The sequence below is a fragment of the Streptomyces sp. 8N706 genome, assembly GCF_052245415.1.
Taxonomy (GTDB): domain Bacteria; phylum Actinomycetota; class Actinomycetes; order Streptomycetales; family Streptomycetaceae; genus Streptomyces.
Genome location: NZ_JBQQBW010000040.1, coordinates 1 through 56643 on the forward strand (window position 1 = coordinate 1; position 56643 = coordinate 56643).

54 protein-coding genes and 2 pseudogenes (1 of these 56 only partly in view) are annotated in these 56643 nt (G+C 69.3%); 10 read left to right on the forward strand and 46 right to left on the reverse strand.

Annotation, left to right across the window (positions count from 1 at the left end; genetic code table 11):
* A partial coding sequence (locus ACTWQE_RS17185) for an FAD-dependent oxidoreductase (protein ID WP_443329826.1) occupies window positions 1-736 on the forward strand: 736 nt, incomplete at its 5' end.
* An 86-nt stretch (window positions 737-822) separates the two neighbouring features.
* Here ACTWQE_RS17185 and ACTWQE_RS17190 read toward each other — a convergent pair.
* Together ACTWQE_RS17190 and ACTWQE_RS17195 are read right to left on the reverse strand one after the other, a co-directional pair.
* Window positions 823-1011, reverse strand: a complete 189-nt coding sequence (locus tag ACTWQE_RS17190; protein ID WP_443329827.1) for a hypothetical protein — start codon at window positions 1009-1011, stop codon at window positions 823-825.
* A gap of 3 nt (window positions 1012-1014) precedes the next feature.
* A pseudogene (locus ACTWQE_RS17195) lies at window positions 1015-1237 on the reverse strand (Tn3 family transposase); the annotation flags it as partial.
* Window positions 1238-2985: 1748 nt separating this feature from the next.
* Between ACTWQE_RS17195 and ACTWQE_RS17200 the strand changes: the two are divergent.
* Window positions 2986-3594: a helix-turn-helix domain-containing protein gene (locus ACTWQE_RS17200; protein ID WP_443329828.1), complete on the forward strand. Its 609-nt coding sequence runs from the start codon at window positions 2986-2988 to the stop codon at window positions 3592-3594.
* 2 nt (window positions 3595-3596) lie between these two features.
* Complete coding sequence (locus tag ACTWQE_RS17205) at window positions 3597-4031, forward strand: MarR family transcriptional regulator (RefSeq protein ID WP_443329829.1); 435 nt, start codon at window positions 3597-3599, stop codon at window positions 4029-4031.
* Between the two features lie 570 nt (window positions 4032-4601).
* On the opposite strand, the pseudogene ACTWQE_RS17210 reads toward ACTWQE_RS17205, so the two are convergent.
* Window positions 4602-5177: pseudogene (locus ACTWQE_RS17210) on the reverse strand (helix-turn-helix transcriptional regulator).
* A gap of 103 nt (window positions 5178-5280) precedes the next feature.
* Here ACTWQE_RS17210 and ACTWQE_RS17215 point away from each other — a divergent pair.
* From ACTWQE_RS17215 to ACTWQE_RS17235, 5 genes are all read left to right on the forward strand, one after another.
* Window positions 5281-5688: a DUF3224 domain-containing protein gene (locus ACTWQE_RS17215; protein ID WP_443329830.1), complete on the forward strand. Its 408-nt coding sequence runs from the start codon at window positions 5281-5283 to the stop codon at window positions 5686-5688.
* 303 nt (window positions 5689-5991) lie between these two features.
* The gene (locus ACTWQE_RS17220) at window positions 5992-7227 is read left to right on the forward strand and encodes a ParA family protein (RefSeq protein WP_443329831.1); all 1236 of its coding nucleotides are present in this window, start codon (window positions 5992-5994) and stop codon (window positions 7225-7227) included.
* Complete coding sequence (locus ACTWQE_RS17225) at window positions 7224-8381, forward strand: ParB/RepB/Spo0J family partition protein (protein ID WP_443329832.1); 1158 nt, start codon at window positions 7224-7226, stop codon at window positions 8379-8381. Before ACTWQE_RS17220 ends, ACTWQE_RS17225 begins: the two co-directional genes overlap by 4 nt.
* A 379-nt stretch (window positions 8382-8760) precedes the next feature.
* Window positions 8761-10284, forward strand: a complete 1524-nt coding sequence (locus ACTWQE_RS17230) for a DUF2637 domain-containing protein (protein ID WP_443329833.1) — start codon at window positions 8761-8763, stop codon at window positions 10282-10284.
* Window positions 10285-10754: 470 nt separating this feature from the next.
* A complete protein-coding gene (locus tag ACTWQE_RS17235; RefSeq protein WP_443329834.1) occupies window positions 10755-11228 on the forward strand; it encodes a hypothetical protein in 474 nt (157 codons plus the stop codon).
* A 29-nt stretch (window positions 11229-11257) separates the two neighbouring features.
* Here ACTWQE_RS17235 and ACTWQE_RS17240 read toward each other — a convergent pair whose 3' ends face one another.
* The 23 genes from ACTWQE_RS17240 to ACTWQE_RS17350 form a co-directional block, all read right to left on the reverse strand.
* A complete protein-coding gene (locus ACTWQE_RS17240; protein ID WP_443329835.1) occupies window positions 11258-14659 on the reverse strand; it encodes a LysM peptidoglycan-binding domain-containing protein in 3402 nt (1133 codons plus the stop codon).
* Window positions 14660-14661: 2 nt separating this feature from the next.
* Complete coding sequence (locus ACTWQE_RS17245) at window positions 14662-15114, reverse strand: pilus assembly protein TadG-related protein (RefSeq protein WP_443329836.1); 453 nt, start codon at window positions 15112-15114, stop codon at window positions 14662-14664.
* Between the two features lie 2 nt (window positions 15115-15116).
* On the reverse strand, window positions 15117-15569 hold the full coding sequence (locus tag ACTWQE_RS17250; RefSeq protein WP_443329837.1) for a TadE/TadG family type IV pilus assembly protein: 453 nt from the start codon (window positions 15567-15569) through the stop codon (window positions 15117-15119).
* A complete protein-coding gene (locus ACTWQE_RS17255) occupies window positions 15566-15985 on the reverse strand; it encodes a TadE family protein (protein WP_443329838.1) in 420 nt (139 codons plus the stop codon). The genes ACTWQE_RS17250 and ACTWQE_RS17255 overlap by 4 nt, the downstream gene beginning before the upstream one ends.
* Entirely contained in the window at window positions 15985-16170 is a 186-nt protein-coding gene (locus ACTWQE_RS17260; RefSeq protein ID WP_443329881.1) for a hypothetical protein, read from the reverse strand. The genes ACTWQE_RS17255 and ACTWQE_RS17260 overlap by 1 nt, the downstream gene beginning before the upstream one ends.
* 90 nt (window positions 16171-16260) lie before the next feature.
* Window positions 16261-17148, reverse strand: coding sequence for a hypothetical protein (locus tag ACTWQE_RS17265; RefSeq protein WP_443329839.1), 888 nt, complete (start codon window positions 17146-17148; stop codon window positions 16261-16263).
* The gene (locus ACTWQE_RS17270) at window positions 17145-18089 is read right to left on the reverse strand and encodes a type II secretion system F family protein (RefSeq protein ID WP_443329840.1); all 945 of its coding nucleotides are present in this window, start codon (window positions 18087-18089) and stop codon (window positions 17145-17147) included. Before ACTWQE_RS17270 ends, ACTWQE_RS17265 begins: the two co-directional genes overlap by 4 nt.
* Window positions 18086-19603, reverse strand: a complete 1518-nt coding sequence (locus ACTWQE_RS17275; protein WP_443329841.1) for a CpaF family protein — start codon at window positions 19601-19603, stop codon at window positions 18086-18088. Before ACTWQE_RS17275 ends, ACTWQE_RS17270 begins: the two co-directional genes overlap by 4 nt.
* Window positions 19593-20414: a hypothetical protein gene (locus ACTWQE_RS17280; RefSeq protein ID WP_443329842.1), complete on the reverse strand. Its 822-nt coding sequence runs from the start codon at window positions 20412-20414 to the stop codon at window positions 19593-19595. The genes ACTWQE_RS17275 and ACTWQE_RS17280 overlap by 11 nt, the downstream gene beginning before the upstream one ends.
* The gene (locus tag ACTWQE_RS17285; protein WP_443329843.1) at window positions 20414-21109 is read right to left on the reverse strand and encodes an SAF domain-containing protein; all 696 of its coding nucleotides are present in this window, start codon (window positions 21107-21109) and stop codon (window positions 20414-20416) included. Before ACTWQE_RS17285 ends, ACTWQE_RS17280 begins: the two co-directional genes overlap by 1 nt.
* A gap of 31 nt (window positions 21110-21140) precedes the next feature.
* Window positions 21141-21872 (reverse strand): ATP/GTP-binding protein, encoded by a 732-nt coding sequence (locus ACTWQE_RS17290; protein WP_443329844.1) that lies wholly within the window; start codon window positions 21870-21872, stop codon window positions 21141-21143.
* Between the two features lie 128 nt (window positions 21873-22000).
* Complete coding sequence (locus tag ACTWQE_RS17295) at window positions 22001-22525, reverse strand: hypothetical protein (protein WP_443329845.1); 525 nt, start codon at window positions 22523-22525, stop codon at window positions 22001-22003.
* 260 nt (window positions 22526-22785) lie between these two features.
* Entirely contained in the window at window positions 22786-24216 is a 1431-nt protein-coding gene (locus ACTWQE_RS17300) for a hypothetical protein (protein ID WP_443329846.1), read from the reverse strand.
* The gene (locus ACTWQE_RS17305; protein ID WP_443329847.1) at window positions 24213-25121 is read right to left on the reverse strand and encodes a replication-relaxation family protein; all 909 of its coding nucleotides are present in this window, start codon (window positions 25119-25121) and stop codon (window positions 24213-24215) included. Before ACTWQE_RS17305 ends, ACTWQE_RS17300 begins: the two co-directional genes overlap by 4 nt.
* Window positions 25118-27730, reverse strand: coding sequence for an ATP/GTP-binding protein (locus tag ACTWQE_RS17310; RefSeq protein ID WP_443329848.1), 2613 nt, complete (start codon window positions 27728-27730; stop codon window positions 25118-25120). The genes ACTWQE_RS17305 and ACTWQE_RS17310 overlap by 4 nt, the downstream gene beginning before the upstream one ends.
* Window positions 27712-28311 (reverse strand): hypothetical protein, encoded by a 600-nt coding sequence (locus tag ACTWQE_RS17315; RefSeq protein ID WP_443329849.1) that lies wholly within the window; start codon window positions 28309-28311, stop codon window positions 27712-27714. The genes ACTWQE_RS17310 and ACTWQE_RS17315 overlap by 19 nt, the downstream gene beginning before the upstream one ends.
* On the reverse strand, window positions 28308-29441 hold the full coding sequence (locus tag ACTWQE_RS17320) for a C40 family peptidase (protein WP_443329850.1): 1134 nt from the start codon (window positions 29439-29441) through the stop codon (window positions 28308-28310). The genes ACTWQE_RS17315 and ACTWQE_RS17320 overlap by 4 nt, the downstream gene beginning before the upstream one ends.
* 11 nt (window positions 29442-29452) lie before the next feature.
* On the reverse strand, window positions 29453-32032 hold the full coding sequence (locus ACTWQE_RS17325; protein ID WP_443329851.1) for a hypothetical protein: 2580 nt from the start codon (window positions 32030-32032) through the stop codon (window positions 29453-29455).
* Window positions 32029-32406 (reverse strand): hypothetical protein, encoded by a 378-nt coding sequence (locus ACTWQE_RS17330; RefSeq protein WP_443329852.1) that lies wholly within the window; start codon window positions 32404-32406, stop codon window positions 32029-32031. Before ACTWQE_RS17330 ends, ACTWQE_RS17325 begins: the two co-directional genes overlap by 4 nt.
* Window positions 32403-35048, reverse strand: a complete 2646-nt coding sequence (locus tag ACTWQE_RS17335) for an ATP-binding protein (RefSeq protein WP_443329853.1) — start codon at window positions 35046-35048, stop codon at window positions 32403-32405. The genes ACTWQE_RS17330 and ACTWQE_RS17335 overlap by 4 nt, the downstream gene beginning before the upstream one ends.
* Window positions 35048-35596: a hypothetical protein gene (locus ACTWQE_RS17340; RefSeq protein WP_443329854.1), complete on the reverse strand. Its 549-nt coding sequence runs from the start codon at window positions 35594-35596 to the stop codon at window positions 35048-35050. Before ACTWQE_RS17340 ends, ACTWQE_RS17335 begins: the two co-directional genes overlap by 1 nt.
* The gene (locus ACTWQE_RS17345; protein WP_443329855.1) at window positions 35593-35886 is read right to left on the reverse strand and encodes a hypothetical protein; all 294 of its coding nucleotides are present in this window, start codon (window positions 35884-35886) and stop codon (window positions 35593-35595) included. The genes ACTWQE_RS17340 and ACTWQE_RS17345 overlap by 4 nt, the downstream gene beginning before the upstream one ends.
* Window positions 35883-36593, reverse strand: coding sequence for a conjugal transfer protein (locus ACTWQE_RS17350; protein WP_443329856.1), 711 nt, complete (start codon window positions 36591-36593; stop codon window positions 35883-35885). Before ACTWQE_RS17350 ends, ACTWQE_RS17345 begins: the two co-directional genes overlap by 4 nt.
* Window positions 36594-37730: 1137 nt before the next feature.
* Here ACTWQE_RS17350 and ACTWQE_RS17355 point away from each other — a divergent pair.
* Together ACTWQE_RS17355 and ACTWQE_RS17360 are read left to right on the forward strand one after the other, a co-directional pair.
* Entirely contained in the window at window positions 37731-38888 is a 1158-nt protein-coding gene (locus ACTWQE_RS17355; protein ID WP_443329857.1) for a methyltransferase domain-containing protein, read from the forward strand.
* A 619-nt stretch (window positions 38889-39507) separates the two neighbouring features.
* Window positions 39508-39738, forward strand: coding sequence for a hypothetical protein (locus ACTWQE_RS17360; protein ID WP_443329858.1), 231 nt, complete (start codon window positions 39508-39510; stop codon window positions 39736-39738).
* Between the two features lie 195 nt (window positions 39739-39933).
* Here ACTWQE_RS17360 and ACTWQE_RS17365 read toward each other — a convergent pair whose 3' ends face one another.
* From ACTWQE_RS17365 to ACTWQE_RS17460, 20 genes are all read right to left on the reverse strand, one after another.
* A complete protein-coding gene (locus tag ACTWQE_RS17365; RefSeq protein ID WP_443329859.1) occupies window positions 39934-40644 on the reverse strand; it encodes a hypothetical protein in 711 nt (236 codons plus the stop codon).
* A 174-nt stretch (window positions 40645-40818) separates the two neighbouring features.
* Window positions 40819-41163, reverse strand: a complete 345-nt coding sequence (locus tag ACTWQE_RS17370; protein ID WP_443329860.1) for a hypothetical protein — start codon at window positions 41161-41163, stop codon at window positions 40819-40821.
* A gap of 35 nt (window positions 41164-41198) precedes the next feature.
* Entirely contained in the window at window positions 41199-42242 is a 1044-nt protein-coding gene (locus tag ACTWQE_RS17375) for a phosphoadenosine phosphosulfate reductase (protein WP_443329861.1), read from the reverse strand.
* 550 nt (window positions 42243-42792) lie between these two features.
* Window positions 42793-43428 carry a hypothetical protein gene (locus ACTWQE_RS17380; RefSeq protein ID WP_443329862.1) on the reverse strand — a complete coding sequence of 212 codons (636 nt, stop codon included), beginning with the start codon at window positions 43426-43428 and terminating at the stop codon, window positions 42793-42795.
* 90 nt (window positions 43429-43518) lie between these two features.
* On the reverse strand, window positions 43519-44751 hold the full coding sequence (locus tag ACTWQE_RS17385; protein WP_443329863.1) for a hypothetical protein: 1233 nt from the start codon (window positions 44749-44751) through the stop codon (window positions 43519-43521).
* A gap of 71 nt (window positions 44752-44822) precedes the next feature.
* On the reverse strand, window positions 44823-45287 hold the full coding sequence (locus ACTWQE_RS17390) for a hypothetical protein (protein WP_443329864.1): 465 nt from the start codon (window positions 45285-45287) through the stop codon (window positions 44823-44825).
* Window positions 45288-45334: 47 nt separating this feature from the next.
* The gene (locus ACTWQE_RS17395; protein ID WP_443329865.1) at window positions 45335-46231 is read right to left on the reverse strand and encodes a hypothetical protein; all 897 of its coding nucleotides are present in this window, start codon (window positions 46229-46231) and stop codon (window positions 45335-45337) included.
* Window positions 46232-46324: 93 nt separating this feature from the next.
* Window positions 46325-46882, reverse strand: a complete 558-nt coding sequence (locus tag ACTWQE_RS17400; protein WP_443329866.1) for a single-stranded DNA-binding protein — start codon at window positions 46880-46882, stop codon at window positions 46325-46327.
* Between the two features lie 478 nt (window positions 46883-47360).
* Window positions 47361-47717 carry a hypothetical protein gene (locus ACTWQE_RS17405; protein ID WP_443329867.1) on the reverse strand — a complete coding sequence of 119 codons (357 nt, stop codon included), beginning with the start codon at window positions 47715-47717 and terminating at the stop codon, window positions 47361-47363.
* A gap of 131 nt (window positions 47718-47848) precedes the next feature.
* A complete protein-coding gene (locus ACTWQE_RS17410; RefSeq protein WP_443329868.1) occupies window positions 47849-48013 on the reverse strand; it encodes a hypothetical protein in 165 nt (54 codons plus the stop codon).
* A 130-nt stretch (window positions 48014-48143) separates the two neighbouring features.
* Window positions 48144-49721, reverse strand: a complete 1578-nt coding sequence (locus ACTWQE_RS17415; RefSeq protein WP_443329869.1) for a ParB/RepB/Spo0J family partition protein — start codon at window positions 49719-49721, stop codon at window positions 48144-48146.
* A gap of 290 nt (window positions 49722-50011) precedes the next feature.
* The gene (locus tag ACTWQE_RS17420) at window positions 50012-50470 is read right to left on the reverse strand and encodes a hypothetical protein (RefSeq protein ID WP_443329870.1); all 459 of its coding nucleotides are present in this window, start codon (window positions 50468-50470) and stop codon (window positions 50012-50014) included.
* A gap of 90 nt (window positions 50471-50560) precedes the next feature.
* Complete coding sequence (locus tag ACTWQE_RS17425; RefSeq protein WP_443329871.1) at window positions 50561-51220, reverse strand: hypothetical protein; 660 nt, start codon at window positions 51218-51220, stop codon at window positions 50561-50563.
* Between the two features lie 86 nt (window positions 51221-51306).
* A complete protein-coding gene (locus ACTWQE_RS17430; RefSeq protein WP_443329872.1) occupies window positions 51307-52332 on the reverse strand; it encodes a DUF3560 domain-containing protein in 1026 nt (341 codons plus the stop codon).
* Between the two features lie 290 nt (window positions 52333-52622).
* A complete protein-coding gene (locus ACTWQE_RS17435) occupies window positions 52623-52955 on the reverse strand; it encodes a hypothetical protein (RefSeq protein WP_443329873.1) in 333 nt (110 codons plus the stop codon).
* A 77-nt stretch (window positions 52956-53032) separates the two neighbouring features.
* Window positions 53033-53461 (reverse strand): hypothetical protein, encoded by a 429-nt coding sequence (locus ACTWQE_RS17440; RefSeq protein WP_443329874.1) that lies wholly within the window; start codon window positions 53459-53461, stop codon window positions 53033-53035.
* Window positions 53462-53570: 109 nt separating this feature from the next.
* Window positions 53571-54206 (reverse strand): hypothetical protein, encoded by a 636-nt coding sequence (locus ACTWQE_RS17445; protein ID WP_443329875.1) that lies wholly within the window; start codon window positions 54204-54206, stop codon window positions 53571-53573.
* A gap of 171 nt (window positions 54207-54377) precedes the next feature.
* Window positions 54378-55196, reverse strand: coding sequence for a hypothetical protein (locus ACTWQE_RS17450; RefSeq protein ID WP_443329876.1), 819 nt, complete (start codon window positions 55194-55196; stop codon window positions 54378-54380).
* 80 nt (window positions 55197-55276) lie between these two features.
* Window positions 55277-55774, reverse strand: a complete 498-nt coding sequence (locus ACTWQE_RS17455; protein WP_443329877.1) for a hypothetical protein — start codon at window positions 55772-55774, stop codon at window positions 55277-55279.
* A 400-nt stretch (window positions 55775-56174) separates the two neighbouring features.
* Window positions 56175-56643, reverse strand: partial view of a DUF932 domain-containing protein gene (locus ACTWQE_RS17460; protein WP_443329878.1) — the final stretch only. It continues 800 nt past the right edge of the window; the window shows 469 of its 1269 coding nt (coding positions 801-1269); the start codon falls outside the window, past its right edge — the gene reads right to left on this strand; it ends in the stop codon at window positions 56175-56177.

Here is a 56643-nt window from a genome sequence, read left to right on the forward strand (position 1 = left end):
CCCGACCAACAGCCCGGCGGGCATCATCGGGTTCTCCGGCCGCACCCTCCGGCGAGACCTCAGCCCCGGCGAGCATCAGCGACTTAGGCCACGATCGGGGCTGGCGATCGGCCCGCGCGGAGCAGCGTTCTACGTCGGCTTCCTTGACCCGGTCGGCAACACCGCGCTCGACGCTCCCGAGTTGCGGATGTCGGTCACCACCGGACCCACCTACATCTGGGGCGCCATGTTCCCCGAATCCACCAGCACCGATTTTCTGCGCGACCTGCGTGGCGGCGAACTGCAGGCCGCGCTGCTCGGCCGATTCCGCGAGCGGGGCTGGGCCGAGCACACACTCGAGGTCATCGCCCAGGCGGACCCGCACAGCGTGGCCGGATTCCGCTTCAACGCCGCCTCCACCCGCGCGGAGGATCTCGCGCCATGGCCTGCGGGTCGTATCACCGCGCTGGGCGACGCCGTCCACGCCACACCGCCCACCGCCGGAATGGGAGCGGGCGCGGCCATCCGCGACGCCGCCAGCCTGTTCACGCACGTCAGCGCCGCCGCCGACGGCACCGCCACCCTTACCGACGCCGTGGACCAGTTCGAGGCCGGCATGCGTCAGCGCGGCAGCGAAGTCCTCACCCTGGCCATGAAGACCGTCCGGTGGATCCTGGCCACCGACACCACACTGGGCGCCGCAGCCACCGTCGTGAGCACCCCGATTCTGGCCGCAGCCGCCCGGCTACGTCACTGACGAGCCGCGCGACGCCCGTGCCCTGCACTGAGAACAAGGGGTCGCGCACGCGCACGGGCCGGTAGCCGGTGGGTCCAAGCTGGCCATCAGGAACTCTTCTTCGCAGTGACACGCGCTCGCGTCCGGCGCGGCGCGGTGGCGGCCGGCGCCGCGGCCGCGGTGATGTCGCCGGGGAACAGCGCCCCCGGCACCAGATCAAGAGTGGTGACGGGCACCGCGTTCGGCGGGGACAGGTCGAGCACCCAGTCGCCGAGGCGGTGGAGGGGTGTGTCCACGCTGGGCCGGTAGAAGTTCAGGTCGGCCCAGTTGCGGATGCGCGGTAGAAGGTCGAAGCCGAGCAGCGCGGCGAGTCCGAAAACAGGCGGGACTGGCCCTGGGTATCGGCGTGGATCGTGTCGGGCTGGATGTCGGAGTCGTTGCGCAGCAACCCTTCGATGATGTAGACGGCCTCCCACACCCCGCAGGGGTGAAGTGGCTGAACAGGGCAATATAGGTGTCGGAGAATCCGATCCCGACGCTGGCCCGAAGTGCCGCGGCCAGCCGACCAGATGCGCGGTACGGGCCAGGATGTCCAGCAGGCCTCGTTCGGGCAGCCGCTGGTGGATCGCCTCCTCCAGCGCGAGCGCGGTCGGACGCCGGTCGGCGCCCTTGCGGCGGCGCAGGACCGGGCGCCCGTCATCGAAGGACAGGTCGGTGTTGCGCGGGAACCCGGCGTCCACCACCGCGGCAATGTCGCCAAGGGCCGCCCGGTAGTGCGCCGTGAGCTCCTTCGGGTTCGACGGGATGCCAGCCTGGCCGCAGAACTGCTCGGCCAGCGGGACGCACTCGTCCCAGGACATCAGCTGCGCATGCAGGTTGGCGTACGAGTCGGCGCCGAGGACCGCGATGTCCCCGGAACGCAGCTCGGAGGCTAGGTAGGAGAACACGCATACCCCCAGGTGGCGGCGCACCAGCTTGCCCGGCCGGTCCTGCAGGCACAGGATCTTGCGCCACGCCTCGGTGACGAAGTCGATATCGATCGCCACCGTCACCGCGTCGGGCCCGTGCCCGACGGTGACCTTGGACGGGACGTACTCGCCGGTGCGGACCCGGATCGCGAGCAGGAACTCCACCGCGTCCAGCACGCTGTGATCCGCGCTGGTGGCCTCCAAGTCGAGAGTGTCGAGCAGGGTGAACAGCGCCGAGCGTTCAACGGAAACGGGCCAGGCCAGGGGCTACTCCGTTGTTTTTCCGCGAGTACTACTGGGACCCCCCGGGAGCCCGGCGACCGGGGAACGGATCGCGGGTGCGCCTCCGGGTGGAACGGGTCGGGCATCGCGCTGAGCGACTGGCCCGGCCCTGCTCGGCCTCGACCGCCACGCGTCCGATTCGCGCGCCGGCGAGTCCTGCCAGAGGTCCAGGTTCTTACCTGTCTATTGGCCGCCCCGCACGCCCTCCACCGTTGGCCAAGACGCTTTGAGGTTAGCCCACTTGCCCCCTTGGTCGGCTGAGCTAAATTTTTTCGCTCGCGAACGTTAGCTCCTTTCACATCTGTTGCTCGATCTGTCAGACCACGTTAGACAGAGCTGCGCCGATGTGTAGCTCTGGAGCTGACACTCAACTATCCACAGCAAGTCTCTGACCTGCAAAGACTCGCTCTTCTCCCCCTATCTATAAGGGTGTTCCTCTCACAGGGGAGTTGCGGCTGGCTTCCAGACATCGCCGCAAGCGGCGATCCGGCAGTGAGTATCCGGTTCGCCGGGTGGCTCTGGGGCTGAGCGGTGGGGGTGTTGGGGCCACCCAGCGAACCGGACCGCCTGCGCGGCGGAGCGCGGTCGCCGGGGGGCTCCTCCGGACCCCCGCCCCCCGGCGATTTGGTTCCGGTGAGTTCCAAGGAGAGGTAGTGGTGGCGATCCTGTGGGCTGTCTCTCGGCTGGACCGACGTCTTCTGCTACCGGGTGGGGGAGGGGTGAGGCTGATCAGGCCAGTAACAAGGGGCAGCTTGGTTCGTAGGAGAGTTGTGTCCCCTGGGAGGAGACATACGACACGCCCGAGGTTAGGGATCGCGACCAACGGGTTAGCCATGACGACCATTCCGGTAAGGTGCGGGCTGTCTAGGTTTCGATCAGGGAGGTCTGCACGCCATGCCGCGTAACGCGGCGTCGCCTTCACCGCGGCGCCCATCCACGCCTGCCCAGTCACCACCCGAATCAGAGGACCCGAGGAAAGCGTTCTCTGGCCGTAGGACCAGGGCCACGAGCCTCGACGACGTGGTCCGGGCACACCCGAACCGTGACATCGCGATCAGCAAGGAACGCAAGGGCCTCACGTTCTACGGGACTGACGAGCAGCCCAACGCGTTCGCGATGGACAGTCTGGAGTTCCTCTTCATCGTTGCTCAGTACTACCGAGGAAACCTTCCGCTCCGTCTGATCTTGATTCTCATCGCCAACCAGCGTGCTGGTGGTCGGATCGAGCTCACCCAGGAGCGGATGGCGGACATCCTCGATGTGCACCGGTCACGTGTCAGCGAAGTGCTGCAGGAGCTCATGGAGCAAGGCATCGTCGTAAAGATGGAGAGAGGCGTCTACCGGGTGAACCCGGTCTACTCCTTCCGCGGCGCCGAGTTCGTCCGGAACCAAAACGGGAAGATCGAGTACACCGAGGTCTCTCAGCGCGACGTGCTCGATGAGCTAACGAACTCGAACATGCCAGAGCTCGTCCGCTACCCCTCCCTGCAGGCATTGGAGGAAGCCATCGCTGAAGATCGTAAGATGCGAGCTGAGCGTAGGGCAGCGCGGGCGAAGGAACGAGCACAGCGGGCCGTCGGCAACCCTAACCAGACCAAGATCGAGCTCGACATAGATTCCGAGGAGTGACCGTGGGTTCAACGGCTCTGTTCACACCACCGAACTTCAACGGGCTGATCGCGGAACTGGACATGCCCAAAGCCTCCTACCGGGCGCTGCTGTGGATGCAGGCCCACCAGAACCCAGGTGGCCAGGTTGTCATGTCACAGAAGAAGATCGCTGACAAGCTGAACCTCAGCAGATCCAGTGTCACCGTTGCCCTGAGCTACCTCGAAGCCGCGTATTTGATCACTCGCCCAGCCAATGGCATCTACCAGCTCAACGCCATGATTGCCGGCTACCGCAGCGAAAACGATGCATGGGACGCCATCGAAGTGATGCCCCAGGAAGAACGGCTCGACGGCGAAGCAACCAAGTTCATCCGTTGCTACAAGGAGCGCCTCGCCGCGCAACAAGCCGCGCGAGAGGACAAGCGTCGCCGCTCGCTGCTGAAGGTCGCCGTGTAGTCAGGCCAACGTCGTGGCAAACAGGAAGGCCCCCGGCGAGCCGGGGGCCTCTCTGCGTCTAGGTTTCGTCACCACTATACCCCGATAACGCGACGGAGGGCTCGTTCAGGGGCAGACGCTCGGCGGCCTGCATCACTGCGGGCTGCAGTTGTGTCCTGCCAGGTGCGACGCAACGGTGCCTGAGGTTGGCTCCTTTGACCCACTGGTCAGCTCCATCGACTAGGAACCATCGGTACTGTCGATATCCAAATCGTGGATTGCCGAGGGAAGAGAGCGACCGGGCGGGCAGCTGTCGCTGACAGCACGCGGGCTCAGTGCCGCAGCCCGTGCCGCCATGGCCGCATGGGACGTGCGGGTCCTTGCGTTCGCAGGTGTGGTAGACAGCGGCCCGCTTCCCCGCATCTGTGCTGGCACTGCGTAGCTGTTCGCCAAGCCTGAACTGACCCTCCAGCCGGACGGCGGTCACTTCCCATGGTTCGACGTCCCCTACCGCTTCACCCAGGCGTCGCGACGTTCCTCACGCAACTGCGCATCTCACGGCGAGGCCAAGCGAGACAGCCCAGGCCGGGTTCATGGCGCTGCCGCGTAGCGGGTTGCCAGTACCGCTACGGCCTCGGCAATGGCTTGCCGCAGTTTGGTGGGACCCAGTACTTCGGCCTCCGTCCCGAGCCTAAGTAGGTCACTTACCGACGGCCTGCGCCTCAACGGACATCTCCACCTGCACCCAGCCTTCATGGTCCGGCGCCCCAGCGCTCTCAAGGGCTCGTGCGCCCGCCACACCGAACTGCATGGGCAACAGGCGCTGTGCCTTGGGCGAGATCCGCAGTCGCGCAGTTCCCTGGTGAAGCGCGGCTTCCAGGCGTCGGGAGGACTCTTCCCAGTAGGCAGCCAGGTCGAATCCGGCCGGTCGTTGGAAGACCTCTCCGGTCGTGTCCACAGCCAAGATGTGCGGTACCCGTCCATCAGGCGGTAGCCGCCAGCGGGCCCGCGGTCGGCGCAGACCGGGACACCTGACGCGCTGAGCGCCTCGATGTCCCGGTAGACCGTCCGGATCGACACCTCCAGCTCCGCGGCGAGCTCCGGGGCGGTCATCCGTCCGCGATTCTGGAGCAGCAGAAGCAGGGAAAGAAGTCGGTCGGCACGCATGGAGCCATTGTCGCGCCGTACCTGACAGAAGGTGTCAGGTACGGCAGCCAGGCTGATCACGCACTGCACGCAAGAGCGTGTGCGGCCGATCGAGAGGACTCCCATGCCCACGCAGACCACCGGCCGGTTCACCTTCACCAACTGGGAGGAACGTGCGGTCGGTCCGACCGAAGCGAGCCCGAAACTGGCCCATGCCTCCGTCACCAACACCTTCTCGGGCGGCATCGAGGCCGCTGACACCACCTGCGAATACACCATCGTCTACGTCACGGAGAAGACCGGTACGTTCACCGGCATGGAGGCCTTGGTCGGCCGACTCGACGGGCGCAAAGGCGGCTTCGTTGTCGAAGAGCGCGGCTCCTTCGACGACGACGGGACCGTGCACTGCACCTTCGAAGTCGTTTCTGGATCAGGCACGGGAGACCTGACCGGGCTGCGCGGAACTGGCAGCTTCACAACCAAGCCCGGCGAACAGTCCTTCCCCTACACCTTCGACTACGACCTGAGTTGACCGCAGGCTACGAGGGCGGCCACGAGACCGCAGATGCCCGACTTGCCGCTGCCCGGGGCCGGACGGGTCTCGTACGCTCGAGCGCCCCGGGCGGGGAGAGTGTCATGGAAACTAATGTCTCACCGCTCTTGTCCACTCCCAGGCCAGCGACTGATCGTGGGTCACCTTCATGGCTACGGGACACCTTCATTACGACGTAATACCGACTGACCGGAAGTCCGTCGCCGTGTCGCGCGCAACAACTTGTGGCTTGCTAACGCGTCGATGCAGCGTTTGGTCATGAACGTTAGTAAGGTGTCTGCCATGACATCGCCCACTCCAGGCGACCGGGAAAAGGTCGTCTCCAAGCTCCCAACCGCGCTGCAGCAGGACTTGAAGATTCGCACGGCGCAGCACGGCATCGACATCCAGCACGCGGTCGAGGCAGGTATCACGGCCTGGCGCGGGCTGGGAGCGAACCTCTCCCCTATCGACACGGCGGGCGCCAAGTCTTTCTCGACCTGGCTTCCCCCCAGCCAGTGGGAGGACTTCCGTCAGGACTGCTCCGCCCGAGGCGTGTCGATTGTCCAGGGCCTCTCCCAGTCCGTTCAGGTGTGGCTGGACAAGAATCCAGCTCCCGACGTGCAACGGCCCGTCGTCGTCAAGCGCCGTATCGTCTGCAACCAGAAGGGCGGAGTCGGCAAGACCGCCGTCACCGCCGGCATAGGAGAAGCGCTCGCTGAGGACTCCGACAGCCTCCACCCGGTGCGGATCTCCAAGCACTTCGCCGCCCTCCTCACCGATGAGGATGACTCACCCCTCGAGTATGAAAACCTGCCCGGCCTCGGCCAACGGGTCCTGCTGGTTGACTTCGACCCGCAGTGCCACCTGACTAAGCAGCTCGGGCACGAGCCCCTCGCCCTCGAGGGCGACAGCCTCACCAAGCACATGGCCGGTGAGGCCAAGGGCGAACTGCGCGACCTCATCGTAGAAGTCACCGACGAACGCTTCGGAGGCCGCCTGCACCTCCTTCCGGCGTGCACCGACGCGTTCCTCCTCGACGTCAAGCTGTCAGGTGTACGCGCACGCGAAGCCGCCCTCGAGCGCGCCCTCGCGCCGCTCGAGGACAACTACGACGCCATCCTGGTTGACTGCCCGCCCAGCCTCGGGCTGAGCATGGACGCGGCCGCGTACTACGGCCGACGACGCTCGGTTGAGGAGCCCGGCAACTCCGGGGTGCTGGTTGTCGTCCAAGCCGAGGACAGCTCTGCGGACGCCTACGCGCTGCTGACCTCCCAGATCGAGGACCTGCGCAGCGACATGGGTCTTGAGCTTGAGTACCTCGGAATCGTGGTGAACCACTACGACGCCCGCCGCGGCTACATCGCCACCTCCTCCCTCGAGAACTGGATGTCGATAAAGGATCCGCGCGTCGTCGGCGTCATCGGAGACTTGAAAGAACAGAAGGAAGCGGTACGAGTGAAGCGGCCACTACTCGCCTACGCACCCAGGTGCGATCAGGCAGTGGCCATGCGCGCACTTGCACGGGAGATCGCATGAGCAGCAAGGCCTCCGCACTCGGTGCGGGCAGCTCGTTCCAGGCAGCCCAGTCCATCAGCCCTCGACGGGCAGCCATCAACGCCGCCACCAAGGCCCCCACCGAAGGCGCTCCGCCGCCGGTCGAACTATCCGTCTCTCTGATCAGCCTCAACCCCGCCAATCCGAGGTCCGAGCTCGGGGACTTGACGGACCTGGCGGGCAGCCTGCGCGACCACGGCCAGAAGGCGGCCATCAGCATCATGTCCCGCTTCACCTATCTTGAAGCGAACCCCCGCCGCGAGGACGAGCTGGAAGAAGGAACCAAGTACGTCGTCATCGACGGCAACTCCCGACTTGCCGCCGCCCGGGAAGCCGGCCTCACCAAGATCAAGGTGATGCTGGACGAAGACCTCGGCAGCAATCCAGACGAGATCCTGGAGTCAGCTCTCGTCGCGAACATCCACCGCCAGGATCTGGACCACCTTGACGAGGCCAGGGCTCTCCAGCAGCTCCTAGCCGTACACGGTACGCAGGAAGCACTGGCAGCCCGGCTCCACCGGTCACAAGGCTGGGTCTCCCAGCGACTCGCTCTACTCGGCCTCACCCCCGAGCTGAAGAAGAAGCTCGCCTCTGGAGAGGAGCCGGCAGACCTTCTACGGCTCGTCGGACGCAAGAAGCCGGAGGAACAGGATCAACACCTCCAGCAGCTGAAGGAGAAGCGGGCGCAGGAGAAGGCCGACAAGCAGGCCGGAGCCAAGACACGGAAGCGGAACAGCGCCGATGGGGAGGTGAGCGCGGCGTCGAGGTCGGCACGGACACCCTCCAGCGCGCCGGACCCTGACGGCAGGACACCGGTAGGCGGCGACGATCATTACGGCGTAATGAACCCGGCCGTCAGCGCTTCCAACTCGCAGGATTCTGGACGGACCGGAGCGGTTCCCGATCCCCGCTCGGCGTCCGCGACCAATCCGCCTCAGGTCCAGATGCCTTGGGCAGATGGTGTGGCCACCATGGACATCATCTTCTCCAAGGTGCTCGAACACGAGCGGCACAGGATGATCGGCCGCTACCTGGAACTGCTCGGAGGCCCCGAAGCGTTCGTAGCCGAACTGGTGGCTGCCAGCACCCCCGAGTACCGGCAGCAGGTGGCCGAGCTTCTCCTGGAGAATCAGTAGCACTGATGGGCCGTCGCGCGCACGACCGCTCCGGCCTGGTGCGGCTGCTGATCTGCGGTGGTGATTTCTGCGGGCCGTTTACTCACCCTAAACCGCACTGAACTCACCCCCCTGCCTTGGCTCGGTCTGCGTATCGCTCGGCCGTCCGGTGCGCATCGGGCACGCTGGCACGTGGCGTGTATTCGATGCGTACCTGCGGTGCGCACCCGGCGCGAGTCAGACAGGACAGGGGGCGTCCCGGTCCCGCTTGGGTGGGCATTGATCACCTTTGGTTGACGATCCCCAACGTGCGCTCCTGAACCGGTCCAACGTGAAATGTGTCGTGAGAGTGTGAGAGCCGCTAAGGCGATGAAGCACTGATAAGGGAGGGCAGGAGCACGTGATCGCGGGGAAGGGGAACGCGCCGGTGACGCTCAGCCGGGTCCACCGCATCCTGATCACAGTGGTGACTGCCGGAGCGGTCTTGATCGCGGCGATCGGCTTCGCCGGTTCGTACTCCGCGGTGCGCGACCTCGCCGAGAAGAAGGGCTTCGGCGCCTTCTCCGCCGTCTTCCCCATCGGTATCGACGCGGGAATCGTCGTCCTGCTGGCCCTGGATCTGCTGCTCACCTGGATCCGTATCCCCTTCCCGCTGCTACGGCAGACCGCCTGGCTGCTGACGGCGGCGACCATCGCCTTCAACGGCGCGGCCGCCTGGCCCGATCCGCTCGGCGTCGGCATGCACGCCGTCATCCCGGTCCTCTTCGTCGTCGCCGTCGAAGCCGCCCGGCACGCGGTCGGCCGGATCGCCGACATCACCGCCGACCGGCACATGGAGTCGGTCCGTATCACGCGCTGGCTGCTCGCCTTCCCCTCCACCTTCCGGCTCTGGCGGCGGATGAAGCTGTGGGAGCTGCGCAGTTATGAGGAGGTCATCAGGCTCGAACAGGACCGCCTGGTCTACCGCGCCCGCCTCCGCGCCCGCTACGGCCGCGCCTGGCGCCGCAGGGCCCCGGTGGAGTCCCTGATGCCGCTGCGGCTCGCCCGCTACGGGGTGCCGCTGTCGGAGACCGGCGCCGCGGGCCTGGCGGCCGCCGGGATCAAGGAACCGGACATGTCCACAACGCTGCTGCCCCCGGACGTGAAGGCAGACCTGTCAACGCCCACGGATTCAGTGGTGCCAGAAGACCTGGCCGGCGCAACTGGGTCCTCGGGCCGGGGAGAGGGGGAGCGACTGATCACAGGCCAGCGCTTCCGCGTAGCCGTACATGGCAGGCTTCCTTCTCGATTCAGATACGGCAACGGTAATGATCAGGTAAGCGGACCAGGCAGGAAACGTTCTCTCACCGGCCAGTCGTCGGGCGCGTCGAGCGACGTACCTGATGGCATAGAGACGCCTCTGGCTGACCAGCGCCAGTCCGCGGACGATGACTACCCAGCCCAGCAGAGGCACGCGGCAGCGACAGCGGCCGGAAGGGTTCCGGCTTCTTCCGTCCGTGCCTCCCTGTCCGCGGCCTCTCCCGACGTCGCGGGCGAAGGAGAGAGCGGTCAGCTGACTGTTGTCGACCGCTACTACATGGCCTGGCTCGCCTATCAGCAAGAGCACGACGAGGAGCCCACCGGAAGTCAGCTGTCCAAATACCTGGCTCAGCAACGCATCACCAGCCGCACGGGTACACCGGTCAGCCCCAGCACCCTTCGGCGCTACGCACTGGAGTTCCGCATCTACCGAGCCTGGGCCCAGCACTGCGACCGGCACGCCGACGAGCCGACAGCCGAGGAACTCGCCCAACTTCTCACCCAGGCAGGCATCACCGGACAGTACGGTGCGGCCCTCACTCCCGGCGACCTCACAGGCCGCCTACAGGACTTCCGGCGGCGCCGATCAGCGCTCTCCCATAGTTGGACGAACTCCACAGCCTGAAGCCCATAGCTGCCTCCGCTTCGCATCCTGGTCGCCAATCCGTGGAGAGTGTGCCCAGCCAAGCAATGCGATGCGCACCAACCCCCATGCGAGTGCGCACGCACTCCGCACTGACCCCACACCACGCTGTGGCAAGCGGCGTCCCTGATCCAACATGAGCACAGCGCCGTTGGACACGAGACCGCAAAGCAGCCACCCACCGCCGCCCGGCCGACCAACCGACCGCCAGGCAGGCACCGGGACGAGGCGGTGCCCTTGGACCACGGACCGAGAAGAAGCAGCCCGCCCACCACCCGTGTGACCTGCGATGCGCACTCCACATCGGTGCTGCGCACAGTCCACCCGAGCTCTCAACGGCAACCCATGGCTGCGCAGTGCGCAGCCAACGCTGGCCAGATTCGATCACGGTAAAAGCTCAGCCCACTACGCTGAGCAAGCGGCCTTGGACGTGCCGCGGGGGGGATACACGTATGGCGACCACAGCTCTGCGCATCGACGTGACCGGAGGCGTCACCGAGGTGACGCTGCCCGAGGACGGAACCGGGCAACGGGCGGTCATTGCGCAACTCCTCGGCGGCGCAGCTGACCGAGGTGTGTATCACCGGGAGGTGCTGCTCCACGTTCACGGCGATGCGGCTCAGATGTTGGATGCGAACTTCGCTGCCTGGGCGCTGGCCTGCGTATGGCGTGGCCTGGAGCTGCCGTACTGGCTCTATGGGGATGTGGTCCTCACGGGACCTGAGGCCGGTGGGGGAGCGGTGGCCGGTCTGGATGGCCGGTTGGCGGACCAGGCTCGTGCTGTGGTTGCCGGAGTGCATGAGGTCATGTCCGAGTGGGAGCAGCGGCCGCCGAGATCGGAAGAGGCCGCTCGTGCGGAGGTGCTGGCCAATGCGCGCCACCACCTGCGGCCGTCGGGGCCGCGGGTGGCGCAATCGCCTGAGTAGCCGCTGGGGGCTGCGGGGCCGACTCGGTGTTATCGGCTGTTTGCCTGTGGCCTGCGGTTGGAGCTGGTGAGGAGGCGGTTGATGGTCTGTTCGGTCTGTGGTTCGAGGTCGATGTCGTAGGCGTGGGCGATGCGGGTGATCTGGGCGGCGGCCTTTCGGATGCCGGCCTCGTTGTCGGCTGCGGCTTCGATGTGGATCCAGTCCCGGTACAGGACTTCCGCTGTCTCGTCGATCTTCAGTCCTCGTTGGACGGCGCGGCGGGCCTCGTCCAGATCAGGGGTGGGCCCCTCGGTCCGCCAGGTGGCCACGGTGTGGGCGACATCCACGATGCGGGAGATCATCTGTTGTTCGATGGGGGCTGCCCAGGGGTAGTCGCGGTCCGCGAACGGGCGGCCGCGGACCAGGGCGAGGGCGTCCTCGAGGTCGGGCAGACCCGTTTGGGGGCCGCCTGTGAGTCCCCGCTGGGCGAGGCGCTGGAAGTGGTCCCAGTCCATGCGGACCGCAGGGCCGAGTTGGTAGCCGGCGCGGGTGCGCGGCAGGTACAGGTTGCCGTGGCTGTCCTCACCCAGGCGCATCCGCAGTTCTGAGGCCCGGGCCTGCAGGGTGCGCTTGGTCCACGGGGAGGCCGGGTCCATCAGTGAGCGCAGCTGGTCTGCGGTGCGTCCGGGCTTGAAGCGCATGAGCACCGCCAGGTCCGCCAGGCGCGGGTCATGACCGGAGCTGGTGATGCCGGTGACGCTGACTGGTCCGAGGACCTGGATCAGGGGGGCGTTCGGGTCGTCTGTCGGCTCCGGCTCGGGCTCGGGGCGAGGTGACGGTGCTGGAGTCAGCACGGGTGCCCTCTGGCCCGGCCCGGAAGCGGCGGAGGCTTCAACGCCGGTGTCCTCTTGGCCTGCGCCCGCGACTGTATCCGGGGAAGCCATGGCTTGGGTGGGGCCGCTGCTGCTCTTGTCGGCCAGGTCCTCGGTCGGGGTGATGAGGCGGATCCGGGCGGGGTCGGAGGAGGCGAGCAGCGCCGGGAACGGCGCATCGGATGCACCGCTTTGTGCGTCGTGGTCGTGGCCCTCGCCGGTCAGGAGCAGTGACAGCGGCGGTGTGCGCTGGGGCTGGGTGGCCGGGGTGTGATGGTCGGCTGCCAGCTGCCAGGCTCCGGTGGCCGGCCGGGCGGGCTCCTCGGCGGTCACCAGGGAGCGTGTGTATTCGCGGTAGGTCTCCTCCTCCAGGCGCTGGATGCGCACCGGCAGCCCGAGGCTGTCGGGGGTCTGGGCGGTGTCGGCTTCGGTGCTCAGGTGTTCGGCGTCGGGGAAGAACTGGCGGGTGATGTCGGTGGAGGGCAGCACGAGGGCGACCGGCAGGTCGGCGGCCGCGCTGAGTGCTTCGGCGAGCTGCCAGGCGTGGTCGTGCTCGATGTCGCCGACGGCGATGAGGATCCATGGCAGTGGCACGGTGTCGGGGTCCTCGTCGGTGTGCTGCCGGGTCTCCAGCAGGTACTCGCCCAGATCGCGGACCGCGGACTGCAGGTGTGGCATGGCGCCGATGCGGCCCTGCGGCAGCAGAGCGGCCAGTTGGGTGCCCAGGCCGACGGTGACGATCTGGGTGTAGTCGGTCCAGCGGGCGGTGCCGGCCTCCAGCACCAGGGCGCGCGCCACTGCCAGGGCGTCGGTCTCCGGCCCGTTCAGGAGGACCGCGCGGTGGTGCAGCAGGTTGGCCAGGAGCAGGCCGTCCTCCTCGGTGCTGCCGATGGTCACCAGCCCCGGGTAGGGGGCCGGGACCTCCCTGGCGTCGTCTGTCAGGAGTGGCGCGGCGGGGTCGAGGATCCATGAACGCCCGCTGTCGCCCAGCGTGAAGGGCGGCAGTGCATCCTCGGCAGGGTCCTCCAGGAGCAACTCGATGGAGCGGGCGGTCAGGTGGGCGCCGCGCAGCGTGGGCAAGGTATGGCCTGCGGCGCGGGCGTGGTCGGCGAGGGTGCGCAGAGCGCGGTCCAGGAGCGCGGCCTGGTCAGTGTCGGCGGCGGCGTTAAGGGCCTGCTCGGTGTGCGGGGTCTCCTCATCGATGGCGATGGTTTCCCCGGCTTTACGGCGGCGCTGCTGCAGCAGACGCTTGGTCGCCAGGGTGCCGACCAGTCCGGAGGCGAGGAGAACGCCGACTCCAGCGAGGGCCAGGGCCGGGTTGAGCGCTGAATCATCGGCCTCATCCGCGTGCGCGGCCCGTTCCCGCTGGGCGGACTCGCGCGGTGCGGGCGTGTGGCTGCTTGTGCCGGCCGATGTCTCGCCCTGCTCGGTTGGTGTCGGCGCGGCCTTTTCATCTTCCGCGGGTGCCGTCGGCTCGGGGCTGGCGGCCGGTGGTTCCTGTGCTGGGTGGGAGGGCTTCGCCGGTGCCGTGTTGTGCTCGTGTGGGGCCTTCTCCTGCGGCGTGGCCGTGTCCTGGTCCTCAGCCTGGTCGCCGGCCTGGTCGGGAGGTTCGGTCACCTCGCTGCTGTCGGTGTTGTCGGAGGGTTCGGCGGCCCTGGGGGAGGGGAGGTCGAGCTCCTGGCCGGGGTAGATGCTGTCCGGGTCGGTGAACTTGCCGCCGCCCGGTTGCGGTTCGTCTCGGTTCTCCTCGAAGATCGCAGGCCATTGTGTGGCGTCGCCGAGTTCGCGGTCGGCGATGCGCGAGAGGCTGTCGCCGGTCTGCACGGTGACGGATCGGGCGGCACCGCCCTGCGGCCGGGCGTGGTCGCGCTCTGCGGTGTCCTCGGGCATGAGGAGCTTCCAGCCGGGCTGGAGGAAGTTGTCGGGGTTGAAGAGGGTGCCGTCGGTCATGGTGCGGCCCTGGTTGAGGTCCGCGATCTCCCTCCAGCGCTCGCCGTCGCCGAGTTCGCGGTCGGCGATGGACCACAGGCTTTCCGCGGGCCGCAGTTGGCGCACGGTGTACGTGGCCTGGCGCTGCCCGGTTTCCTGGGGTACCTGAGTGTCGTTTCCTTGGTGGCCTTGGGCGGTGGTTGAGCTGAGGTTGTCGGTGCCCGGCAGCGCCGGAGCGGAGGGGGCCGCGGTGGCGGTGGTGGGTGTGGCCGGTGCGGTGCTGGTGGGCAGGAGCACCAGGATGCTGCCGACCAGGGTGGCGGCCGCCCGTCGGCTGATGGCAAGTCCCCGCCGGGGCCGGCGGGTGCGGCCGCGGACCTGGGCGGGGATTTCCATCACGACGCAGTAGGTGAAATGCGCCCATCCGGCCCAGGCGATCGCCACGAGCACCAGGAGGAAGAGTCCCCCGGTGTCCTGTCGGTCCAGCAGGTGGGTGAGCTCGCCTTGCCCGTTCTCCCACAGCACGGGGGTCGCCCAGCCGAGCAGCAGTGGCAGCCCGCCCACGGCGATGAGGAGCAGCAGGAGACTGCCGGCAGCGCGCAGCACGGCGAGCGGGGATCGGCTTGTGGATGCCGGAGGGGAAGTGGGCATCTCTAGGGTCCCTCCTGGGGGGAGACTACGCCGTGGACGAGTGAAGCCTGGCCCTCTCCGGTCACCGGCAGGGAGCCGATTCCCACTGCGGGCAGGAATTTGGTGGCGTAGCTGGTGCTGGTGGTGACGGTCAGGGTCTTGCCGTCACCGGAGACGGTGACGCTGCCGGGGATGCCGGCGCGCCGCAGGTAGGCCTGGGCTGCGGCGCGCGCTGCGCCCGGGTCGGCGACGACCGCATCGCCGGGGATGGCCTGACCGGGGTCGATGGCCTGCCCGCCGGCGCGGGCGGCCTCCGTGGCGGCGGCGTCGGCCCGCATCGTGGCGCGGAGTTTCCCGCCACCATCGACGACCAGGCCGACGATGCCGAGCAGAGCGACCACGCAGATCGCGACGAAGATGGCGATGCCGCCGTCTTCGCGGTGGGGGCGGCGAACACGATGCAGGAATCCGGGCATGGTCAGGCTCCCCGCTGTCGGTACTGGTCGACGACGGAGGTGAAGCTCGACTCCAGGGTGCGGGAGCCCGGCGTGCCGGGCAGCAGCAAGTCGGAGAGTCCCACGGTGCAGCGGACGGTGACCGTGACGGTGCCCACCTGACCCACGGGGACGTTCAGCCCGCTGGTGTCCACGCTCACGCTCGTGCCCGCGCAGCTGATGCCTTCATCGGTGAGGGACTCCTCGGCCGCAGCGTGGGCGGCTTCCTGGGCGGCGGGGCCGGTGCGGGAGATGGAGGCCGCCCGTGCGGCGTCCTCGGCCGCGGCGTCGATCTTCGATCCGGAGGTGACCAGCCGTCCGGCGGCAATCGCCATGCACAGGAACATGATGAGCAGCGGGGTGATGATGGCGGCCTGGATCGCCTCGCTGCCCCGGTCCTCATGCCTGCGCTGCCACAGCGTGCGCACTTGGGTCATCCTCCTGGGACGGTCCAGCGTTCGATCGGGCCGGACGCGGACTGGGTGATGGTCATTCCTCCTACGCCCGGCAGCATGGACGGCACGGTGCCGGAGACCTGGATCCGTATCCGTTGCCCGGTGCTGCCGGCCGTGGAGACCGCCGTACCCTGCAGGCTGTCGCCTGCTGTGCGGTCCAGCACCGAGCGGGCGCGGGCGGCTCCCTCTGTTGGTCCGGCGCCGTAGGAGCGGCCTGCGGTGAGGCCTTCGCGGGCGGCGGTCAGTGCGATGTCGCGGGCGAAGTACCACATGGAGGCCTGCACCACGGCGATCGTGGCGAGGATGACGAAGGGGAAGACGATCGCCATCTGGATGGAGGACTCCCCGCGGTCGATCTGGACCGGCCGCCGCAGGCGGCCCGCTCTGGCTGCGGTCATCAGATGCCCGAGAGCTTGCCGTTGTACTTGGTCACCACCAGGGCGATGGTGCCGGCGATCGCCAGGGCACCGGCGGTGGCCGCGACCCAGATGATGACGGTGGTGATGCTGATGTCGCCACGCTCGGGCTGGGCCCGGGCTGCCTCCAGGCGGCCCCGCAGCGCCGCGGCAAGCCCGGCCAGCATCGCGATGAACGCGGCGGAACGAGCGGTGATGGTGGTGGTGATGCGGTTCATTGGGCGCCTTTCCCCTCCGGGATTGGGTGTTTGTGTCGGTCAGGTGGTGAGGATGCGGATGACGGCCGGGAAAGCGATCATGAGCATGACCAGCACCGCGAGGAGCGCCCCGGGCGCGGTCATCTTCTCGCTGTCGGAGTTGGCCTCCGAGGCCTGACCAGCGAGCAGTTCGGTGCGCAGGCTCTTGGAGCGGGCGCGCAGCGTGGTGTAGACGGCGGCCCCGTCGTGCGCGGAGAGCCGCATGATGTCGGCGACGTCTTCCAGGACCGGCAGGTCGAGTTCTTCGGTGAGGTCCTCCAGTGCCTGCCACGGTGCGACCTTTTCCAGGCGGGCCTTAAGGAGGGCCTGTTGCAGCCGCTGGAAGGGCCAGCCTTTACCCACTGCGGCTGCCCGCTCCAGTGCCTCGGTGGGACCTGCGTCCCCGGCCCGCTTGAGCGCGACCAGGTCCAGGTAGGCGGCTATGGCGTGGGCGAACTCCTCCCGGGCGCGCTTGGCCTGGTCGCGCACCGACAGGTCGGGGATGATCCACAGCAGGGCGGCGAGGGCGAGACCGGCGAGGGCGGGGATGTAGAACGGCACGCCGATGCCCAGCAGCATCCACGGCAGGAACACCACGGCCGGCACCAGCAGTCCGAGCCCGGCGAGGGCGACCTTCGTCAGGAGGAACCGGCCGGGCGAGTGCCCCAGCAGCGCCAGGTTCTTCTCCGGGATGCGCACCCCGGGCAGGTGGCCGAGGTGATTAAGCAGCCATCGGCCCCACACCTCATCCCTGGTCAGCGGCCCTGTTCCGGCTGTCGGGTCTGTGCTGGGCGGGGTGCGGCGCAGCGCCGCGGCGAGAGCTGGCTGGGGGCGCAGCAGTTCGCGGATCAGCAGAGCGGCCCCCGCGCCGATCGCGCAGCCGGCCAGAACGGCCGGGGTGCTGTTCATCGCACCCCCTGGAGGGTGTCGGAGGCCGTGGGGGCCGCCGGAACTCGCGGGGCGGGCATACGGACCCGGCTGCGCGGATCGTCGATGAGGAAGCGGGGGATGGGACGGTGGTCGGCCAGGCTGCGCATCCACGCCAGCACGCCGACGAATCCGGCGCACAGCAGGGCCAGGACCAGCTGGCCGAGCAGGGTTCCATAGGGAGCGGTGTAGCCGGGGACGAGGAACCCGGCGCCGATCACGCCGAGGGTGATGATGGTCATCCACCGCACGGTGGTGCGGGGCTTGGCCCGGTCGGCTTCGATGCTGCGGCGTATGGCGACTTCCTCCCGCACCGACTCGGCCAGGTCCTCCAGCGCCTGGGCCAGGCCCGGGCCGCGGTCGGAGGTGGAGAGGATCAGCGAGGCGACGACCTTGTCGGCGGTGACATCGCCCAACTCATCCCCGAACTCCCGCAGCGCGTCCTCGGGCCGCCAGCCGGCCTGCAGCCGGCCGGCGAGGTTGCCGATCTGCTCCTCCAACTCGGTGGGCGCACCCTTCCGGCTGGTGATCATCGCTTGCTCCAGGCCCATCCCGAGCCGCAGCACATCCGCGAGCCGCTGCGTCCACTCACCCAAAGCTTCCAGCTGCCCGATGCGCACGGCGGCCGACTTGGTGGGGGAGAGCAGCCACGGCACGCCGACCACGGCCAGACCGGCCAGGGCAGCCGCCACGAACACACCAGTGATCAGCCACAATGCGGCGGCTACCAGCGCGGAGGCGACCCAGCGGGCCTTGCGCCGGGCCCGCTGATCAGCGCTGCCCTTATCCGCGATCCGTGCCGCCCGCCACCGGGCCAGCGGGCCAGGTCGGGGCGGCTCGGTGGTGCCGACGATCCCATAGACCAGCCCGATCAGACCGCCGACGACGGCCATGCCGCACACCATGGCCAGCAGCCAGGTCATGCGATCCCCACCTTCAGCGCCAACGCCGCGTCCCACGCGCCGTGTGCCTCGTCCAGCAGATGCGCGGTAAACCCCGCCCGGCGAAGGTCGTTGATGCAGCCCGGGTGCATCCTGGGCACCGCGCGTGGCTCCCCCAGCTCCGGCGCAGGAGCGAAGATCTCATTTGTGGCCGGGCGGCCGTTCTCGCCCATCCCGGTCACCTCCAGCACGTGGCTGACGAACCGGTGCCGACTGCCCCCGGCCATCGTCTCGTCGATCATGGAGACGTAGACGATGAAGTCCAGGCCGTTGGCGATCTGCCGGTAAGCCAGCTGCTCGGAGAGGTTCCCGTCGGCCAGCGCATACAACTCCGCGATCCGGTCGAAGATCACATCCGGGCGGCGGGCGTGGAGGGTGCACAGGTTTCCGCCCTTGCCGCTGGTCAGGGCCTGCATCATCGCCACGACCTCGGGGCCGCGGACCTCGCCGACCACGATCCTCGACAGCGTCATCCGCAGCGCCGGGTGCATCAGGTCCAGCAGCGTGATCTCACCGGCCCCGCGGCCGTCCACGCCACGCTCGCCGTTGGACTCCCGCCCCTCCAGCGCCAGGACCTGCCGGTGGTGGCTGCTGTTGTGGGCGAACAACTCGAACTCGGTCTCCACCGTGGCGAACCGCTCGTCCGGGTCGAACTCCTTGAGCAGCGCGCGCAGCAGCGAGGTCTTCCCCACCGCCTGTTCACCGGCGATCATCACGTTCTTCTGGGCCCGGACGCACGCCGAGAGGAACGCGGCCAGCGTGGTGTCGATGGTGCCCAGCTTCACCAGCCCGGCCAGATCGACCTCCCACACGCGGTGGCGGCGGATCGTCACATACGTCTTCGGGCTGACGCTGGTGATGGCCTGCAACCGGGACCCGTCCGGCAGCCGCAACGCGAGCATGGGACTGGCGGTGGAGATGGTCCGCTCGCTCTGCCCGGCATTGCGCGCCAGGTCCCGCAGCATCTCCAGCAGCTCCTCCTCGGAATCCGCGATCGGGGCGACCTGCTCACGGCGCCCGCCGCCGTAGTCCAGCCACACCTCGTCGTACCCGTTGATGAAGATGTTCTCCACCCGCTGGTTGTCCAGGTGCGGCTGGAGCCGGCCCGCGCGGAAGAGCATGTCGAACACCGCTCTGGCCAGGGCTGCGTCCTCCGCCGCCGACGGGCTCACCCCCCGCTCGGCGGCGGCCGCATCCGACCACACCGCCACGGCCTCGTTGATCCAGCCCCTCGCCTGCTGCTCCTGGCTCGCCTGGCTCATCGACGCACCGGCCTTACGGGCATCCGCCAGTCGCTTGCTCACCTCCGACTTGATGTGCCGGGCCACCTGATGGTCGACCACCACCTGCGGCACATCCGCGCCCAGGACCTGCGGCCGCGCGGCGGGGGCAGGCGGCACCGCCTGGTGCACCGGCCCTCGCACCTCGTGCTGATGGCCGTTGATGCCGGGCAGCGGACGGACGCTGGGATCGGGGTGCAAAGGCTTACCGCGCACCGGCCACCTCCTCCCGGCCGTGGCCGTGGCCACGGCGCGGAGCCAGCCGTGCCTGCCGCAGCACCGCACGCTGCAGCAGCGGAGTCGCCGCCTTCTGCGCAGCCCGCATCAGCTCCGACTGCAAGAACTTCCGCGGCTGTTGGGCGCCGTCGGAGAGCACCATGGCCTGCTCCCTGTTGAACGGAAGCCGGGCGATGACCGGTACGCGCAGCACCTTCTCCACCTCCGCAGGCTGATACGGCCCTTCCCCGATCAGCACCAGCCCGATGTTCCCGACGCTCTCCTCCAGTGCCTCCACCCGCACCTGCGCCGCTTGCAACCCCCGCAGCGTGGAGCGCGCCACCACCGCCACGGCGTCCGCCCGCTGGGCCAGCACTGCGGAGGGGCCGAAGGCGCCACGCCGCCCCAGATCAATGATCACATCGTGCGGTGTCTGGGTGTTGCGCTCGATGCCGGCGAACATCTGCGACAGCTGCTCCCATGCCGGGGCCATAGCTGCCGCATGGGCGGGGTCGGTGATTCCGGGCAGCACCAGCCGGTCTCGGCGCCCGTCATCGGTCATATCGATCAGCTGACGCCAGAACGCCTCGCTCAGCTCACCCTTGCGGGCCGCCAACGACAGGTTCTTCAGCCCGTATTTGTCCGCCAGCGAGCCTTGCAGGATGCCGTGGAGGACCGCTGAACCGTCCGGGTCGCACTCCGCCAGAATCACTCGGCGTCCGGGCTGCAGGGGCCAGGTCAGCAGCATGGCCAGGCCGGTTGTGGTCACCCCCGGGGCCCCGGAGCAGCCTGCCAGGGCGATCACGGGCATCAGGAACCACCCTGGGCGTCGACGAGCAGGCGCACGTTGCCGGTGGACACCCAGGCGGCAAGCGTGGGGGCGTCGGTTCCCGAGGCGGCCACATCGACTACCACCACGCCGGTCCCGGGGGCGGGGTTGCCGACCTTCACCACCCGTGCGGGGATCGTGGAGGGCTGCTGCTGCTCGACTTCTTCGTCCGGCCCCGGCACGGCCACGATCTGCACCTTCTGTCCCGGGCTGAGTGTGGTGGCCGGCACCTGCTCCGGCTTGAGCCCCACCGGCACCAGCGACTCCCCGGCCTCGATCAGGGACTTGTCGGTGACCTGGGAGGTCGACAGCAGCGAGCCGGGCGTGAGCTCCACCGCAGCCCGCTTGCCCACCACGTTGTCCATGTCCGAGGCCTGCACGGCCTTCACCGCCGGATCGAGCGCGACCGACGCTTTGCCCAGGTCCTGCTCGCTCACCCTCTGCCCGACCGGCACCGGCCGCACCACGGTGACCACTTGCGTGCGCTCTCCGCTCTCCAGGAAGAGCACCGCCCCGGCCGCGCCACCCCCGGCGATCAGGGTCAGGCACAGAGCAATCACACCCGGCCTGCGGCGGCGGGCAGCGACCCGCGGTGGAGACACCGGTCCTCCGAGGGGAAACTGCTGCGGCACGCCCGCGTCTTGCCCTGCGGTGGTCCGCTCCTTGGTCTTGCTCAACGCTTCGTCCTTTCCCCGGCGCCCGCCACCTTCAGCCGAGCACCTGCACTTCACCGACCTCGATCTCCACGTCCGACTCCCGGATCTCGGTCAACTGCCCGCTCTGACCGCCGCCGGCCCAGTTGATTTCCCACGTAGAAGTCGCCTTGACCGTGAACGTGCCCTCCGGCCTGGACCCGGAGGTCTCCTCGTAGACGTGACCGCAGTCGGGAGACATCCGCTTCCCATAGGAGGCCTTGTAGGGCGTTCCTGGCTTGGTGCACGTCACCTTCGAGCCGTCACCCATCGACCACACGACCTTCGAGACCTTCGCGGTCGCCTTCACCGTGATGCCGCCCGCCGACGCGGACGCGGTGTTCGGCCCGGAGGTCGTCGGCGACTGCTGGTTCCACATCCACACCGGCATGCCGACCACGCCCGTCTTTCCGGGATTCGGCGTGATGCCGATCTCCGGCCCGTTCAGCGTCATCGAGTCGACCGCCCGCTGGGCCAGCACCGCGGGATCGACGGCAGGCGCGGGCTCCCCGTCGGGTACGACTATGAATCCGTCTGGGTTGTTTTCTCCGCCGTCAGCGCAGGCGCTGAAGTACAGATCCGCCTTCTTCGGGTCCTGGCCCTTCCACACCGCGTGACCGGCGGGAGGCTCAGGATCGACCTTCGTCTGCTTGCACTTCACCTTGCTCTCGCCGCTTGCCTTGCCCTCGTCCGCATCTGCGGGCTGCTGGTCGGTTCCGCCGGTGTTCCCCTCAACACCTACCCCCACGCAGAAGTCCTTGGGTGCGTGTGCGCAACCTTCCCCCGCGTCGACGTCCGGCTTGGGGTCCTCTGCCCAGGCGGCCGACGGCATCGTGGCAAAAGCGAGGACAGCGGCAACTGCGGTAAGCCGCCGTATCAGCAGCGGCGAGCCTGTGCGGTCAGCTTGGTGACCATCCACTTGTTCCCCCATTTCTCGAGGTTGGCGACGCTGACGTACTTGGTCAGCCGCTTCGGTGGGAGGGAGATCTTCTCCTTCGATGCCTTGTCCACCAAGATCCATTTCGAGACGTCCACGCAGTCGGTGACCGTTGCCTCGGGGATCTTCTTCTTCGAGTCCAGCGCCGTGACCTCGGGCTTGAGTACCGGCTTCCCTCGGGTCACCTGCTTGGCACTCCGCATGGAGGCGAGATCGCTTTCGATGTCCCGCAGCGCATAGAGCGTCGTGACCTTCTTCAGCTCCGTGCCCTCGGAGGAGGCCTGTGCGTAGGCCTTCACCTTCTCTTCCCAGACGCGCCGGTACGCGGCGAGGGCCTGGTCCTCGGCGGCCGCTTGCGGGTCCGAACTCGGTGACGGAGAGCCCGAGGAGGGGGCCGGTGAGCTCGGAGGCTTTCTGTTGTCGGGCTCGCCGCCGTCGCTGCAGGCCGCGAGAGACAAGAGCATCCCTGCTCCCAGGGCCAGCGCTGTGCAGCGGCACAGCCCACGGATCCTTCGCGGGCCTCCGTGCGGTCCTGCAGTCATTCCGCCTCCCCGATGGCGAGTTTCCGCGGTGCCCGCGGCAGCGTTTGCGGGTGGAAGTCCCACGGTTGAGTCCGCAGGCAGATGGCAGGAAGCCGACTTCCGTAGCGCTCACGTTACGCAACTCTGTGTCAGGATCACACCCTGGTCTCTCCCCGCACAGTCATAACTCTGCATGCATTCAGTCACGTTGGCAGCCTCATTTCTTCCGAGTCTGCTCGCCACGCTCGAAGGCCGTCGGCTTCCGTTTCGGCGGCCAGACGCGCCGCGATGGCCTGTCCCAGGGCGTTGGCGCCGGCCGCCCGTACGCGTCTGCTGGCGCGTTCGGCCACCTCGCGGATGTGAGCCTGGGCTTCGCACGCGAGATGGGCAGGGCTTACGGCTGCGGCCTCCTCAGCGGCACGGGCAACTCGCTCCTGGGCCGCCGACATGACCAACTCGCACTCACGGCACGGGGTAGGGCTGAGGGCCTGGCCCTCCCCGCACAGCCGGCATCCTCTGCGACCCCTCAGGGCAGGTTCCTCCGCTTCTTGCAAGTGTCGTGCCCGCGAACGGCCGGCTTTGCGGTCCTTCTCCCGCTCGATGCACGCCCGGCAAGCAGAACCGTCCTCGAGGAGTCCGTCCTCGCACCTTGGGTCCGGGCATGGCCCGCTCCTCAGCATGGCCACGGCAGCGCCCACCGGACGCCGCAAATTGCCGGCAGCGTGCAGCTGGGCATAGTTGTGAGCGGCCCACCGCCGGTTGACCCGCTCCACCAGGCGCTGGGGCGTGGCCTCCTGGAGCTCCTTCTCGATCTGCCGCACGAGGGTTCGCGGCAGACCGGAGCCGGCGCTGCGGCGCATCGCTGCGCGCAGCGGCTCCGGAAATCCGGTCACCACGTCGGCTACCGCCCCACGGACCAGAATCTCAGGCTTGGCATTCCGCGGCGCTCTGCCGCCGTCCTGCGCGGCGCAGCCGCCAGAAAGCCCCGTGCCTCTACTACCGGTAGAGGGCCTGCGGCGTTCACCGGCGCTGCGCGCCGAAGGCGCCGTCTGTGGTTTGAGTTGGTCTGGTTTTGGTTGGTCTGGTTTTGCGCCCCCATTTTTAGGGGTGCCCGCCCCTCCATTTTTGGGGGGTCCGGCCCCTCTATTTTCAGGGGGGCCGGGACGGCCTGCGGATTTGCCCTCCCCGGAGGCCTCGAAGGCCGCGGGATCGCGGTCCTTAGCGGATGCGGAACCGGCGCGCTGAGCCGCTCGGCGAGCCAGCCACTCCTGCCGCGACCGGGGGCCCTGATACCCCTCGGGCGGGTGGAAGCGGACGTCATAGACGTAGCGCCGCCGCATGCCCTTGGCGTAGCGCACCTCCCGGATGCTCACCGCACCGATCGACTGCAGTGCCTGCCGGTAGGACTTGAGCTGGTCGGGGTTGGACAGGCCCATGGCGTCAGCCAGTTCCGGACCTGCCGGCCACACCGTGCGGTCCGACCGGCCGTGGTTCACGCAGCTCGCGAGCACGCAGTAGAACATGCGCTGAGCGGGCTTGAGCGGGCTGTAGATGACCCACTCGGGGACCATCGTGAACGGTGCCGGGGCATCGGAACTGATCACCTCGATGCCCTCCTCATCCAGGACGCTCACAGCTTCGTCCAGGGCCGTTGTCCACCACTCCCGTCCAGCGCCGTCCACACCGCTGCGCCGGCCCCGTGCTCCTCCAGGTCCTCCAGCGCCGCCGCACCGAGGGGAACCTGACGGACCAGCGATGCGACCAGCGGATGCTCGGCAGCCATGGCCTGCAGGTCGGTGATGCGGTTCGACAGCGTCGTGGGGCTGGCGCCGGTGAGGACGAACAGCACCCGGGGGAAGACCGCGTACCAGCGCTGCCATGTCGGCAGCAGGGACTGCTGCGCAGCCTGCACGATGCGTCGGCCTGCCGGGGCCGGCAGGTAGTCGTGGAATCGGGCGTACTCGATCAACTTCGACGCCAGCCGCTCGGCACTCATCGTGGTCCGGTCGACCTCGACGAAGGCCCGGAGCATGGAGCGGTCCGCTCCAGCTGCGCTCACTGTGTAACGCATCAGTGCATCAGCGATCAGCCGCTCGGAGTCCGGTAGCTGGTGGGCTACCTCCGGTGTCCAGTCCAGCGGCCCGTGATCATCCCCCCGCGCCCGTGCATCGGCGGCGAAGGCGCAATGGGTACGCACGACGGTCAGGGTGTGGGAGGTGCGCAGCGAAGCGGCCGTCGCCGAGGTCACCGGGTAGGGCGGGCGGCCCCGCAGTTCGGGCCAGTCGCGGGTGATGCGTGCCCCGTCAGGCGTGAGGTACCAGGCCCGCATGCGATTGGAGCTGGGCAGCGTGATGTGAGCAGTCAGGTCCTTGCGCCGCAGATCATTCAGTGCACTGGAGAGCTTGGGCCGGTGGACATTAAGCATGGTCCGCAACTGTGGGCCGGTGGCCATGCGGTGCTGGGCGAGGACGGCCAGCAGCCGGTGCTGCAGGGACTCGTCCGTGGGGAGAAAGGCTCTCTTCGTCGCAGTGGAGGTCATGACAGCCGTTCTCCCTTGGTCTTTCGCAGTGACGGGCGATCAGCCGTCAGGTATGCCAGGACGTGCTTGTGCTGGTCGCGCGCTGCTTGATTCAGCTGCGCCACAGGACGGGCCTGGGCCCGCTGGTTGGCGGCATGGTTGAGGGCGCCGACCTTCTCGGGCTCGGCGAGGTCGTCGAAGACTTCCTCCAGGGCTGGGCCGCGCAGGGGCAGGGGACCGATGCGCTTGCCGTCGACGGTGAGGGTCGCGTAGTGGTGGAAGCGCTTGAGCTCGCTGACGGCCACCGGGTCGACCTGGTCGCCCCATTCGCCGGTGATGTGGCGGATCGCCGTGACCGAGCCTGCGGTCGTGGTCAGCGTGGAGGAGTTCTGCAGGAGCGAGGAGCGCACCGCCTCGCTCAGGCGTTGCAGCAGCTGCGTCATGCCGTGTAGCCGCACCTGGTACTTGCGCAGTTGCTCGAGGATTTCGGCGATGGAGCTCGAGGCGGCACCGTCCAAAGTGATCAGCTCATCGAGGTAGGCACGGAAGGGCACCCGCCTGGATTCGGGGATATCCCGCCGGGAGAGGCCTGCGCGAAGAAGGTCCCGCACGATGAGCGCGGTCAGCAGCCGGTCGGTGGGCCCGTTGCCGGCGGGACAGACCCACACGACCATCTGGTGGTCCATCGCCGCCCGGAGGTTGTAGGCCCCCACCGGGTTGCCGAGGAAGGCGTGGGCCACCGGGTGGGCCGCCAGCCGGTCCAGCGGGTTGAGGACCACCGGCAGACCGTCGGCCGGGACGGTGGGGAACGTGGTCTGCCACCAGGCAGCCTGCTCTTCGTCGGCAGCGGCAACCTTGTTCACCACCGCGGTCCGGAATTCCGGGTCGGAGAGCAGGGTCCGAATCTGGAAGACCGTGGCCTGCGCCTGGGGCTGCCCCTGGGCGCAGGCGGCGGCGTTGATGGTCACCAGCGCCTGGACGGCCTTGGTGAAGATGGTGATGGCCCGCGGGGCGGAGATGTCGTTCCAGCCCAGGGCGGAAGCGAAGCCGTCCACGCAGGCGGTGACCACGTCGTGGGCCGGCTGGCCGTGGCCCATACCCAGCGGGTTCCAGCACGCGAGCATGGCGTTCGGGCTGCCCGCGGCGAGGTCGATCCGCGCGATCCGCTCCATGATCGGATCGTGCGCGAGGTAGGGGGCCGCTCGGCGCCAGGAGTCACCGTGCGGGTCGAGGAACAGCAGCCCTCCTCCGGCGTGTGCGAGCCCGACGGCCTGGCACAGGGCACGCTCGGTCTTGCCCCAGCCGGCCTTGCCCACAGCTGTCTCGAACAGCGTCTCCCGCTCCCGTGTGGCGACCAGTCGCGGATGGCCGTCGGCGGTGCGGTGCCAGCCCTGCAGCACCACCGACGGATCGCCCACGACGAAGGAGGGCAGCTCACCGGCCAGGATCGGCAGACGGCAGTGTGTCGTCGGCGGCTTGAGCAGACCGGCCAGCTCCTCGACCCGGATCCAGTTGGACCGCGGGCCCATCACCTGCCCGGTCTGCCACCGGTGATCGAAACGAGGTCGCCACGGCCACCGATCGGCCCCCAGCCGCAGCGGCCCGAACGCCCACCCCTTTACGGCCAGGCGGGCCCGCCCGTCGAAAACATCGAGGGAGGCCTCAATTTGCCGCAGCCGTGACTGCGCCCGCCCCTGGATGTCGGAGGTGCAGCGGACCAGCAACTGGACCTTGACCAGGTGGGCCTCGGCGGTGAGTTTGCCCAGCGCCTTCTCCGGGTCCACCCGGCGGGGCACCGGCGGCATCACCAGCCCACGCCCGGGGCGGCGGCGGGCATCGTCAGGGGAGAGCATCCGCGCCACCTGGTAGGCCAGGGAGTCCTCCACACCGGCGGCGTCCTGCCGCACCCAGCGGGCGGACCTGCGGGCTTCACGCCGCTCCTTTTGCCGGGCATCCTCGACCACGCGCCAGCGTTGGGCTCGCAGTTGCCATCCCGGTGCCCGCTGGATGTCCAGGCAGATTTCGGCGGTGTCCCCGAGGTCGGCGCGCAGGTCGGCGACCGCATCCACCAGCGGCTGCAGCGGATCGGGCTGCAAAGGGACCTCCCTGAGCAGCGCCTCGGGCCGGCCGCGCAGGGTGAACTCCGCCCGCACCACGTGCCGGGGTCTCTTCTCCCGCCCGGGTCGTACCGTGTTGCACTCCACGGCCGGGGCGTAGGGAGTGGTCTGCAGCAGCTTCGCCGCGCTGGCCGGTCCCTCCACCCGATAGCTCAAGGGCACCAGGCCGCCTGCACGCATCCGGATGCGGACCGCCTTCGCCCGGCGGGGCACCCACCACGGGCCGGCCCCAGACGCCCGGGCCAGCTGGACCCCGTACCGGAAGATCTGCTCAAGGTCCGGGTCGAACCGGCGGCTTGGCTGCAGTTCCACGGCCATGCGCTGCTGCGAGGCAGCGTCAGCCAGCCTCTTGATGACGACGGACCCCACCAGACCTGCGGCAGTGCCGGCCAGGCCGAGCCAGAGGAGGTGGTTGAGAACCCAGGTGGCAAGGGACCACAGCCAGGCGACCAGGTCGGTGCCCATGTCCAGGACGCCGGTTGAGGCGAGGCCGGTCAGAGTGCCGGTGTCCATGCGGGGGCTCCCTTCTGTGCGGGGTCGGTTCGGGTGAAATGGAGGGTGGAGGTGCGGCCGTCGCGGAAGTCCCCGCCGCGGTCGGATCCGGCCCACACCAGGTGCACCACCGCCCGCCTCTCGCTTCCCTCCCGGCGGGCGATGGCGGCCTGGATACGGAAGCCGATGAAGGTGTGGCCGCCGGCCTTACCGGTGAAATAGGTGGGCCATTGCCCGCGGCCGGTACCGGTGGCATCCGCGCGCAGCACAGCCCGTCCCAGCACGAGCAGTTCTTCCTCGTCCGCGCGGCTCAGATCCGGTGGCCAGGAGCGGTCAAGAAGGTGCTGGATCACCCGGTCACCGGCGGGGCCCTCGCCGGGCGGCGGCGGGAGTTCGACCTGCGGTGGACGGGCCGCTCGTTGGCGCGCCGGGGCCGGCGCCGCACTCGTGGCTGTGTGGCGGGAGGGCTGCTCTACCGGCCGCGGCGCGTGAGCATCCGCGTCCTGCGGGGTTGAGTGTGCGGACTGAAGGAGGAGGTAGCCGGAGACGGCGAGTGCGGCAGCCAGGCCGAACAGCAGGAGGGGAGAGGCCTTGGTGGTCATAGCAGGCGGGCTCCTCCCGCGTAGCCGGTCATGGCGCCGATGGGGTCGATCCGCACGGTGGTGCCAGGCCGGGGGGCGTTGATCATCTGTCCGTTTCCGAGGTAGATCCCGACGTGGTAGATCGAGTAGTCGTTGCCGGGCAGATAGCCGTAGAAGACAAGGTCGCCGGGGAGCAGCGCATCCCTTCCGGCACTGGCGGGAATGCGCTTGCCGCGCCCGGCCTGGTCATCGGCGGTGCGCGGAAGGCGGATACCGGCTGCCGCGAAGGCGTACGTGGTCAGGCCCGAGCAGTCAAAGCCGGTGATACGCGCCCCGGACTTCCCGCTGGGCGAGCAGCAAATGCCCCTGGAGGGGCCGTGGGCGGTGCCGCCGCCCCAGGAGTAGGGGACGCCGCGCTGGGAAAGCGCCGCCTTCAAAACGGTGCGGACCTTGCCCTTGGTGCCTTTCAGGGAGAGGGGGCTCTGCGCGGACTGGGTGTACTGGTCGATCCAGGACAGGACATCGGTGACGTAGGCATCGGAATGGTTGTAGGCGTAGATGGCTTTCTTCAGCTGCCCCCGGTCGGCGAGGTTGCGGCCCTCTCCGCACAGGTAGACCGCCGCACCGAGCGCCGCGTCATCGGCGTTGTGCGGGTCACCTTCCCCGTCCCTGTTGGCATCGCGGCCGGTGCCCTCCCAGGTGGCGGGCAGGAACTGGAACGGGCCGACCGCACGCTCGAAGCGGGTATCGCCGTCCCACCGGCCGCCGTCGGTATCAGGGAAAGCGGTGGTGTTGCCGTCGGCCCCGGAACCGTTGAGCTGTGGGCCCAGGATCCGCGGCCGGATGGCCCCGTGCTTGCTGATGCTGCGTCCGACCGCATGCCCGGATTCGATCTTCGCGATCCCTGCGAGTACCGGCCAGCTCATCCCGCGGCACTTCGGGCGCTCGGCGCGTATCTTGCGGGCCGCGTTCTTGTACGCGGCGAGCATCCGCGCAGGGATGTCGGCCGCCGTGCCCGACAGCTCCATCCCCGCCTCGTCCTCCGGCGCCGCCTGAAGCCCGGCCACGGCCGAGACCGCCCCGCTCAGCGGCGCCGCGCAGCACACTGCGGCGACCAGCAGCACCGCAGCCAGACATCCAAGCTTGGCCACCCTGCTTCTACTCATTCCTGGTCACCGCCCCACCGGGGCTGGGAGTCCCAGGTCGAGCGCTGGGCGCGCATCAGCGCAGCGAGGATCCGGCGCCGCGCTTCACTTCTCTCCTCGACACGGGTGTCGGCCGAGACCGGCGGCCGCGGGCTGCCGCCACCGGCGGACCGGGCGCCGGGCCTGCTGGGCGAGGCGTAGAGCACCGCACCGGCCGCAGAGTCACGGGCACCGCGCCGGGCGGCATCAGCCGTCGGCTGGCCGTGCACGCGGGCCGCCACGTGGGCCCGTTGTGCGGCAGTGGTGACGCCCTGGTTGATCCGCCGACCGCCCCTGGCCACAGCCCGCCCGCTACTGGCCCACTGCGCTCCGTCCTCGCGGACGGTGTTGGTGTAGACACCCAACTGCTCCCGGGCATCCCGGGTGAGTCGGCTGGCCCCCTGGCCGCCGCGCGCGACAGTGGAGGCGAGAGCGTAGGTGGAGTGGTAGCCCAGTCGCCCGGCACGGCTTGCGATGCGGTAGCCGCGGAAGCGCACCAGCCGGTTGTGGACCCGGGTCCCAAGAAGGTCCCGCCCCGTAGCCGGGTCGTGAATGAGCTCCCCCGTGCGGTGATTGACAATCCGCCCGTTGTCCTCGCCGGTGTTCCCGCCCAGGCCCGTGTACGCCGACGGGTCCACTTCCCCCGTGGCCCGCAGCTGCCGCGCCCTGGCATCGGCAATCGTCGGCTTGCGCCACTTCGCCAGCTGCTCATCACTCGGGCGGGCTCCGATGACAGCCCCGTAGGCGCCGCGCAGCCCCAGGCCGCCGCCCCGCAGCAGCAGCGCGGCCGGCGCGAGACCGCGTCTGGCCTCCGCACCGGCCGCGCCCAGCATCTGCTGCGGATTCATCGGCATTCCGGTGCCGTCACTCATCGCCGCGGCATTGCCCAGGAACCGGTGCCAGTGGCCCAGGGCCGCGTGGGCACGGGAGCCGCCTGCCAGCCCACCGAAGCCGATCAGGCCGCTGGAGAGGCCGCCGCTGCCGGTGCCGACGCGGCTCATCGCCAGCGCTGCGCCGAGTTCAGAGCTGTCACCGGGCAGATGGGTACCGCCCACTTTCGCGTAACGCATGATCATTGCGAAGCGCTCGCCGAACCGGGCGGCGCCGGCCATCAGCCGCCGGTGGAAGGCGACCCCCATGACGGCCAGGGCGTCGATGAGGAGAAGCCGTTCGACCATCAGGTCCGGGCCGTCTACGAGGATCGCGTCGACGGCGATGCCGAAGAAAGGCAGGAACATCGCGGCGGTGAAGGTGACCATCACCGAGACCATGAAGATGGCCAGCCACTTCCATACGATCATCCGGTTCGGTCCGGGCAGCATGCCCAGCACCAGGGCGACGCCGCTGCCCGCCGCGGCGATGGCATCCGCACCCTGGGAGCCCAGCAGCACCAGCGCCATCGAAGAGACCATCGCGGCGACCAGCACAACCGCGATCAGAAGGAGCGCGGCGGCCCCGACGCGGTCCCAGGTGGGGGACTTGGCGTAGGCGGCCGAGGCCTTGCCGACCTTTCCGGCCTTCTCCAGGTCCTTGGTGAAGCGGTCGAACTTCTCCTCCTCCGGTCCCAGGAACCGGCCGCCCAGGCCTTCGTCGATCGCGTCCCGGTCGCCGTTGCAGTAGTCGCCAGCCGGTCCGATGACCAGCTCACACGGGTCCTCGTCCTTCTTCTTCGCGCTCGGCTTGTAGCCGCCCTTCACCCACTTCAAATGGGTTTTGTAGGCCTGTTGGTCCGACTTGGCGCTCGGGTCGAGGATCCGCCCGTACTCCAGGAGCATGTAGGGCTTGACGACCAGGGCGCCTGTCAGCGCGTCCTGAAGCGGCCGGGCAACCTCCTTGGACTGCGCCGTCTTGCCCGTGCAATAGTCCTTCGCCGCCCCGACGACCAGATCGCACGCCTCTTTCTTTCCGGCCTCACTCTCGTCTGCTCCGGTGGCGTTGAACTGGTGGCTGTTGACCGTGATCTGGGCGACTTCGACCGCAGCCTGCTGGGTCTGGTCCAGCGGCCCGCCTTGTGCGAGCAGGTAGTCGGGGCGAACGAATGCCGAGGCAGCGATGGCGGCAATGGTCAGGGTCAGGACGATCTCGCCGAGCCCTTTGCCGACCCGTCCGCGGACGAACAGGATGAGTCCGAAGATGAAGCCCCAGGAGAGCATTAGGCCTTTGAGGCCGAGCGCGCCGACGACGTGAGCGTTGTACTCCTCTGCAGCGTGCTGGGCCGGCCCCAGCAGAATGCTCAGCAGGGGGAAGCGGAAGGCGAACTCGATCAGCCAGCAAGCCAGACCGACCAGCAGCCGCACGGTGGTGAACAGCCCGCCCAGCAGCAGCGCACGGCTCTGGCTGGCAAAGTTGACGATCGATCCGCCGTCCGCGCCCAGTTCGTACCCGTCCAGCGGCGCACCTTCAGCGGAGTCCACGTTCAGCGGGGCCAGCAGACCGCCAACCTCACCGCCACTGCCGTCGGCGGCCGCCGCAGCCGAGGTGTTGACGATGAGGAAGACCACTGTCATCGCGGTCACAAACGTGGCAGTGCGCAGGGTGCCCCGGTCGAACTTCCTCATCGCGGCCGCCGTGCTGCCCACACCAAGCCCAGCCCGATCACCGCAGGGCCGATCATCAGGGCATCGGTGCCATCGAAACTCGGGCCGCCCTCCGCCTGCTCGCCCGAGCCGCGCTCGCAGTAGTCCTGGGCGGGTCCGACGATCAGGTCGCAGGGATCATCCCGCGGGGCGGGAGCCCGCTGATCCCCGGCCACCACGTCGGCGTCTTTCTGGACGTCGAAGGCCTTGCCGGTCTTGGGCAGCCACGCATCGGCCAGGGCCGGGCCGAAGAGTCCGAGGAGGACCACCGCGGCGACGGCGGCGAGGAAGGTGACCGGGGACAGCAGGAGGGAGGAACGGTTGGCGTAGGGCGTGGTCTTCGTGGGCTTCGTCATCGCTGGCTCCCTGCGGGTGTGGTCTTCTCGAGGTCGACTGATGCGGCGCCTGCCTCAGAGCTGGTGGGCCGCTCCGGGTCGCCGGGGGTGGTGGTGATGTGGGAGGCGATGCGCCCGACCGTGGGGATGACGACCTTCACGCGGCCGGTCTTCATCCGCGGGTCGCGCAGGAACATCTCGCCCTCACTGCCGGCCTGGCCGACGGGGGAGAGGCCTGCGGTGACCATGCGCACCAGTTCGTCGTTGTCGGCGTCCAAGCCGATGTAGGCCAGGCCTTTGCGGGCGCGGCTCCGGTCGCTGGTGCGGGCCAGAAGCTTGTAGGCCATCAGGCCGCGATCGGGGCCGAGCTCGTCGACGTCGTGCGCTCCGGCGGCCAGTCCGGCGCGGTGCTTGCGGCCGTCGTGGAGAATCTCGCTGACCAGGCTGTTGCCCTCGCTGGAGGAGGTGAGCCAGTAACACTCATCGGTGATGACGCTGCAAAACCTGGTGGGGTCGCTGAATGCGGCCTGCCGGGCGATCGCCGCGATCAGGTAGAGCACAGCCCGGCCGATCAAGGCCTCCAGCGGCTGCTGGCGCAGTACTTCGGGTTGCGCGAACGCCTCGCGCGGCGGCAGCGTCAGACCGGTGGTGGTGACCACCACCATGTCCGAGCCCATGTCGCCGTCGAGGGAGACCGCCGGCAGGCTGGGGTCGAAGACCATCGCAGCGAGCGGGTTGTCGGCGACGATCCGCAGCAGATCAGCCATCGTGGCAGCGGCCTCCCGACGGCTCCCGTGATCCGAGAACGCCATGGCCGTCAGCGCATGGAGCACCGTGGCCATGGACGGGGCGTCACCGGCGGCGGCTTCCTCCACCGCCCGGTGCAGCACCGCACCGGAGGTGGACATCGGCCCGATCCCCAGCTGCAACGTCAGGTAGGAGAGGGCATAGTGCGCTCCGGTCGCCCCGCCGAAGACCCGCAGAGGATCGATGGACACCCGCGCGGCCGCGGCGTCGATGACCTGGCACCGGCCCGGCACGGCAGCCTGGGCGAAGGAGGCGTACTCGCGGATCGGGGTGCGGTCGATGACGATGGCACGCCCGCCACGGTCCACGACCGAGGAGGCGAGCATCTTCAGCAGCACAGACTTGCCCGCGCCCAGGTCGCCGACGACCCCCAGGGAGGCGGAGGCGTGCTTACGTGGCGCATCGGCCACATTGACCAGGACTGGCCGCACTGTGCCGCAGTCCAGGTCGATGCCCAGCAGCACCCCGTCCGGGTCACCGACAGTTGTGTCGGTGAAGGCCCCATTCATGGCCCAGTCCTCCGACAACTGGTGCTGTACGAACTCCCGTACCACCGGCGGCCGCGCCGCCCCGGGCAGACCGAGCATGAACAGCTGCTCCTGCATGCCGGTCGGCCTGACGGCCCGGTAGTCCCCGCCCGACAGCAGCGCCACCAAGGCCCGCGCGCGGGCGTCACAGGTGACGGCATCGGGACCCCAGACGGTCAGCACGGTCACCGACTGGACCTCCACCTCCACGTTCGTCCGAGACAGGCGGGCGTCCATCTCCCCCAGGTCGCCCGCAGCATCGGTCAAAGAGGACGGCATGCCGGTGGGCTGCGCGTTGTACTGGTCGGCCTGGTCGACGATTTCGTTTTTCTTGCGCTGGATGGCCTGCTTGGCCCGGACTGCCGTCTCGATCTGCAGATCCACCGTGTAGTCGACGGGGAAATCCAGCCCCTCCAGCTGCGCGAGCAGATCAGCAGCATCGGCGGCGACAGCCGGCGGCAGCTCGGCGAGCGCCAGGTGCGCCTGGTAGCCGGTGCCGGCCTCGGACTCCACCTGCAGCCACCGACGCAGCAAAGGGGAGGAACCGCCCGAGCGCCACCACGGCTTACGGCCCCCGACCTTCGACAGCTCACTCTCGCTTTCGCTGCCCCGGTCCTCCGCGCTGGTGTGATCGCGGCCGCCTTCGGCGAGACGGACCTGACCGAGGTCGGCGTAGGAAGGAGAGCGCAGCTGCCCGTCGTAGACCTGGCCGGCGTACAGGCCGGAAGCCTCGGCACGCGCCAGGAGCGGTTCTTCCCTCAGGCCGCGGTGCACCGCGTGTTGCACCATCCACACGATCTCCGCCGGGGTGGCCTGTCGCATCGGCAGCCCGGCCCCGAGCGATGCAGCCACCCGGGCTGCCTGCTGCTGGTAGGCCACCACCTCCGCCCGCCCCACCGGCGCAGGCTGCATGCCCAGGGCAGCAGAAACCTCCGCCCACATCGAGCCGAACGTCGCCGCAACGTCCCAGCGGCGGCTCGTCGAGGACAGCGGGATGGCCAGCCACAGCGTGCGGCGGTGCATCTCCTGCTCCTCCAGCAGATCCAGGCCCGCTTCCACGTGCTCTGCCCACGCCGGAGACACCTCCAGGTCGACCCCTTCGAGCATTTGGGCCGCGACCTCACCGGCATCGACCTGCGCACACAGTCCGAACAGCCGCGGCGCACCCGACAGGGACCGCACCAGCCCGGTGACCTGAGCCAGGATTTCCCGCTGCTCCGCGGCGGGCAGGTACCGGCCGCCCTTGGGCGTCACCCGCCACACGGCCCACACCCCTCCGCTGGTGGACCACACCAGGTGCCCCGCGATGTGACGGATCGGGACCCTCATCACAACCCCCTCCTTGTCGACTGCCGGCCCGATGCCGCACTGAGCAACAGCCGCTCCATCCCGCTGACCGGCGCCACCGCACCCGGGGCCGGTGTCTGTACGAGGGCCGCACTCCGGCGCTGCGGCCGGCGGCCCGCGCTCACCAGCACCCCCTCGGCCGCAGGGACCGCCGGCTCGATGACGAACCCACCGGCCAGAAGGCGGCCGGAGCGGTCGCGGGCCCTCCGGCCATTGATCCGGCCTCCACGGGGCTGCACCGCCAAAGACAGCCAGCCGAACGCGGCCGCGAACGGGGAGCGCCCCCCGAACTTCGTCTGGCGGGCTGCCCACACGGCAACGCCCAGGCCGACGACCGGGATGGGCCCCAGCCACGACCACCAGGAGAAGGTCTTGATCAAAGCGAAGGCGCCCGCGAAAGCGATCACGATCTGTGCCGGTGTGTAGGGGCCGAGCGGGATCTGCCAGTCGCCGAATTTGCCCAGAACCCAGGGATGCCGGCGCGCGGCGGTGTAGACCCGCCCTACCTTCGGCCGCTCCTCGCCGCTCACAGCTCACCGCCCGGGTAGGTGCGCACCACAGCCGGGGCGGCGTTGCCCGGGTTCTTGATCTCGTCCTCGAACTTGCCTGCGAGTGAGTCACGGGCGTTGTAGATGGCCAGGGCGATCACCATGGCCAGCAGGGCGCCGATCCCCGCCTTCAGGGACACCCGGCGGACCACCGTGATGACCACGATCGCCACCAGGGCGGCCTGCAGGCCCTTGTCCCCCCAGTCGCCAACGGTGCCGATCAGCGAATCACCTAGCTTGTCCAGGTCCCCGGCGAGCATCCACCGGCTCATCGGACACCCCCCGCACCAGCGGCGGTGGCGTCCACGGCGGCGACGTCCCACCGGCCGGAGCGAGCAGTGAGGCTCAGCCGGTAGACCAGCGGCCAGACGCCTTCCCCGCGGCGGGCTTCAACGGTGACCTGGACGCCGACCGTGCGTCCGTCCCCGGGCACAGCACCGGCAGCCGACTCATCGGTCGCCGTGACCTGCCCGACCTCCACGGCCGAGTACGGGGCGGGACGCACCGGCCTGATCCGGACGCCGGGGGCGGCATACCGGTCGACAGCACCTGCACCCGCCAGATACGCGGAGAAGAACTCCTGCACGGTCGAGGCCACCGGCCCGTCGCCGGGCACCGATGCCTCGTACCTGGAGTCGGGAACCTTCGCCGTGTCCGGGGCGGACACCTCCGCCGGTCCGGACGTCACCGCGTACGACGGCTGCGCCGGCCTGCCTCCCGACGCCAGCGGCACGGTGAAGTACCGGACGCTGCCGTCCTTGAACCCGGCCGCGGCAGTCACCGACCATGCACCCTTGGCCTGCTTCGTGCTGGACAGCGCCGTCACCCGCTCGAGAGCCTGAGCGCTCTCGGCATCCGGCTCGGGGAGCTCCACATCCGGAGCGAGAGTGCGCACCAGCGACGCCTGCGCACTGTCGGCACCGGCAGCACTGCGCAGCCACGCCGAGAGGAACACCTCAGCGAAACCGGACGGATCCAAGCCGTGCGCAATTGCCTCGGCGGGGGCACGGTGCGCAGTCCGCTGGAGAACCGGCGTCGGCGTTGCGCAAGCGACGGCGAGCGCGACGGGGCCGGCGGCCACTGCGCACCACACCCCAAGGCGGACCATCGAAACCCGGCGGTGCGCAGCACGCAGCGTGGTCGTTCCCGCGCTCGGCGGGACAGGTCCAGAAGGCGGGGAAGCGGTCGCGACGGGGCCACGGCGGGAGGCTGAGCGAGGCATGACGAGGGGCTCCTCGGGATGGGGCGAATCGGTCATGCCCCAAGGAACCGGACCGCGTTCACCACCAGCCCAGGCCAAAGATCACAGCTCTACAACACAGGTCGTGGTGCATGAGAAACACCTGTGGTGCACGAGCTGACACCCGATCAATCTGCCTGCTCAGGTGCCCTTTCACCCATCCCGGGGCAACCGGACCACCGCCCTGCGGAGCCATCGAGAGGAGGCACAATTTCTCCGTGCACCACTCGCCGCCGCCTCGTACACCACGGCATTGCAGAGCAAGCACCAGACCTCCTGCACCACAGACACTCGCCCCAGTGCACGAGACGTCATCGACGCCACATGAACCCGCCGTGGGCTATCCCAACCCCCACACCACATATGCGCGGCAACAACGTGGTCTACGAAACGGCCAGTAACTGCCGACTGCGCACACCACAGCTGCGCACCGCCCTACCGCACCCCCGAGCGCCTGCGCACTGAGGACGGCGCAAGGGCAACCAAGCTGCGCACGACGACTGCGCACCACCCACTGCGCACACTGTTACCGGCATCAGAAGGGCTGGAGCCGGTGGTGCCATGGCCTTCGCCAGCCAACTCCATTGATGCCTGGCACCGCAGCGGTCGAGGACCTCGCGCTCCCACCGCGCGGGCGTGGGTTCGCAGACGGACTTCGGTCGGCCAGGCGGCGGTTGACCCCGACTGTGCCGTCTATCCCGGCGGCCTGATCCTGCGTCACCATGGACCGGCGAATCCGACTGCCGATGGGGGCACCATGGGGAAGCACGAGAAACCGCCGCCGGAACCCTCGGAGGGCAACCCGCCGCCCGGGAACTCGGACGGCCAGGTCCCGCCACCGCCACCGTCCGACGGCAAGCACAAGAAGTAGGAACCGTGTCCCAGTTCGTTGAGCAGCGTCGGCGCCTGGCGGCCGACATGGAACGGCGCGGCGACTGGCCCGCCCGCTCCCCGTGGATCCGCCAGGCTGCCGATGCCCTGCCCCGGCACCTGTTCGCCCCAGACCGGCTCTGGCACTGGGACGGGCACGCCTACGTGCCGGTGGACCGGGGCAGCGACCCCGAACGGTGGGCTGCCGAGGTGTATGCCGGGCCCGACGCGGCCGCCGTCACCCAGGTCACCGGCGGCCTGCCGTCCTCCAGCCTGTCGTGCGAAGCCATCGTGGTGGACATGCTCGACTCCCTCATGCTGGAGCCCGGCCACCGCGTACTGGAGATGGGTGCCGGCACGGGCCGCAACGCCGCCCTGATGGCCTGGCGGGTAGGCCCCGGGCGCGTGACCAGCCTCGAAGTAGACCCCGCACTGGCCGCCCACGCCAGGGCGCGTCTGAACGCGGCGGGCCTCCAGGTGGCCATCGAGGTCGCGGACGGGGCAGCGGGCCGGCCGCACAGCGCGCAGTTCGACCGGGTGATTGCCACCTACGCCGTCGACCTGGTCCCGTGGTCCTGGGTGGCCCAGACTCGTCCGGGCGGCCGGATCGTTACCCCCTGGGGCCGGCTGGGGCACGTGGCTCTCACCGTCGCCGAGGACGGCCGGTCGGCCAGCGGTTGGGTGCAGGGCCTGGCCGCGTTCATGCCCGCCCGCGGCACCGGCACCGGCCCCGGCCGGGACTTCCGCCAGGTGCGCGGGTCCGCCGAGGCTGCCCAGGAGCGGCCGATCACGCGGGACCTGCAGCCGCTGCGCGAGGACTTGCATCTGCGGTTCGCGCTGCGGGTCGCCCTGCCCGAGGTACAGATCACGACGGCCGTGGACGATGACGGCGTCAACGCCTGGCTCCACGACGGCGCCGCGTCCTGGACGACGCTGTCCGCCCTGGGCGGTGGCGAGAGCATCGCGCATCAGGGCGGTCCGCGCCGCCTGGCCGATGAGCTGGAGCGGGCCTGGGACGTGTGGCTGGCCGAGGGGGGGCCGGAGCTGTACGACTTCGGCCTCACCGTGGAGCCGGACCGGCAGTACGCCTGGTGCCGGGATGCCGTCACAGGCCCGAGGTGGCCAGTGCAGGAGGCCCTGGGCCAGGTACGACTGGCAGGCTGACGCGGCCCCGGCCCCTCGTGGCCGCGGGCTTGCTGGGAGCCGGTACTGGTTGACGCGATCGACCGTGCAGCATGCCGCGCGTCAGGAAAGCCGGTTGACCTGTTTGGCTATGAGCTCTGCTGTGCCGAGGAGGCCTCCGGGCCCGAACATACGGTGTCACGCTCACTGGGACGAGACCGGTGTCGACATCGCGGTCGATGCCAGATTCGGGCGATCCGCCCCTGGTTGCTGCACGGCCGAATTTGAAGGCCTCCTGTTTCAGAAGCTGCACACCCTGACACCGCACGAGGCCCGGTACTTCTACTCGGACACCGGTCGCCGGCGGTCACTGCGACCTTTGGGGTACTCGCTGATCGACCGGGTTGCGTGGCTAACCCCTCAGTGGTGTAAGGGCGTCGGTTCAAGAGCCCCGGCCACGAAATTGCAGGTCAAAGACCCTTGAACGGGGAATGTGCGGTGGCAATGTGGAGGGCATCGCAGCACGGGCAGCGCCCCCGGCTGCATGTCACCGGCGGTGGCTCACCGGGGAGTTGCGGGGCTAACCCTGTGCTGGTCCAAGGTCGGTCCGCTCCATCCGCCGCGTGCTGACTCCGCACGCTCCAAACCGAAGGACACTGCTATGTCTGCTACGACTCCGACCGACCCGCAGAGGCACGAGACGGGCTGGGACCGTGCCGTATGGCCGCTGCTGATCTTCGTGCTCGTACTCGTGATGCTGATCATCGCGGGCGGGCTGCTGTACGTCGCCGTTCGGCATCCGGCGCTCGCCACTCCGCTGCAGGTGGCTACGGGTGGGGTGGGACTGCTCGCCACGTTGGTCACGCTTATGGTCACACTGCCCCGCCGGTAAGGAATCGAGCGCTCAGCCTCAGAACGTGCGCGATGGCCGGTCCGCGGCGGCTTGTGCCGCCGCGGGGGAAGGATTGACAGTCCTTCCATGCCGGCCATCGGGCGGTGACCTGGCCCGCCTGGGCATCAACAACCCTGGCCAGGCACCGCGCTTTCACGGTAGCGGGCCCTCATACGGGGTCCGCTGTTCCTTCATCTACTTGGTCTTGCGTGCCGCTGCCTGCTCGAGGATCCGCCGGCGCGTCCACATTCTCCGGGCGCGGCCGCGGGAGCCGGCTTCCATTGCATCGTGCTCTTTGAGCAGGGGCAGGTTGCCCTGAGAGAGGGAGCTGGAAAATGTCGCGACGCTCTTGAATCCGAGCAGTGCTGCGGCCTCGGGTGCGGCCACCAGCTCGTCCGGGTCCCCTGTCGGGGAGACCTTGGGCAACGCCGGTGCCTGCCGAGTGTTCCCGTCCCGGCGGCCCTTGCCGGGACGGCTGCCAGCCCAGGAGGTGATGGTCTTGCGGTACCACCGCATCCGGGTCCAGGGACGCTGCTCGGTTCCCAGGTGCTCGACGACGTCCGGCTCAGGGAAGTAGCCGGGGTGGTCCCGCAGGTAGGTCGTGATCTGGTTGGGGCTCTTGTACCCCAGCTCCTTGGCGACCTGGCTGGCGTTGAGCAGCTCATCGGGGTCGCCGTCGGCGCTGAGGTTCCGCAGCCGCGACCTCTGCGCCTCGCGCTCGTCGAACCACTTCTTCACCGCGGCGTGGTCCCACAGCTGCTTGCGGCCATCCTTGCCCACAGCAGGGGGGAAATCGGTTGTCTCGCGCTCCTTGTGGAGGGTGTTGACGCGGCCCACGCTCAGGCCGAACTCCTCGCCGATCTGCGAGGCATCGACCTGCCGGCGCTCTGCAGACTTCGGCGACACAACAACCCCATGCTCGTAGGCTCCGGTGCGCTTCCGCGCTCCGATCTACTGCCCATAATGGCAAAAGAAGGCGGGTGGGGTCCAGCCCGCCGAGCACTTTCCTCTCGCAGCAGCTTCGGTCCGCCCAGGCGAGAGCCTCCTCACCAGGGCGGACTGGGAGGGCCGCGGGCCATGTCATTCCTCCGGAAGGAGGCTTACACCGTGCTGCGCTGCGTGCTCAGCGATGAAGGTGAAGGACATCGCCGCCGGGGTGGCGTCCCACAGGTGGAAGGAAAGTTGTGCGACGGCCTCCTCCCGGGTGCAGCCCTGCGGCCACGGCGCCCCCGCTGCTCGGCAGCGTTCGGCGATCGCCGCGTCGGTGAGGCCGGCGCACTCCACGGACACGTGATGTCTCATCTCCTCCAGGCCCTGGTGGTAGAGCTCGCTGCCGCCGCGCAGGAGGCGCGTCAGCTCCTGGGCGTCGGTGGTGGTGCGGGCCAGAGCGGCGAGGTCCATCAGGTGCTGGGTCGTGTAGTTCATCGGATCCATCCTCTCCAATAAGGGGCCGAAGCGGGTCAGGGGTGGGTGGCGCAGCTGCTGCACGGCGATTCACTGTTTTGCCGTGCGAGGTCCACGGGTTTGCGGGGCGGCTCGGCCAGCGCTGCCCGGACCTGCTTCTCGAGGGCGTCGAATTCGGGGGAGTCGTCGGCGCAGACGACGCCGGGTGTGGGAGCGCCGGATTCGGCTGCCAGGTGGATGAGGTCATGGATCCGCCAGTCCGGGCGGAAGGAATCCCCCCGGACGGTCTCGACCTCCTCGTACAGAGCGGCGAGCCGCGGCCGCCGCCCGACTGCGATCAAAAGGTCGCGCTTTGATCCGAACACGCAGTACGAGCAGGAGCAGCGGGAGGTGCCCCGCCAGTCGTGTGCCCCGGGGGCGGAGTCATAGGTCCAGTGCCGGGCGACGGGCATGGTGTCACACCACTCCTGGACCGCGGGTGTGCTCCATTCCAGGGCAGGCAGCCACTCGTCCACGATCCGGGCGCCGTTGGTCTGCACGTTCCGGTAGGGCACGAGCCTGGCCCGGGCCCGGCTCTCCTCCCACCGCATACCCATGATCTTCAAGATGTGCACAGGCCGCCCCAGCTCCTTCTTGCGCCGGGTCACGAACGGCGTCCAGGCAGCGGAGACCACCGACTCCTTCGCGCTCTTCGTGCAGAATTTGCTGCCCAGCCGGGGAAATCGGCCGTAGGCGGCAATTTCGGTGAGCAGCGCATGCGGCATGCGCGTCCCGTCGGGTCCGGCCATGGTGCGGGCGACCTCGATGTGCTGCTCGGGAAGCAGGCCGAAGGCGGCGCTCTGCTGTGCGGCGAGCTCGGAGACTCCAGGCCAGCGGGTACCGCCAGAGGTGACGGCCGGCCACTCCAGCAGACCGAGCGAGGCGTGATAGCTGCGGACGCGGTCGAGGACGCCAGCGGCGCGGGCAGCTTCCATGAACAGCCACATCGCCAGGGCGCCGTCCTTTCCGCCGGACAGCTGCGGGGCGAGCAGGTCGTAGTCAGTCAGGTCGGGAACGGCAGCGTTGGTAACGGTGCCCTCCGGCGCGGTCGCGTGGTGCATCAGGTACCTCCAGGCGTGATGAAGAGCCGGGGCACCGGTGCCGGTGGCGACCGGAGCCCCGGCTGCGGGGTGCGGGGGTCAGAACAGGCGGTGCGGGCCCTCATACGTGCCGTCGTCTGCGGCAGGATCGGGGACCAGCGCGTTCATCAGTGGTGCGGCGCGGCGGGCGCCGGATTGGGCGCGTTCGGCCTTCTCTGGGGGGTAGCCCACCGCACGAGGAGGACCTCCGGCCGGTCGCTTTCCTCGGTGGTGTAGCCGTGGCGGTCCTGCAGCCAGGCGGCCATGGCTGTCAGATCCGAGAACCACTCGGGCCCGTGGGCGGTGAGTTCGGTGACGCATCCGCCGTGCTCGGCGTGGGGGATGCTGCGGGCGCAGAAGCCGCGCTCTTCATCCCTCGGCTTCCCTGGTCAGTAGGGAAGGGAGAAGGGGTGTGGTCGAAAGCCCGGCTGCGACGTGGTGCACGGCGTCGCAGGCGTCTGAACGCGGGGAGGAAGAAGGGGGGCAGGTCACCCGGTACACCGGCCCCGGGCTGTGGGCGGGGCCACGGCCTTCACGGGGCACCGCCGAAAAGCGAAGGCTGGTGGCCCATCTCCCCCAGCCAGCCGCACAGGCGGCCGAGGTTCTTCTCGGGACCGAAGGCCAGATACGTGCCGTCGGCGGATGCGCAGCCGAACCATTCGGCGGTGCGCAGCCGCTGGCGACTGTTGACCCGGCCCATGTGCACGTCCTTGCCGCGCCTGGTCGCCTCGCGCGCCAGGCGCTCGGCGACGGGGCCGATCTTCCATTCGGTGCTGCCGGCGAGGAAGAGCACGTCGAACCCCTCCCAGGGGAGGAGTCCGTTCTCGCAGCCGTCCTGCGCGGCGAATGCAGCCGGGATGCCCAGTTCACGGATGCGCGGGAGCCACGGGCGGGACTCGGCGAGCGTGCCGACGGGGTCGAAGGGAACGTCGGGGGCGACTGCCCAGAGGCAGCGCTCGGGTCCGCCGTAGCGTTCGACCTGCCGGGTGAGCCATGAGAACCATGCCTCGGCGCCGGGCCAGCCCTTGCCGAACTTGCCGTTGTCCGCGGCCCACTGGCAGCCGTCGGGGATGCGGTTGCCTTGCGCAGGTGTGGTCATGCAGCCCAGCAGTCCGGTGCTCATCACCGCCCGCACTTCGGGCCCTGAGGGCGTGGCGAGGTACAACACCGTCCACCTCCTGGGCACGGTTTTGGGTCAAGACGGCTGGGTGGGCGGGCAGCCGCCGCGGCCGGATGCCGGAGTGGAGCTTGAGGGGGGTCAGGCGTGGCGGGTCAGGATGGGCTGAGGGCTGCTGGTGGCGTGGGCGGCCCATGCGCTGTCGAAGCGGTCCTGTTCCTTGTCCTTGACGTGGGCAGGCGCGGTCACCAGCAGGTGCTCGGTGGCGGGGAAGTTCTCGCCTCGGGTGCGGAGCCAGGCGCGCACCGACCCGTAGCGTTCGTCGGTCTCTACCGGCACGCCGTGCTTCGTGGAGACCTTTCGCAGGTGGCGGCCCACCTGCTCACGGGTGCCGTAGTGCAGGCGCCGGACGGACCGCAGCGCGGGCGCTCGCTTGGCGGGGTCGGTCTTGGAGACGGGCAGGATCCGACGGACCTGGTAGAGCGCCCACGGGCAGTCCAGCTCACGCTCGAAGGCGCACAGCACGTCCTGCGAGGCAGGGTCGGCGGGGTCGAAATGCCCCAGCAGACTGCGCTTTCCGAACAGCCGCCCGTTGGGGTTGAGCGCCATGCTCGTGTACTCCAGCCGCAGCACCCGCCCGGCGATCTCCGGATACCTGCGCATCCGGTCCAGGTGGGCCGGCAGAGAGCCCATGGAGACCGGGTAGCAACAGAAGGTGCAGTAGGACTTCTTCCACCACACCCCGAACCGGTCGAACAGGTAGTTCTCGCAGTCCCTGACGCCCCAGCCCCATGCGATGAGCGGGAAGACCGCGGTGCGCAGCGGGTTCTTGCTCATCACCGCATCAGCCTTCGCCCGGCCTGGTTCATCGGCGTTGAACCCGATGATCTGCCGGAATGGGCGGCCGCCGGTCGCTGCCGGGATCCACCGGTCCCCGACCTCGGCCTTGGCGTGGAGGCTGCACAGCCTGGTTCCGGCCTGCTGAGGGACGGTGCCGTTGGATTCCATCTCCTCCCACAGCGTCCAGTTGCCGCTGCTGATGAGCTCCTTCGGGCTGCGGGAGTCATCCAGGACGTCGATCCCGGCTGCTTTGGCCTGGCCCGCTCTGGCCAGCTGGACCAGGCGCACGCCGTGCCGACGCAAGAGCGGCAGCATGAACTGCTCCGCGTCGGCGTGGGTGTCCGGCCACTCGTCACCGGTGGCCATGTGGATGACGGCGGTGCGCGCCAGGTCGATGCCGTGGGCGGCGGGGTTCTCCAGCACCCGGGCCAGGATGGCGCTGGAGTCTCTGCCCAGTCCCCAGTTGATGACCAGGTCGACCTCACCCAGCCGTGGGAGGCCGGGCAGCAGTTCTGCTTCGGATGTGCCGGTCATGGGGTTCCTCCTCTCGACCCGGGAGGGCCGGGCCCGGCATATGTGCCGGGCCCGGCAGCGACGTTGCGGGATCAGGCGCCGGCCTTTGCCATGGAGGTGATGAGGTCCCAGGCCGCGCGTTCGAAGGGCTTCCTGGCGTCGTCGATGGCCGTGCTGATGTCCGCTGGGCCGTTGTGGGCGAGCGGACGGTCGGCCCTGATGCTTTTCGCGCGGGCCCGCCAGCGCACGGTGAGTTTCTGGGCCTCTGCGACGTACTCGAGGAGGCTCGGCTCGTCGGCGCGGGAGTCGTACAGGACGGTGTCTTCGACGGTCACGCGCACCGGGACCAGTCGCTCGCCCCAGAGCTTGCGCCCGTCGTCGTCGAGGGCATCGAGGTGGACCGAGAGGCACAGGGTCCCGGTGTCGTCGATGTAGAAGAAGCAGGCGGCACCGGCGACGGTGATCACGGGAAGGCCGGGTGTGTCGTGGTCGCTGTAGTCGGCGGGTGTGAACTGGGCGCGGAGGTTGAGCTTCCGCAGACGGTCGGGGGTGAGCATGATGCGCTCCTGGGAGTGGAAAGGAAGGGCCGGGACAGGGGAGAAGCTCAGCGGGCGGCGCGGTGGTTGAGGTAGCGGGCGGCGGTGCCGGCTGCGTAGGTGGCGTGGGTGACTTCGGGGTTGGGCGAGGGTGCGACCACGCCGGGGGCGAATCGCTGGAAGGTGTCGCGCATCAGCCATCCGGCGTCGCCTGGCTTCGCGGGGCGGCGCAGCAGGTCGATCCGGTGGCCGTCGGGCAGATGAGCCGAGACGCGTGCGGCGTGTTCCTCGTCCGGTTCGATCACGACGCGGGCAGCGTGCCGCTGGCAGTGGAGCTGGAACCGCAGTTCCACGTAGGCCTGGAAGCTCTCGGCCAGGAACGGGGACTGGGGTGCGCGGGCCAGCTGGCTGATCTGCTCGGTCAGTTCCGTGGTGTCCCGGTCACGCCAGATGAGGTGACCGCTCGGATTCAGGCCGGGGATCATCCAGCGAAGGGTGGCGCCGGGGGATTCGGTGAGCCGCAGGATGCCGCCGGTGTCGAGGTCGACCAGGAGCTCGAGACCTTCAAGTCCGCTGTGTCCGCAGGAGGCGGACAGGCCCGTGGCGGTGAGGGCGGCCTCCAGATCGCGCAGGGTCCCGGGGTCGACCTCTTCCCAAATGAAGTCCCGGCGGTCGAAGGCGTAGTGGCCGTCCTCGCCGGGCTCGACGCTGTATGTGAACGTCCACGCTGCCCCGTCCTCGTCCCATTCCAGGACCTCGAAAAGATCACCGGCGGGGCGCACCCGCAGGGTCTGTGTGCCGAGATCGCCCGCGTCGGTGTAGGTGTCGGCCGCGATGCGGGCGGCGGTCTCCTGGGTGAACCGGGCACGGGGTACCGGGTCGGGGTCGGTGACATCTGGGAGGAGGGCGTCGTAGGGGCCCATCACGCCGGTGATGGCGACGCGGGCCGGACGGTATGCGGGCATGGCGGTGCTCCTCGCCGTACTGGGGTGGGTGAGGTCGGGCGCAGCGCGGGCAGGGCTGTTCGCCGCACGACGGATCTGCGAGCGGCGGGAGGGTCAGGTGATGCGGAAGGCGCCGGGGTCGCTGGTGGCGCGGGCAGCGATCCGGGCGAAGCCGCCCCACCCCTGTTCGCGTTCGCTGCGCCACCATTGCGGTGCGGGGCCGGATGCCGAGCCGCTGGCGGCCTCAGGTTCTTGCTGCTTGTCGGGGCGGACGCTCTCGGGCCCGCCGACTGGGGTCTGAATGCGCTGGGGGGCGGCGGCCTGGGGGCTGGGCAGGCTGGTCTCCGTGTAGACGATCCGGTCGCGGAGGCCAACCCCGATGTCGTCCACGCTGATGTACAGGACGTTGCCGTCGGCTCCGGTGATGCGTCCGAAGACCAGGACAGCTACGCCGTCGATGAGTGATTCGGCGACGTGCTCGGCGACCTTGCGCCACACGGTGCAGATGTAGCGCACGGGCGCCCCCTCCTCCCACGCGCGGGCATTTGCGTTCCAGACGCGGGGGACGGACTGCATACGGAAACGGGCAACTGCGGTTCCGGCGTCGGTGAAGCGGATCTCGGGATTGCCGACCATGACACCGGAGACGGGTACGACGGGTTCGCCTGGCACGGGGGCCTCCCTTCATAAACTACATAATAGTGGAAGATGGCGAGTTGGCAACCCCCCATCTGACCTGGCATTACGAAGCGGTCTGTCCCTCACGCAGGGACAGCGCTTCTCCCGGATACGGCGCATCCGGGAGATGGGGGAGAGCCCCAGCCGTGAACGGATCACCGTTCCCGGGCCCCGCGTTGAGAAGGCCCGTCCCGCCATATCGATGACCGGTCCTGCCTGACTCAACGGCTCGCGCGTTTCGACAGGACAGGCCGGGCGTACCCGGACGACCCGCAGATGACCGGCCGACCGGGGGCCGGCCCGGCGCACTGCCTTGCGGCCGGGCGTGGCTTCCCGGAGTCGTAGTGGCCGTCGGGTTCTGCCGGGACGGGATCTCACGGCCGTGTCAGGGCGGCGGGCGTAGCGGGATCCGTGGCCTTGAGAGGGCCGTCCGCGCGGCTCCGGTCGCGCGGACGGCACACGGCGCGCTGCTCTACAGCACCTTGCAGGCGGAGGCGGGGATGCCGGTCGCCTCGTACCGCTCCTCGTCACCGGGGATCCAGTGGCCCCGGAGCCGGAGTTCCTCTGTGGACTCCTTGGTCAGCAGGAGGGTCACGTTGATGCGGGTGCGCTTGTTCTCGATGCGCTTGACCTCGCCCTCCAGCCCCTCCCACTTCTTGGGCTTGATGCCGTGGATACGCACCTTCGCCCCCTCGGTGACGGCGGCGGCACGGATGGTGCGCAGAGTCTTCATCCGCTGGTTGCCTGCGTTGAACACCTTCTCCACTCCGTCCTCGTCGGCTTCGTTGAGGATGAAGGTGATGGCCTGCTCAAGGGTGGTTTCCGTCATGGTTGGTTCTCCTTGCCTGGTGATGGGACGCAGCCGGTCGGCCGGGCCTGGTGATGGGATGGATGCGGGCATGCCGGGGCGGTCCCCGGCAGGGGCTGGTCACCTGGGAGCCCTCTGTGCGGGGCGGCGCGTCAGGAGGGGGTGATGGTCAGGCCGTGGAAGGCGGCCCATTCCTCCAGCGCGAGGACGACGTCGCCGCCGGGGAGGTCGCCGCAGCGCTCTTGCACAGTGCGGATCCGGTCGAGCAGGTCTGCCAACGCGCGTTCGGCCGGGCTGGGAGCGGCATTTCCGGGCATGGTGTACCTCCGGTTCTGGCAGCTGGACGGCGGGAGGGCAGGCGCACCGGGCCGCACCTGTTCCAGCCGGGCAGGGGGGAGAAGACGGCCGCCCCGGTGGTGGGGCGGTCGCAAGGGGTGGGGAGTGCGGTCAGGCGGCTTCGCCCGGTGTCTTCTTGCTCGCCTCGCCGGTCGTCTCCTGGCCGTCCGTGGTCTGCTCTTCGTCGGGCTTGGGCCGGTGGGCAGCAAGGGCCTGCTCCTCGACTTCGGCGAGGGTGTAGCCCTGGGACTCAAGGAACAGCAGCCATCCGGCCTGCGCATCGGAGAGCAGAGCCCACGCCTTGGGCTCGCGCAGGTCGTACTCGAATGAGGCAGCCACGCTGGCGAACACCGCGTGCCACTCCTTGGCCTTGCTGGTCCTCTCCACCAGCTCATCGAACGGGCCGCCGGAGCGGTTGACCGCCTCGACGACGTCGGCGTTGGGATCCTTGATGCCCAGGAACCGGGCGACGTCCTCGGTCTGGTGCTTCGCGGCCCATGAGCTGTAGTGGTACGGGGTGTTGAGCAGGGTGAGCAGCGTCAGCTTCCGGGCCTGGTCGGGCAGGGTCTTGCCCTGGCACAGCTTCGCGATGAAGTCCTTGCGGACCTCGCGGGCTGCCTTCCAGGCCTTGTTGCAGGCGATCACCTTGCTCCGCTCGGCCGCCTGGGTCTCGGAAAGCGGGTTCTTCGGCTTCTTGGCCTCAGGGCGCAGCTTGTGGCCGTGGCGGGCCGGGTCCGAGCAGTACCAGACCGGCTTGTGCTCCTCGTCCAGCCGGGCGCTGTGGCCGGGGCACTGGGCGTGCTTCTCCTGGGTCAGCGGATTGCCCAGACCGGTGGTCAGCTGCTCCAGCGGCTTGGATTCATCCTTCTCCCCCCAGCTGTAGCGATCCCGCAGCAGCGGGATGCCCGCCTCGGCGAGCTCCTTGACCGCCTTCTCGCGGGCCTGGGTGTCAGCGAGGGTCTGCCGCAGCCGGGACATGGCGTGGTCCCAGTGACCACGGCCTCCCTTTCCCCCGGCCGTGTCGGCGGCCATGGCCTCTGCCAGCATCCGCTCCGCGCCCCGGACGTCCTGGACCTCGGACAGGTCGGCCATCTGTTCCAGGTCCATGCCCCCGGCCGTCGCCTTGCGCAGCTCGGCGTCGGAGAGCCGGGCGGCCTTGCGCGCCGAGGTCACCGCGCCTCGCTTGAGCCCCAGCGCGCGGGCGGCGTCCTTCTGCTCCCCCTCGCTCATGTCGACCAGCGACATCTCCAGTGCCGTGATCTTGTCCCGCTCGGTCATCTGCTCACGGTGGTCGTTCTCGACCAGCGAGAGCATCCGTGTCCAGCCGTCACGGCCGACCAGGTCCTCACGCACGAATACCGGGATCTTGCGCTTGTCCCGCCCGTCCTGCTCGGCGGTGTCGTTGGCGATCTGCTGGGCCTGGGCGCGCCTCCAGCCCTTGAAGGCGCCATAGGTGCCGTCGGGGCGGGGGCGAACGCTGATCGGCTCCTCGACGCCCAGCTCCTTCACGGAAGTGATGAGGTCGGCGTCCGGCGCGGTGTCGGTCTCGCGGGCGTTGTACTCGTCGCGGACGATGGCGGCCGGGTCGAGGTAGGTGACCTGTCGCTCCGCCTCCTGCTGACCGGCCGGTGTGGCGGATGCCGAGGCGGGCTTCTTCGGGGCCGGACGGGGTGCCGTCTTCGCGGTCACGGTGTACCTCCTGCTGCTGATTGCTTCGGCGGTTGTCCGGGGCGTCACCCCCGAACAACATCCATAATAGTGGAAATTACTAGAGAGGCAATCCCCCTCTGACGTGCGGAAATAACCTGCCGCAATGGTGCCCGTTCACCTCGACAGTGGCAGGTCAGGTGGGTCAGGGCGCGGCCGTGTGGTCCTGCTCGTACTCCTCGATCAGATCAGCGATCTCGACGGCCAGTTCGCAGGGGACGCGCAGCCGCAGGTGGGCGTACTCTCCGGCGTCCCAGGTCTGCACGTGTCCGTTAATGCCGCTGGGCAGGAAGAACGACCCGGCGGTCTCCCCATTCCGCATTCCGCACGGGTTGGGGGTCGTCCATGGGCAGACACGCGGTGATCTGCCGCATGGTGTGGAAGCGTCCGGCGGCGTTGACCGCGGGGAGGAAGCGTGCGCCGTTGGGGATCAGCCGTCGGCTGATCTCGCGGGCGATGACGTGGGGGTACCGGTGGTCGGGAAGTTCGATGCAGGGTTCGCGTCCGGCGGGGCCGTGCCACCGCTCACCGTGGGGGAGCGCGGTGCCCCGGATGGTCAGGTTTCCCTCACCGGCGGTGAGTTCCAGAGTCCAGCCGTCGGGGTGGGTCAGTTGTGCTCCGGGAGCAGCGCCGGGGGCGGCGGGGGTCGAGCTCCAGCCGTTGCCGAGACTGTCGGCCACGCACTGACTCAGGTGGGCGATGTAGGTGCGCCTGGGGGACCGGTCGGACATGGCAGGACTCCTGTGGGTGATGCGGGGCGGCGTGCGCCGTGGTCAGGGGCGGGGCCGGCGGGCGCGGGCTGCCGCCTGGGGCGGGGGCGGCTAGGTGTGCAGGTCCTGGAGCAGCGAGCGGAACGCGGCTTCGCTGACGCACCCCTGGTAGAGGAACACCAGTTGCCCGGCCAGCCCCTGGCCGTTGATGGCGCTGGCGAGCACGTCAGCGGCGCTGTGCAGCCTGGTGTGGGTGTCCTCCTGTGGCCGCTCGCTGTGCTCGTCGTGGTTGTCCAGGGCGGCGGCTTCCCGTACGGCTTCGCAAAGCCTGTCTGCGCTGACGCCGACTTCGGTTGCGATGGCCAGCAGCCGGGCGGGGGAGCCGGGCGGGGGCGCGGCCAGCTCCGCGCTCCGGGCGGGGTGTTGTTCCCGCTCCTCCTCGCGGGGGCGTTCGAAGCAGGTGCCGGTCGGGCCCGAACCGCGCGGGGCCCATCCGGCTTCGGTGAGGTCGTGGAGCAGCCATGCCGCAGCCGAGTGCCAATCCGAGGTCGGCCTGTCGCTCAGCCATGGGGAGCAGGTGCCTGGCGTCGTGTCATGGCCGTCGATGATGGGGGCGACGTACACCCGGTCCGTCCCCGAGCTTGTGGGACGCAGCCGGACCGTGCGGTCTTCCACCCAGCCGCGTTCGCTGAGGGCGGCGCGGACTGCGGACATGGTGGCCGTGCTCGTCTGTGTCTGGGCGGCCTCGTGGCGTGGTCGTCGGCGTGCCATGGCTGGGGCGCTCCTCGGTGATCCGGGAAGGGGGCGGGGCGGCGTGCGGGTGGGGGCGGGTGGTCCATCCCCACCCGCACGGCCGGTCAGTGGGTCTCCGGCTGCTGGGGGAGCTTTTCCGTCATCTCCTCGGCGGACCGGCGGCCTGAGATCTTGTCGTAGGGCAGGGTGTGGGTCATGTCGCCGAAGGTGCTGTTCTCGCGCGTGACCACGGCCTGGTGCACGTTGAGGATGGAGGGCACCGTGACCGTCTTCGGGTTCACCCTCAGCACCTGGTACCAGCGGTTGCCGTAGCGGACGTAGTCACCCTTGGTGAAGTCCGCGCGGGACCAGACCTTGAACCCGTTCCGCTCGGCCTCCGCGACGACCTCGCGCCAGTAGGCGAGCTGCTCGCGCACCTCCTCCAACCGGCGTTCCACTTCGGCGCGCTGCTCGGGGGCCACGACGTGCCAGCCTTTGGAGGTGTCGCCGTCCAGCACACGAAGCCACATCCGTTCGTCGGCTTCCAGCCTGGCGATACGGCGCAGTGTCGTGCCCGGGTTCTTCCGGAACCTCTCCCAGTTCGCGGCGGCTTCCTGGCGCCGTGACCAGTGCTCGGCCCGGTCCCCTTCGGCGATTGCCTTGCCTTGGGTCCGGTGGATGCGTTCGCGGTAGTTGCGGTCTCGCTGTTCGCTGTGGTGACCGACCAGGATCGGCTGGCCGAAGGGGATCCTTCCGGCCATGCTCCGGGCCTTCTCACTCAGCGCGTCGGCGTTCTGAGCCGCCCGGTCCGCGTACCCGTCGAACCGCTCGGCGCGGCCCTGGGCGCGTTCGGTCCGGTCGGCTTCCGCGTCGGCGAAGCTGCGCCGCTCGTCTTCGTTCACCTCGGTGGTGACGGTGAATCCGGCTGTGCGCAGCTGCTCGGCGAGTGCGTCGATGCTGCGTCGGCTGGCCTCCTTGTCACGGGAGTGGGGCAGGAACCAGCAGCCCAGATGCCGCGACCAGCGGAACGCGAGGGCCATGTGGGGGCCGTAGGCCCGCTGTTTGAGGATGGCCGCCGAGCCGTCGCCTCGGACAGTGCCATGCACGAGGGTGCCGTCGCTCCGGGTGTGCGTGATCTTGATGGTGGTCATCGGGTGGTCCTCCTGACGGGACGGCGAGTGTGGCGGGGCGCGCACTGGGGACAGGCGAAGACGGGGCGGTCCGGTCCGTTGAGCCGCCGGAGGATGGCCACTTCGACCGTTCCAGGGCGGCCGCAATCCAGGCAGCGGCGATCGACCGGGGCGGGGCCGCGCGGGGCGGGCGGCGTGATGAGTGCGGTACGGGAACGGCGTTGACGGCGGGACATGAGGGCGGTCTCTTCCTCAAGGGGGGGCGGAGGCTGGGGGCACCCGGCGTGGGCGCCCCCGGGCGCCGCGCTCGGTCAGCGGTCGGGGCGGACTGTCGGGTCGGCGGCGAGTACGCCGAGAACGGCGCGGACGGCGGCGTGTGTGGGGCCGGACGCCTGCTTCCAGCCCAGTGCCTGCACGGCACTGGTGATCGCGGTGGTGGGCGCGGTCTCGCGGTATCCGGCGCGGAACAGCAGCAGCGCGACGGCGGTTGCCTTCCGGGCCCGGTTGTAGGTCTCGGCCTCCTTGCCCGTGGCGTCGGGGAGCAGCGCCCGGGCGATCGGGGGCAGGGGCGGCGGCCGGAGGCTGGCGGTACCGATCCGGACCAGACGGTGGCGCAGCGCGGCGCGGAGAAGGCGGAGCAGCACGGGTTTCCTCTCCTGGTGGGCGGTGTGGCGGGGGCCCCTGCACCCGGCGTACGGGCGGGGTGCACGGGCTGGTGCTCCTAATCGCCGCACTCGACTTCCTCGGCGTGGCAGGAGCGGGCGTGATCGGTGAGGTACGCCCAGCCGAGGCCGAAGCTGCTTGCGGCCTCCCTGAGGTCCAGGAGCAGCGCCACGATCCGGCGCGGGGCGTCTGTACCGAACGCATCGGGACTCTGGTCCTCCACCGCCTCCAGAAGCTCATCCGGTGTGACGTCGTCCTCGGCGGCGAGATGGAACAGGTCGGTGATGAAGTCGCGGAAAACCGCGTCCGCTGCATCCTGGTCGTTCACCGCCGCCGTCTCGTCGCTGCGGGTCGCTGCGGCATAAACGCGTGCTGCTTCCACGCCCCTGCGGGCCCGCTCATCAGCGGTTGCGCCGGGCTCGTCGCCGGGCCGGTGCGCCTCAAGTCCCTTGAGGGCCCACAGGGCGCGGGTGCTGTTCGAGGGCATGGCAACTCCTCGGGTGATTGACGGGGGAGGGCTGCGGGGCGCGGCCCCTTCGCATGCATCCATAATAGTGGAACTTGCTTGAGTGGCAATCCCTCTCTGACCAGGGCGTTTACCTTGGGCTCTGCGCCTGTGGCACCTGCTGGGTGAGCAGTACGGACAGACCGCGCAACGCGTGTTCCGCCTCGTCCGGCCCGGCATTGACCTCCAGGCGCACAGACGTGCCATCTGGGCCCACTTCAGCGCTGATTCGCCCGGCATTCCAGGGCGCGCCAGAAGGGGCGAGAGTGCAAGAGAGAGTTGTCTGCCTGGGGCACGGGTGGTCGTGCAGGATCTGCGCGCCGGGGATGAGACCAGCCAGACGCTCCGCCACAGCGGTACAGGCCTGCCGTTCCGCAGTCCTGCGGGCCTGGATGGCGCGGGCGTGGTCCAGGGCTTCTGTGTGCGCCGGGTAGAGCCTGCGGCGGATGTGCCCGGCGACGTGTCCGGGCGAGAGGGCGCTCACGCCGATGCTCGGGGCGGAGGCGGGGGCGTCTTCCGGCAGTCGCGCATAGATCGTCAGTTGGTCGCTGCGGCTGTAGTCCCGGACGACCTCCAGGGCGCGGCCTTCATCGTCGACGATGCGTGCCGCAGGGGCACCGTGACCGGGTAGGGCCTCCGTGCGCCCGTTGCGGCCGAGCTGGCTTGCGATCTGTCGGGCGTAGCGATCCATGTCGGTCTGGTCAGTGATGGGCTTCGGGATCTGCATTGTGGGTGCTCCTTTGGCGTTGGCGGGAGCATGGCTGCGCCGGTCGCGCACGATTTGGGAGGAAAAGGGGGTAGTTGCGCTGCCGCTGGCTCAGCGTCTGGCCGGTCAGGTCTGGGTGCCGGCGGGTGGCCGCTCCGGGTTCGGGAGTGGCCACCCGGTGGAGGGCGTGCTTTACGACGCGCGGCGGGTGCGCTGGGCGGGGGCGTCCGCGGCCGCGGCGGCGGGGCGGCGGCCGCGGTGTCGCAGTCCTTCGCGCTCGGTGAGGTAGTGGCTGAGCCTGCGGCGGTAATGCTGGGCGGACTCGTCCATGATCTGGGCCCAGTCGGGGAGGTAGTTGGCGCGGTGCGCCAGTCCTTCCCGGTGATCGCTCAGCGCGTGAGCACGTGACAGCGTGGGTCGCTCGATGAACAGTCGGGCCAGGGCCCACCACAGCCGGGCGCACTGGCGTGCGGCTGCCCGGTGGCCTTCGGCTTCGCGTTCGCTGCGTGCTGCGTCCTGCTCGGCATCGGTGATCATCGGCGCAAGCCAGGCGCGGAGTTGGGGAGTCTCCTGCCAGCGGACCAGACGCAGGAGCTCGGGGAGGTCGGGGCGGGCCTCGTAGTGCTGGCCGCAGACTCGCATGACCATCCGCAGGGTCTCGCTCGCTTGCGGGGGCGCGTCCCGTTCCTGCATGTCCTGAATCCCCGTGGGACTCCATGACCAGCCCTGCGGGTCGTCGGCAGGGTAGTCCATTAGCCGGACGGTGCTGCCGTAGTAGGCGCGGCCTCGGATGGTCGGCAGGGGCGCGGTCGGCATGTGGTGCAAGGCGTCGGCGGCGCCGAGCGTGACGCGTACGGCGGTGAACTCGTGCCAGTGGTTGGGGTGGTGGCTGGCCTGTACGTGCACGGTGCCGCGAATGGCGCCGGTGAGGTGGTAGAGCACTGCGCCGGTGCTATCGGGTGCGGTGGGATCGGCGTGCGCGGTGCCGGACGGGGTGGGGAGAGAGAACAAGGCAAAGCCTCCTGCACATGGGCGGCGGCGGGGCGGTGGTCGGGGTGGCCGGGCGCTGGCGACCGGCCACCCCCTGGGGGCTAGGCGCTGGGGTGAGCGCCGTCGGGCTCGGGCAGGGGGAATCCATCGGCGTAGATGAGGCCGGGTTCCTGGTCCATCGGGTCGCCGGTCACCGGATCCCGCTCGTAGCAGGTGGCAATCTCATCGGCGCTCAGCGGCTGGAGCCATCCGGCGGTCACGGCCCAGCCCCGGACAATCGGGCGCGGCCCGGTGACATCGCGAAGGATGACGCCTCCGCGTTCCACTACTGATCCCTCAATGCCGAACGTGAGGGCAGTCGTGAAGAGTTCGCCTTTCTCCGGCGGCGCCATGACGACCAGGACGGGGCCGTGCCGATGAATCTGGACGGTGAGGTTCACGGTGACGTCCCGTCCGTTGACGTCATGGCCTGCGTAATACAGGCAATGAGAGCCGGGTCCTGCTGCGGACAGAAGCTTTGCGATGGCGTCGTATGCACGGCGGTTCGCGGTGGCGATAGCTGCATCACTGGGGCGGGGGAGTTTGGCGTATTCCGGCATGTGAGCTTCCTCCTGGAGGCGAGAGGCAGTCACTAGTGAGGAAGGGAAGGAGAGGCGACAACCGACCAGCAATTTCCATAATAGTGGAACTGTGGGAGGTGGCAATCCCCTCTTGAACAGGCACTGCGGCTGAACGAACGCAGGGTCGGGAATCACTCGTGCCGGGGCGCGGAATGGCGGCTCAGTACTGGCGACTGAACCCAGAGCCGCAGTGCCCGGACACTGCCCGGCCGCGCAACACGTGCGGCAGCGGCCCTGGCCCCGACGCGCCGAGGCCAGGCCGCTGCCGCACGGCCGGCCGCCACGGTCCCTGTGGGAGCCGGCCGCCGGGCGTCGGCCAACAGACCGGGGGCGCTACGCCCTGAGGAATCGGGCGCAACAACCCCCGGTCTCCAAGGGGTCAGGCCGCGCGGGCGGCAGCCGCGAGCGCGGGCAGGGCGAGCGCTTCGAGCTCCTGGGCGGCGTCGGCGTCACCAAGGGTCTGGGCCGTGGACGTCACGGCCTGCATGACACCCCCGGCCGTGGTCTGGCCACCTTTGATGAAGTGGGAGAGGATCGAGTCCTTGACCGGGCCCGTGATGCTGAGCTGCTTGGCCACTACCTCGACGGTCTTCGCCGGGTCGGTGATCTCACGTCCGGCGTCCCGCTCAATCTCCCTCAGCTTGGCCTCCACGTAGTCGTGCGACAGGAACTGGCGCACAGCGTCCGTGGTCTTAGCGGTAACAAGCTCCAACGCCTTCCGCTGCGTAGCGCCCGACCACTGGATGACGCCCTCGTCCTGCTTGCCGCCCAGGTGCACAGCGCGCATGACGTCCTGCGTCATGGTGAGGCCGTTCTTACAGACCTGAACCACGGCGCGCGGGGTGACC

Excerpts from the sequence above, each read along its gene's own strand:
- ACTWQE_RS17215 (WP_443329830.1), top strand. The coding sequence starts at position 5,281 with ATGCCCACGCAGACCACCGGCCGGTTCACCTTCACCAACTGGGAGGAA.
- ACTWQE_RS17220 (WP_443329831.1), top strand. The coding sequence starts at position 5,992 with ATGACATCGCCCACTCCAGGCGACCGGGAAAAGGTCGTCTCCAAGCTC.
- ACTWQE_RS17225 (WP_443329832.1), top strand. The coding sequence starts at position 7,224 with ATGAGCAGCAAGGCCTCCGCACTCGGTGCGGGCAGCTCGTTCCAGGCA.
- ACTWQE_RS17235 (WP_443329834.1), top strand. The coding sequence starts at position 10,755 with ATGGCGACCACAGCTCTGCGCATCGACGTGACCGGAGGCGTCACCGAG.
- ACTWQE_RS17240 (WP_443329835.1), bottom strand. The coding sequence starts at position 14,659 with ATGCCCACTTCCCCTCCGGCATCCACAAGCCGATCCCCGCTCGCCGTG.
- ACTWQE_RS17245 (WP_443329836.1), bottom strand. The coding sequence starts at position 15,114 with ATGCCCGGATTCCTGCATCGTGTTCGCCGCCCCCACCGCGAAGACGGC.
- ACTWQE_RS17250 (WP_443329837.1), bottom strand. The coding sequence starts at position 15,569 with ATGACCCAAGTGCGCACGCTGTGGCAGCGCAGGCATGAGGACCGGGGC.
- ACTWQE_RS17255 (WP_443329838.1), bottom strand. The coding sequence starts at position 15,985 with ATGACCGCAGCCAGAGCGGGCCGCCTGCGGCGGCCGGTCCAGATCGAC.
- ACTWQE_RS17260 (WP_443329881.1), bottom strand. The coding sequence starts at position 16,170 with ATGCTGGCCGGGCTTGCCGCGGCGCTGCGGGGCCGCCTGGAGGCAGCC.
- ACTWQE_RS17265 (WP_443329839.1), bottom strand. The coding sequence starts at position 17,148 with ATGAACAGCACCCCGGCCGTTCTGGCCGGCTGCGCGATCGGCGCGGGG.
- ACTWQE_RS17270 (WP_443329840.1), bottom strand. The coding sequence starts at position 18,089 with ATGACCTGGCTGCTGGCCATGGTGTGCGGCATGGCCGTCGTCGGCGGT.
- ACTWQE_RS17280 (WP_443329842.1), bottom strand. The coding sequence starts at position 20,414 with ATGCCCGTGATCGCCCTGGCAGGCTGCTCCGGGGCCCCGGGGGTGACC.
- ACTWQE_RS17295 (WP_443329845.1), bottom strand. The coding sequence starts at position 22,525 with ATGCTCTTGTCTCTCGCGGCCTGCAGCGACGGCGGCGAGCCCGACAAC.
- ACTWQE_RS17305 (WP_443329847.1), bottom strand. The coding sequence starts at position 25,121 with ATGACCTCCACTGCGACGAAGAGAGCCTTTCTCCCCACGGACGAGTCC.
- ACTWQE_RS17310 (WP_443329848.1), bottom strand. The coding sequence starts at position 27,730 with ATGGACACCGGCACTCTGACCGGCCTCGCCTCAACCGGCGTCCTGGAC.
- ACTWQE_RS17315 (WP_443329849.1), bottom strand. The coding sequence starts at position 28,311 with ATGACCACCAAGGCCTCTCCCCTCCTGCTGTTCGGCCTGGCTGCCGCA.
- ACTWQE_RS17325 (WP_443329851.1), bottom strand. The coding sequence starts at position 32,032 with ATGAGGAAGTTCGACCGGGGCACCCTGCGCACTGCCACGTTTGTGACC.
- ACTWQE_RS17330 (WP_443329852.1), bottom strand. The coding sequence starts at position 32,406 with ATGACGAAGCCCACGAAGACCACGCCCTACGCCAACCGTTCCTCCCTC.
- ACTWQE_RS17335 (WP_443329853.1), bottom strand. The coding sequence starts at position 35,048 with ATGAGGGTCCCGATCCGTCACATCGCGGGGCACCTGGTGTGGTCCACC.
- ACTWQE_RS17345 (WP_443329855.1), bottom strand. The coding sequence starts at position 35,886 with ATGAGCCGGTGGATGCTCGCCGGGGACCTGGACAAGCTAGGTGATTCG.
- ACTWQE_RS17360 (WP_443329858.1), top strand. The coding sequence starts at position 39,508 with ATGTCTGCTACGACTCCGACCGACCCGCAGAGGCACGAGACGGGCTGG.
- ACTWQE_RS17370 (WP_443329860.1), bottom strand. The coding sequence starts at position 41,163 with ATGAACTACACGACCCAGCACCTGATGGACCTCGCCGCTCTGGCCCGC.
- ACTWQE_RS17375 (WP_443329861.1), bottom strand. The coding sequence starts at position 42,242 with ATGCACCACGCGACCGCGCCGGAGGGCACCGTTACCAACGCTGCCGTT.
- ACTWQE_RS17385 (WP_443329863.1), bottom strand. The coding sequence starts at position 44,751 with ATGACCGGCACATCCGAAGCAGAACTGCTGCCCGGCCTCCCACGGCTG.
- ACTWQE_RS17390 (WP_443329864.1), bottom strand. The coding sequence starts at position 45,287 with ATGCTCACCCCCGACCGTCTGCGGAAGCTCAACCTCCGCGCCCAGTTC.
- ACTWQE_RS17395 (WP_443329865.1), bottom strand. The coding sequence starts at position 46,231 with ATGCCCGCATACCGTCCGGCCCGCGTCGCCATCACCGGCGTGATGGGC.
- ACTWQE_RS17405 (WP_443329867.1), bottom strand. The coding sequence starts at position 47,717 with ATGACGGAAACCACCCTTGAGCAGGCCATCACCTTCATCCTCAACGAA.
- ACTWQE_RS17410 (WP_443329868.1), bottom strand. The coding sequence starts at position 48,013 with ATGCCCGGAAATGCCGCTCCCAGCCCGGCCGAACGCGCGTTGGCAGAC.
- ACTWQE_RS17420 (WP_443329870.1), bottom strand. The coding sequence starts at position 50,470 with ATGTCCGACCGGTCCCCCAGGCGCACCTACATCGCCCACCTGAGTCAG.
- ACTWQE_RS17425 (WP_443329871.1), bottom strand. The coding sequence starts at position 51,220 with ATGGCACGCCGACGACCACGCCACGAGGCCGCCCAGACACAGACGAGC.
- ACTWQE_RS17430 (WP_443329872.1), bottom strand. The coding sequence starts at position 52,332 with ATGACCACCATCAAGATCACGCACACCCGGAGCGACGGCACCCTCGTG.
- ACTWQE_RS17440 (WP_443329874.1), bottom strand. The coding sequence starts at position 53,461 with ATGCCCTCGAACAGCACCCGCGCCCTGTGGGCCCTCAAGGGACTTGAG.
- ACTWQE_RS17445 (WP_443329875.1), bottom strand. The coding sequence starts at position 54,206 with ATGCAGATCCCGAAGCCCATCACTGACCAGACCGACATGGATCGCTAC.
- ACTWQE_RS17455 (WP_443329877.1), bottom strand. The coding sequence starts at position 55,774 with ATGCCGGAATACGCCAAACTCCCCCGCCCCAGTGATGCAGCTATCGCC.